This window comes from Azospirillum sp. ST 5-10 (genome assembly GCF_051225715.1).
In the GTDB taxonomy this organism is placed as follows: domain Bacteria; phylum Pseudomonadota; class Alphaproteobacteria; order Azospirillales; family Azospirillaceae; genus Azospirillum.
In genome coordinates this window covers 80,182-123,877 of sequence record NZ_JBPJSP010000019.1, presented here as the reverse complement: position 1 = coordinate 123,877, position 43,696 = coordinate 80,182, and the positions used below count along the sequence as shown (strand labels likewise).

At 73.1% G+C, this 43,696-nt stretch carries 41 protein-coding genes (1 of these 41 cut by a window edge); 20 read left to right on the top strand and 21 right to left on the bottom strand.

Translation table 11 applies throughout. The features are described 5' to 3' along the window. On the bottom strand, positions 1–2,680 hold a 2,680-nt coding region (locus ACSBPG_RS20395), incomplete at its 3' end, for a pectate lyase-like adhesive domain-containing protein (RefSeq protein WP_435539045.1). Positions 2,681–3,203: 523 nt separating this feature from the next. Then, positions 3,204–3,596: a winged helix-turn-helix transcriptional regulator gene (locus ACSBPG_RS20390; RefSeq protein WP_435539044.1), complete on the bottom strand. Its 393-nt coding sequence runs from the start codon at positions 3,594–3,596 to the stop codon at positions 3,204–3,206. Positions 3,597–3,692: 96 nt separating this feature from the next. On the opposite strand from ACSBPG_RS20390, the gene ACSBPG_RS20385 reads away from it, so the two are divergent. Beyond that, entirely contained in the window at positions 3,693–4,418 is a 726-nt protein-coding gene (locus ACSBPG_RS20385; protein ID WP_435539043.1) for an SDR family NAD(P)-dependent oxidoreductase, read from the top strand. Positions 4,419–4,596: 178 nt separating this feature from the next. On the opposite strand, the gene ACSBPG_RS20380 is transcribed toward ACSBPG_RS20385, so the two are convergent. The 8 genes from ACSBPG_RS20380 to ACSBPG_RS20345 all read right to left on the bottom strand — a co-directional run bounded on the left by ACSBPG_RS20380 (position 4,597) and on the right by ACSBPG_RS20345 (position 12,876). Continuing rightward, positions 4,597–4,740: a hypothetical protein gene (locus tag ACSBPG_RS20380; protein WP_435539042.1), complete on the bottom strand. Its 144-nt coding sequence runs from the start codon at positions 4,738–4,740 to the stop codon at positions 4,597–4,599. Between the two features lie 235 nt (positions 4,741–4,975). After that, complete coding sequence (locus ACSBPG_RS20375) at positions 4,976–5,890, bottom strand: ABC transporter permease (RefSeq protein WP_435539041.1); 915 nt, start codon at positions 5,888–5,890, stop codon at positions 4,976–4,978. 3 nt (positions 5,891–5,893) lie between these two features. Next, entirely contained in the window at positions 5,894–6,943 is a 1,050-nt protein-coding gene (locus ACSBPG_RS20370) for an ABC transporter permease (protein WP_435539040.1), read from the bottom strand. Beyond that, positions 6,933–8,480: an ABC transporter ATP-binding protein gene (locus ACSBPG_RS20365; protein ID WP_435539039.1), complete on the bottom strand. Its 1,548-nt coding sequence runs from the start codon at positions 8,478–8,480 to the stop codon at positions 6,933–6,935. The genes ACSBPG_RS20370 and ACSBPG_RS20365 overlap by 11 nt, the downstream gene beginning before the upstream one ends. A 109-nt stretch (positions 8,481–8,589) precedes the next feature. Beyond that, entirely contained in the window at positions 8,590–9,600 is a 1,011-nt protein-coding gene (locus tag ACSBPG_RS20360) for a BMP family protein (RefSeq protein WP_435539038.1), read from the bottom strand. A gap of 143 nt (positions 9,601–9,743) precedes the next feature. Next, positions 9,744–10,379: a uracil phosphoribosyltransferase gene (gene upp / locus ACSBPG_RS20355; protein ID WP_435539037.1), complete on the bottom strand. Its 636-nt coding sequence runs from the start codon at positions 10,377–10,379 to the stop codon at positions 9,744–9,746. A gap of 26 nt (positions 10,380–10,405) precedes the next feature. Further along, entirely contained in the window at positions 10,406–11,620 is a 1,215-nt protein-coding gene (locus ACSBPG_RS20350; RefSeq protein WP_435539036.1) for a URC4/urg3 family protein, read from the bottom strand. Beyond that, positions 11,617–12,876: a GTP cyclohydrolase II gene (locus ACSBPG_RS20345; RefSeq protein ID WP_435539035.1), complete on the bottom strand. Its 1,260-nt coding sequence runs from the start codon at positions 12,874–12,876 to the stop codon at positions 11,617–11,619. The genes ACSBPG_RS20350 and ACSBPG_RS20345 overlap by 4 nt, the downstream gene beginning before the upstream one ends. Positions 12,877–13,109: 233 nt before the next feature. Here ACSBPG_RS20345 and ACSBPG_RS20340 point away from each other — a divergent pair, with 233 nt between their 5' ends. Then, the gene (locus tag ACSBPG_RS20340; RefSeq protein ID WP_435539034.1) at positions 13,110–13,322 is read left to right on the top strand and encodes a DUF1127 domain-containing protein; all 213 of its coding nucleotides are present in this window, start codon (positions 13,110–13,112) and stop codon (positions 13,320–13,322) included. Positions 13,323–13,411: 89 nt separating this feature from the next. On the opposite strand, the gene ACSBPG_RS20335 is transcribed toward ACSBPG_RS20340, so the two are convergent. From ACSBPG_RS20335 to ACSBPG_RS20325, 3 genes are all read right to left on the bottom strand, one after another. Further along, positions 13,412–14,419 carry a helix-turn-helix domain-containing protein gene (locus ACSBPG_RS20335; protein ID WP_435539033.1) on the bottom strand — a complete coding sequence of 336 codons (1,008 nt, stop codon included), beginning with the start codon at positions 14,417–14,419 and terminating at the stop codon, positions 13,412–13,414. Between the two features lie 194 nt (positions 14,420–14,613). Next, a complete protein-coding gene (locus ACSBPG_RS20330; RefSeq protein ID WP_435539032.1) occupies positions 14,614–15,540 on the bottom strand; it encodes an NAD-dependent epimerase/dehydratase family protein in 927 nt (308 codons plus the stop codon). Beyond that, positions 15,540–16,319 carry an SDR family NAD(P)-dependent oxidoreductase gene (locus ACSBPG_RS20325; protein ID WP_435539031.1) on the bottom strand — a complete coding sequence of 260 codons (780 nt, stop codon included), beginning with the start codon at positions 16,317–16,319 and terminating at the stop codon, positions 15,540–15,542. The genes ACSBPG_RS20330 and ACSBPG_RS20325 overlap by 1 nt, the downstream gene beginning before the upstream one ends. A gap of 179 nt (positions 16,320–16,498) precedes the next feature. On the opposite strand from ACSBPG_RS20325, the gene ACSBPG_RS20320 reads away from it, so the two are divergent. Genes ACSBPG_RS20320 through ACSBPG_RS20310 form a run of 3 tightly spaced genes read left to right on the top strand, consistent with a single transcriptional unit; the run spans position 16,499 to position 19,468 of the window. Further along, on the top strand, positions 16,499–17,458 hold the full coding sequence (locus ACSBPG_RS20320; RefSeq protein ID WP_435539030.1) for a Bug family tripartite tricarboxylate transporter substrate binding protein: 960 nt from the start codon (positions 16,499–16,501) through the stop codon (positions 17,456–17,458). Positions 17,459–17,467: 9 nt separating this feature from the next. Beyond that, entirely contained in the window at positions 17,468–17,938 is a 471-nt protein-coding gene (locus ACSBPG_RS20315; protein WP_435539029.1) for a tripartite tricarboxylate transporter TctB family protein, read from the top strand. 21 nt (positions 17,939–17,959) lie between these two features. Further along, positions 17,960–19,468 (top strand): tripartite tricarboxylate transporter permease, encoded by a 1,509-nt coding sequence (locus tag ACSBPG_RS20310; RefSeq protein WP_435539028.1) that lies wholly within the window; start codon positions 17,960–17,962, stop codon positions 19,466–19,468. A gap of 13 nt (positions 19,469–19,481) precedes the next feature. Here ACSBPG_RS20310 and ACSBPG_RS20305 read toward each other — a convergent pair whose 3' ends face one another. Next, positions 19,482–20,408, bottom strand: a complete 927-nt coding sequence (locus ACSBPG_RS20305; RefSeq protein ID WP_435539027.1) for an IclR family transcriptional regulator — start codon at positions 20,406–20,408, stop codon at positions 19,482–19,484. A 140-nt stretch (positions 20,409–20,548) separates the two neighbouring features. On the opposite strand from ACSBPG_RS20305, the gene ACSBPG_RS20300 reads away from it, so the two are divergent. Further along, on the top strand, positions 20,549–22,228 hold the full coding sequence (locus tag ACSBPG_RS20300; protein WP_435539026.1) for a thiamine pyrophosphate-binding protein: 1,680 nt from the start codon (positions 20,549–20,551) through the stop codon (positions 22,226–22,228). Between the two features lie 16 nt (positions 22,229–22,244). Here ACSBPG_RS20300 and ACSBPG_RS20295 read toward each other — a convergent pair whose 3' ends face one another. Both ACSBPG_RS20295 and ACSBPG_RS20290 read right to left on the bottom strand, forming a co-directional pair. After that, on the bottom strand, positions 22,245–23,357 hold the full coding sequence (locus tag ACSBPG_RS20295; protein ID WP_435539025.1) for an AbrB family transcriptional regulator: 1,113 nt from the start codon (positions 23,355–23,357) through the stop codon (positions 22,245–22,247). A gap of 160 nt (positions 23,358–23,517) precedes the next feature. Beyond that, complete coding sequence (locus tag ACSBPG_RS20290; RefSeq protein ID WP_435539024.1) at positions 23,518–24,423, bottom strand: AraC family transcriptional regulator; 906 nt, start codon at positions 24,421–24,423, stop codon at positions 23,518–23,520. 94 nt (positions 24,424–24,517) lie between these two features. On the opposite strand from ACSBPG_RS20290, the gene ACSBPG_RS20285 reads away from it, so the two are divergent. Both ACSBPG_RS20285 and ACSBPG_RS20280 read left to right on the top strand, forming a co-directional pair. After that, positions 24,518–25,261: an SDR family oxidoreductase gene (locus ACSBPG_RS20285; RefSeq protein ID WP_435539023.1), complete on the top strand. Its 744-nt coding sequence runs from the start codon at positions 24,518–24,520 to the stop codon at positions 25,259–25,261. Between the two features lie 190 nt (positions 25,262–25,451). Beyond that, complete coding sequence (locus tag ACSBPG_RS20280) at positions 25,452–26,531, top strand: NAD(P)H-dependent flavin oxidoreductase (protein ID WP_435539022.1); 1,080 nt, start codon at positions 25,452–25,454, stop codon at positions 26,529–26,531. A gap of 42 nt (positions 26,532–26,573) precedes the next feature. On the opposite strand, the gene ACSBPG_RS20275 is transcribed toward ACSBPG_RS20280, so the two are convergent. Beyond that, entirely contained in the window at positions 26,574–28,169 is a 1,596-nt protein-coding gene (locus tag ACSBPG_RS20275) for a winged helix-turn-helix domain-containing tetratricopeptide repeat protein (protein ID WP_435539021.1), read from the bottom strand. Positions 28,170–28,379: 210 nt separating this feature from the next. Here ACSBPG_RS20275 and ACSBPG_RS20270 point away from each other — a divergent pair, with 210 nt between their 5' ends. From ACSBPG_RS20270 to ACSBPG_RS20250, 5 genes are all read left to right on the top strand, one after another. Then, entirely contained in the window at positions 28,380–29,135 is a 756-nt protein-coding gene (locus ACSBPG_RS20270; RefSeq protein ID WP_435539020.1) for an SDR family oxidoreductase, read from the top strand. Between the two features lie 149 nt (positions 29,136–29,284). Then, entirely contained in the window at positions 29,285–30,022 is a 738-nt protein-coding gene (locus ACSBPG_RS20265; protein ID WP_435539019.1) for an acetoacetate decarboxylase, read from the top strand. A 28-nt stretch (positions 30,023–30,050) separates the two neighbouring features. Continuing rightward, entirely contained in the window at positions 30,051–31,247 is a 1,197-nt protein-coding gene (locus ACSBPG_RS20260; RefSeq protein ID WP_435539018.1) for a DUF3734 domain-containing protein, read from the top strand. A 37-nt stretch (positions 31,248–31,284) separates the two neighbouring features. Continuing rightward, the gene (locus ACSBPG_RS20255) at positions 31,285–32,067 is read left to right on the top strand and encodes a 3-hydroxybutyrate dehydrogenase (protein WP_435539017.1); all 783 of its coding nucleotides are present in this window, start codon (positions 31,285–31,287) and stop codon (positions 32,065–32,067) included. Positions 32,068–32,115: 48 nt separating this feature from the next. Continuing rightward, complete coding sequence (locus ACSBPG_RS20250; protein ID WP_435539016.1) at positions 32,116–32,580, top strand: hypothetical protein; 465 nt, start codon at positions 32,116–32,118, stop codon at positions 32,578–32,580. Positions 32,581–32,642: 62 nt separating this feature from the next. On the opposite strand, the gene ACSBPG_RS20245 is transcribed toward ACSBPG_RS20250, so the two are convergent. Continuing rightward, positions 32,643–33,626, bottom strand: coding sequence for a LysR family transcriptional regulator (locus ACSBPG_RS20245; RefSeq protein WP_435539015.1), 984 nt, complete (start codon positions 33,624–33,626; stop codon positions 32,643–32,645). Between the two features lie 161 nt (positions 33,627–33,787). On the opposite strand from ACSBPG_RS20245, the gene ACSBPG_RS20240 reads away from it, so the two are divergent. The 6 genes from ACSBPG_RS20240 (at position 33,788) to ACSBPG_RS20215 (ending at position 40,758) form a co-directional block, all read left to right on the top strand. Continuing rightward, positions 33,788–34,891 carry an HlyD family secretion protein gene (locus ACSBPG_RS20240; protein WP_435539014.1) on the top strand — a complete coding sequence of 368 codons (1,104 nt, stop codon included), beginning with the start codon at positions 33,788–33,790 and terminating at the stop codon, positions 34,889–34,891. A 34-nt stretch (positions 34,892–34,925) separates the two neighbouring features. Next, positions 34,926–36,500 (top strand): DHA2 family efflux MFS transporter permease subunit, encoded by a 1,575-nt coding sequence (locus tag ACSBPG_RS20235; RefSeq protein ID WP_435539013.1) that lies wholly within the window; start codon positions 34,926–34,928, stop codon positions 36,498–36,500. Positions 36,501–36,535: 35 nt separating this feature from the next. Next, positions 36,536–37,801, top strand: a complete 1,266-nt coding sequence (locus ACSBPG_RS20230; RefSeq protein WP_435539012.1) for an adenylate/guanylate cyclase domain-containing protein — start codon at positions 36,536–36,538, stop codon at positions 37,799–37,801. Positions 37,802–37,947: 146 nt separating this feature from the next. After that, positions 37,948–39,381: a PLP-dependent aminotransferase family protein gene (locus tag ACSBPG_RS20225; RefSeq protein WP_435539046.1), complete on the top strand. Its 1,434-nt coding sequence runs from the start codon at positions 37,948–37,950 to the stop codon at positions 39,379–39,381. A gap of 402 nt (positions 39,382–39,783) precedes the next feature. Further along, entirely contained in the window at positions 39,784–40,293 is a 510-nt protein-coding gene (locus ACSBPG_RS20220; protein WP_435539011.1) for a 4Fe-4S binding protein, read from the top strand. Between the two features lie 75 nt (positions 40,294–40,368). Continuing rightward, positions 40,369–40,758 carry a DUF983 domain-containing protein gene (locus ACSBPG_RS20215; protein WP_435539010.1) on the top strand — a complete coding sequence of 130 codons (390 nt, stop codon included), beginning with the start codon at positions 40,369–40,371 and terminating at the stop codon, positions 40,756–40,758. Positions 40,759–40,930: 172 nt separating this feature from the next. On the opposite strand, the gene ACSBPG_RS20210 is transcribed toward ACSBPG_RS20215, so the two are convergent. Next, the gene (locus ACSBPG_RS20210) at positions 40,931–41,503 is read right to left on the bottom strand and encodes a hydrolase (protein ID WP_435539009.1); all 573 of its coding nucleotides are present in this window, start codon (positions 41,501–41,503) and stop codon (positions 40,931–40,933) included. Between the two features lie 90 nt (positions 41,504–41,593). On the opposite strand from ACSBPG_RS20210, the gene ACSBPG_RS20205 reads away from it, so the two are divergent. Continuing rightward, the gene (locus tag ACSBPG_RS20205; protein ID WP_435539008.1) at positions 41,594–42,193 is read left to right on the top strand and encodes a TetR family transcriptional regulator; all 600 of its coding nucleotides are present in this window, start codon (positions 41,594–41,596) and stop codon (positions 42,191–42,193) included. Between the two features lie 59 nt (positions 42,194–42,252). Here ACSBPG_RS20205 and ACSBPG_RS20200 read toward each other — a convergent pair whose 3' ends face one another. Both ACSBPG_RS20200 and ACSBPG_RS20195 read right to left on the bottom strand, forming a co-directional pair. Further along, positions 42,253–42,858: a fasciclin domain-containing protein gene (locus ACSBPG_RS20200; protein WP_435539007.1), complete on the bottom strand. Its 606-nt coding sequence runs from the start codon at positions 42,856–42,858 to the stop codon at positions 42,253–42,255. A 43-nt stretch (positions 42,859–42,901) separates the two neighbouring features. Then, positions 42,902–43,696 carry the 3' portion of an MFS transporter gene (locus ACSBPG_RS20195; protein WP_435539006.1) on the bottom strand. 705 nt of this gene lie beyond the right edge of the window, so 795 of the gene's 1,500 nt are visible here — the last part of the coding sequence; the start codon falls outside the window, past its right edge — the gene reads right to left on this strand; its stop codon occupies positions 42,902–42,904.

Below are 43,696 nucleotides of genomic sequence, written 5' to 3'. Positions count from 1 at the left end.
CGTCGTCGGCCCCCAGCACGATGTACTGCGCCGACCCGTCGCCCGTCACCACCTGGCTGCCCGCCCCGCCGGTCACCCGCACCGCGCCGACGACGGCGGCGAACGCCACGTCGTCCAGCTCGATCACCGTCCCCGACGGCAGGCCCGTGGCGTCGATCACCAGCGCCTCGCGGGCGCTGCCGCCGGTCGGCGTGCCGCCGGTGATGCGCAGGGTCCCGGCCACGGTGGCGGTGCCGTCGGCCACCGTCGGCACGATGGTGCGCACGGTGAGCTGGGCGTCGGTCGGCAGCGCGCCGAGGAAGCTCGCGCCCACCCCGGTCATCGCCCCCTGCTCGGCGGGCTGGCCGGTGGTGCGCGCCTGGATCGCCTGGATGAGGCCAGCGAGCGCGTCGGCCGGGGTCCGCGTGCCGGAGGTGCCCTCCATCCGCAGGCCGACGCCGGTGGGCACGCTGGCGGCCAGAGTGGTCGCGCCGGTGGCGGCGTCGCACACCAGCGGAACGTCGGCCTGGGGGGTGGTGCCGACCTGCTCGGCGCGGTCGGCCGTCACCACGGGAATGTCGAGGATCTCCACCACCACGCCGGTGCTGGTGGTGAGGCGCCGCTGCTCGACGGTGACGCCGTCCACGGTGGTGTTGGTGGTGCTGGCGTCGACCACCGTGACCTGGTTGCCGAGGACCGGCGTCGTCACCGTGGTCGAGCCGCCGTTGCCGCCGTTGCCGCCGTCTCCGCCATTGCCGCCGTTCCCACCGTTGCCGCCGTCGGGTGGCGGGACGGTGGTGTCGGTCAGAACCACGTCGTTGCCGTCGTCGCCGACATAGCTGATCTGGTAGGTCCGGTCGCCGTTCGTGACGGTGGCGCCTTCGGCGAGGCCGCTGAACGTCCCGATCACGGGATCGCTGCCGTCGTTGGCGATCAGGACGAACGTCGCCCCGGTGGTTGATGTGAAGCCGAAGCTCGCGGAGAGGGTCGCGCCGGTGACGTCGACCGCGCCGGTGACGGCGACCTGATCGTAGAGGGTGCCGGCGGTGGTGCCGTCGATCTCCATGGACAGGGTCGAACCGGCGGCGAGCGACAGGTCGCCGGTGGCGATCCGCCCCGGGCTGTCGCCGGGCGAGAGCGTGCCGCCGGAGGCGACGCCGACGGCACCGGAGATGCTGCCCGAACCGCCGAGCGTGGCGCCGGAGGCGACGTCGACGGCACCGCCGCCGGACAGCGCGCCCGTCACCGACAGCCGCCCGCCGGAAACGGTCGTCGTGCCGGTGAAGTTGGCGTTGCTGCCGGAGATCACCAGGGTGCCGTCCCCCGCCTTGGCGAGCGTGCCGTCGCCGGCGATGGCGTCGGCGCCGGCGATGGTGCGGGTGAGGCCGGTGCCGACGCTCAGGGTCGTCGTGCCGGTGCCGTCCAGGTACATCACCGTGCCGTGGGCCTGGCCGGCGGTGGCGCCACCCGCGCCCGTCGTGGTTCCGCCGGTGACCGAATAGGTGCCGGTGAAGTCGCTGTCGGTGATGGTGAGGCTGCCGCCGGACCGCACGAAGACCGCGCCGCCCAGCGCCGCTCCGCCGCCGCCGGCGCTGCCGGCGCCGGTGCCGCCCTGGCCGCCGAAGGTGCCGCCGGCCCCGCCGGCCGTGGCCCCGCCACCACCGCCGCCGCCGAACCCACCGGCCCCTCCCGCCGCGGTGCTCCCGCCGCCGCCACCGCCGCCGAATCCGCCGGTGCCACCGGTGGAGGAGCCGCCGCCGCCGCCGAAGGCCCCGCCGGTGCCGCCCGTCCCGCCGTCACCGCTGCCGCCGCCGCCGCCGCCGAAGCCGCCGGCCCCGCCCGCACCGGCGCCGGTGCCGCCGCCGCCGCCGCCGCCGAACAGGCCACCCGCACCGCCGGCGCCGCCCGGCGGCCCGGCGCCGCCGCCGCCGCCGCCGCCCTGGTCGCCGTCGGCATCGCCGCCGGCATCGCCGCCGGACGAGCCGCCGGACGAGCCGCCGAAGCCCGAGTTGGCGCCGCCGCCGTTGCCACCGTCGTAGAACCCCGCGGTGCCCGAGCCGGTGTCCCCGCCGCCGCCGCCACCGCCGCCGCCTTCGCCGCCGTAGCCGCCGCCGCCGAACAGCCCGGCACCGCCGCCACCGCCGCGCGAGCCCGCGCCGCCGACGCCGACGCCGCCGGTCAGACCGGCGAGATCCGGGCCGAGCAGCCCGCCGCCGCCGCCGCCGCCGGCACCGTCCGCCGCGCTCCCCCCGGTGCCGCCGGCGCCCCCCGGGCCGCCGCCGCCGCCGCCGCCCTGGCCGGCGACCCCGCTGCCGCCGGCTCCGCCGGTGGCGGCCGCGTCGGCAACGGTCACGCCGTTGAGTTGGACGTTGGCGCCGGAGTTCACGAGGATCGCCGCGCCGGCACCCAGCCCGCCGCCGCCACCGGCGCCACCCCCGCCGGCACCGCCCTGGGCGAACGCGTTGTCGATCGTCAGGTTGGAGATCGTCACCGTGCCGGCATGGACGTAGAACACGCGCGTCAGGTCGCCGGCGTCGATGGTGTGTCCGCCGCCATCGATCGTCATGCTCACCATGAGCGGCAGCAGCTTGGCCCCGTTGAGGTCGATGTCGGCGGTCAGGACGATGTTGGAATCGCCGCCACCGTTGGCCACAACGATTGCGTTGGCCAGTTCCGTGGTGTTCGAGACGTTGACGGTCATCGACCGGTCTCCGGTTCACAGGTCGCCTGGGGAGCAGCCGGCCTTCACATCGTCCGGATCGAGACGAGTATATATTCCGCCGCTGTCGGCTGATATTGGCCGATGACTGGCTGTGTACCGTTTGGAACCGAACTGTGCAAGCGTTGCAATGTAACGTTTGGAAAAGATCACATGCTGATTGTTGGTGGAATTTGCTGAATTCTGACACATGACGCCACAACCGGAGACGGCGTCGGTCCGTTCGCATCGGATGGTTGTGCGCGCGACGTCGGCCGGGCCTGAACCCGCCGCTCACCCTTGCGGTGCGGGATCGTCAGCGCCCGCGGATGGGCGGCGCGGCGCAGGACCCGGCGGTGATGGGGGCTCGTCGGCGCCATGGCGGCGGAGGGCGTGCCCGATCGTCCGTTGAACAGGATCATCGCGTCCGGAAGAGGGGCCGGGTGCTCCGGCGGCGGGACCATCGTCGTTTGAGATGGTCCCTGTGTCCCGGACAGTCGGAAAAGCTTGGCATGCCCTCTGGTTGCTAGATCTCCTCCTCCAACCCTCCCTTCCTTCTCGATGAGTCATAGGCACGCTGCGCTCTTTCCAGCGCGGAGCCGTTGGCGAGCGACCAGTTGTAAAGGGCAGCAAAGGGTTCGCGTAGCGAGCAGCCAAGAGCGGTGATCGTGTACTCGACGCCGATCGGCTGCGTCGGCAGGACTTTGCGACTGACGAGGCCGTTGCGCTCCAGACGCTTCAATGCCTCAGACAAAGCCTTGTGGGTGATGCCGTCGAGACGGCGCTTGAGGTCGTTGAACCGCGCCGGCTGCGTGCAGAGGACGCTCAGGATCAGCACCGTCCACTTGTTGGCGATGTGTTCGAGGATGGGCCGCGTCGCGGTGACGTCAAGCGGCAGTTCGAGCACGTCTTTGGACATGGGTATACGCCTCGATATCTGAGCACCATCTGGTGCGTTCTTGTGATTAGATAGAGGAATGATACCTGTTCGTCATCACCAGCGATGTGAGGACGTATGAGCAGGCTTTCAGGAAAAATCGCCGTCGTCGTCGGTGGCCAGGGCGGCATCGGTGGCGCCATCGCGGAGCGGTTCGCGGCGGAAGGCGCCACCGTTTACGCCACCAGTCGTCGCGCCGAAGAGGGGGAGGTCGAGCTTGGGGCCGGCAGGCTGCGCGCGCGCCGCGTCGATGCCGCCGATCTGACGGCGCTCGCCGCCTTCTTCGAGGCGGTGAGCAGCGAGGCCGGACGGGTGGACGTGCTCGCCGTCAACGCCGGCATCTCCGAGTTTGCGACCCTCGACGACATCAGCGAGGATCATTTCGACCGGACCTTCGACCTCAACGTGCGCGCGCTGCTGTTTGCCGCCAAGGCTGCGACGGCGATCATGCCGGATGGTGGCTCGATCGTGTTGGTGGGCTCGATCGCCGACGCGATCGGCACCAAAGGCTATGGCGTCTACGGGGCGACCAAGGCCGCCGTACGCTCGTTCGCGCGGACCTGGGCCAACGAACTGGCGCCCCGCAACATCCGCGTCAACGTCGTGGCACCGGGACCAACCGACACCGCCATGATGGCGGCGGCGTCCGACGAGGTGCGCGAGACGCTGACGAAGCTGATCCCGCTCGGCCGTATGGGTCGTGCCGACGAAGTGGCCTCGGCCGCGCTGTTCCTCGCCAGCGACCAAAGCAGCTTCATCACCGGGGCCGAGCTGCCGGTCGACGGCGGCATGGCGCAGGTCTGATCTGCGCCGCCTGCCGAACGGCATGGCGCGGCCCTCGCAGCCGCCCGGCATCCTCGGCATGGCCAGCTTCACCGCCTGGAGCAAGATCGCTTTCGGCCGATCCGGCCAAAGGCGATCTTGCTCTGGTGGGGACTGACCGCGTTGCGGACGTGATCCGCGGAAGCGGCCATGACGGTTCTTACTGAACGTCGAATGGTGCGTCACGCAGCTCGCCCAGGTCGATCGGCCGGCCTATTCGCCACGGAATAGGATCGTCGGGGATCATCGCGCCCAATGCTCGCCAGCCCGCACCCTTGCCGCCTCGCCGCTGCTCGGCCGACATGGCTGCTGCTCCTGATCCGTCGAAGCGGGAACCCGTCAAAGGCGCACATTGGCTCACCCGGCATTTTTCAGCAGCCCCGGCCGTTTGACGGCCGCGCTGGAGGCTGTCCGGCAACCCACACCGGTGATGGGCTTCCGGACACACAGTTTGTCGGACGGGTTCCCGGACAGACTTCGAGGTCATTCGGAACCCATCCCGTCCGCTCCTGGCGCAAAGCGGACGCGCGGCCGCCGCCCTACCGCTCGCCCTTGCGGTACGGGATCATCAGCGCCCGCGGGTAGGCGGCGCGGCGCGACATGACCACCAGGGCCAGGATGCTGAGGAGGTAGGGCAGCATCAGGAAGAGCTGGTAGGGCAGCGCGCCGCCGGCGATCTGCTGCAGGCGGAGCTGGAAGGCGTCGAAGGCGGCGAACAGCAGCGCCCCCAGCAGCGCCTTGCCGGGCCGCCAGGAGGCGAAGACGACCAGCGCGATGCAGATCCAGCCGCGGCCGTTGACCATGTTGAAGAAGAAGGCGTTGAAGGCGGACAAGGTGAGGAAGGCGCCGCCCAGCGCCATCAGCGCGCTGCCGGCGACCACGGCGCCCATGCGCACGGCGGTCACCGACAGGCCCTGCGCCTCGGCCGCCGCCGGATTCTCGCCGACCAGGCGCACCGCCAGGCCCGCCGGCGTGCGGTAGAGCACCCAGGCGACCACGCCGACCAGCGCGAAGGCGGCGTAGGTCAGCGGCGTCTGCGCCAGCAGGCCCGGCAGCGCCAGCGGCTGGAACGGCTCCACCGTCGGCGGCGTGGTGGCCTGGGGCAGGACGAGGCGGTAGACGAAATAGGACAGGCTGGTGCCCAGCAGGGTCACGCCGATGCCGGTGACGTGCTGCGACAGGCCGAGCGGCACCGTCAGCACGGCGTGCAGCAGGCCGAGCAGCGCCCCGCAGGCGGCCGCCGCGAGGACGCCGGTCCACAGGTCGGCGCCCTGGTAGACGGCCAGCCAGCCGGCCATGGCGCCCAAGGTCATGATCCCCTCGATGCCGAGGTTCAGCACGCCGGCGCGTTCGCACACCAGCTCGCCGAGCGTGCCGAGGATGTAGGGGCTGGCGATGCGCAGCACCGCGGTCCAGAAGGCGGCGGAGACGAGGACGTCGAGGATCTCGGCCATGGCTCAGCCCCGCCGCAGCCGGTAGCGCGCCAGCAGCCCGGCGACCAGCATGCACAGCAGGCTGGTGGCGACGAGCACGTCGGCGATGTAGTTGGGGACGGCGGCGGCCCGGCTCATGGCGTCGGCGCCGACGAAGACGGCGGCGATGAAGAGGGCGCCGGCCACCACCGCCAGCGGGTGCAACTGGGCCAGCATGGCGACGACGATGCCGCTGTAGCCGAAGCCCGGCGACAGGTCGAGGGTCAGGTAGCCCTTCAATCCCGCCACCTCCACCGCGCCGGCCAGCCCGGCCAGCCCGCCCGACAGCAGCGCCGTGCGCAGCAGCACCCGCGGCACCGCCATGCCGGCGAAGGCGGCGGCGCCGGGGTTGGCGCCGACCGCGCGCGCCTCGTAGCCCCACACCGTGCGGGTGTCGACGAACCACAGCAGCAGCGCCAGCCCGAGCGCCAGCAGCAGCCCGGCGTGCAGGCGCGTGCGCTCCACCAGCTTGGGCAGCTCGGCCGCCGGCAGCACCGGCGCCGACTGCGGCCAGCCCATGCCCATGGGGTCCTTCAGCGCCCCCTCCAGCAGCATCGACACGATTAGCAGGACGACGAAGTTGAGGAGCAGGGTGGTCACCACCTCGTCGACGCCGAAGCGCACCTTGAGCACCGCCGGCCCGAGCAGGGTGAGGCCGCCGGCCGCCGCCCCGGCGACCAGCACCAGCGGCCCGAGCAGCCAGCCCGGCAGGTCGAGCAGGCCGCCGCCGAGCACCACCGCCGCCAGCGCCCCCATGTAGAGCTGCCCCTCGGCGCCGATGTTCCACAGCCGGGCGCGGAAGGCGACGGCGACCGCCAGCCCGGTGAAGACGAGCGGGGTCGCCCGGGTGAGCGTCTCGGTCAGCGCGAAGCGCGAGCCGACGGCGCCGTCGACCAGCAGGGCGTAGGCGTGCAGCACCGGCGCGCCGCTCCATGCCAGCAGGCCGGCGCACAGCAGCAGCGCCGCCGCGACGGCGCCGGCCGGCGCCAGCAGGCGGGCGGGCAGGGGGATGTGGGACCGCGCCTCAAGCCGCATCGACGATCTCCGGCAGGACCTCCCAGTGCCCGGCCATCAGCAGGCCGAGCTGGGGCACCGACACCGCCCCGTGGGGCAGGGGCGGCGTCAGGCGCCCGTGGTACATCACCGCCACCACGTCGGCCAGCGCCAGGATCTCGTCGAGGTCCTCGGAGATCAGCAGCACGCCCGCCCCGGCCGCCCGCGCCTCCAGCAGCCGGCCGTGGACGTAGGACACGGCGCCGACGTCGAGGCCGCGGGTGGGCTGGCTGGCGAGGATCAGCGACGGCCCGTGCGCCAGGGTGCGCCCGAGGATCAGCTTCTGCATGTTGCCGCCGGACAAGAGCTGGGTGCGGGCGTCGGGGCCGGGGCAGCGCACGTCGAAGGCGGCGATGGTCTCGGCGGCGTAGCGCCGCGCCGCCTCGCGGCGCAGGATGCCGAAGCGGGAGAAGGCGGGGTCGCGGTAGCGCTCGGCGATCAGGTTCTCCCACACGCTCATGGCGCCGACCAGGCCGGTGGCGTGGCGGTCCTCGGGGATGCGGGCGACGCCGCGGCGGACCATGGCGGCGGGGTCGGGCGCCGTCACCCGGTCGCCGAGCAGCGCCATGCTCCCGCCGTCGGGGGCGAGGGTGCCGGCGACCAGCTCGGCCAGCGCCGCCTGGCCGTTGCCCGAGACGCCGGCGATGCCGACCACCTGGTGGCGGCGCACCGTCAGGTCGACCCGGTCGAGCAGCGGCCGGCCGTGGCCGGACGCGACCGTGACGCCGTCCAGGGTCAGCACCGCGGCGCCGGGCGGCAGGGCGGCCGGGGTGGGCGGCTTGACGGCACGGCCGACCATCAGCTCGGCCAGCTCGTGGCGGTCGGTGCCCGACGTCGCCCGCGTGGCGACGAGACGGCCGGCGCGCAGCACCGCCACGGTGTCGCTGACGGCGAAGACCTCGTTCATCTTGTGGCTGATGAAGACGACCGCCAGGCCCTCGGCGGTGAGGCGGCGCAGGGTCTCGAACAGGCCCGCCGCCTCCTGGGGGGTCAGCACCGCCGTCGGCTCGTCGAGGATCAGCACGCGGGCGTCGCGGTAGAGCGCCTTCAGGATCTCCACCCGCTGCCGCTCGCCGACCGACAGCGCTCCCACCGCCGCGTCGGGGTCGACCGCCAGGCCGAAGCGCTCGGCCAGCGCCGCCAGCCGGCGCCGGCCCTTGGCCGCGTCGCGCCAGGGCCGCCACAGCGGCTCGGTGCCCGCCGTCACGTTGTCGAGCACCGAGAGGTTGTCGGCCAGGGTGAAGTGCTGGTGCACCATGCCGATGCCGGCCTCCAGCGCCGCGCGCGGCGAGCCCGGGGGCAGGGGGCGGCCGAACGCCTCGACGGTCCCGGAATCGGCGACGTAGTGGCCGAACAGGATGTTCATCAGGGTCGTCTTGCCGGCGCCGTTCTCGCCGAGCAGCGCCAGCACCTCGCCGGCGCGCAGGGTCAGCGAGATGCCGTCGTTGGCGAGCAGGGTGCCGAAGCGCTTGGTGATGCCATCGAGGCGGAGCGCGATGGGCGGTGCGGGGTGAGGCATAATGGAACAGCGTCATGCTGACGGGATTTGTCCGAGTAAAAAACATGAAGATTGAAAGATGATAAGATTAAAATCTTTCAATCTTCGTGTTTTCGATCCGCACCCGCCCTTACATCGTCGACTTCGGTTCGGAATCGTCCACCTTCACCTCGAAGGCGCCCTTGGCGATGGCGTCCTCGCGCGCGCGGACCGTCTTCATCAGGTCGCCGGGCACCTTGGCCTCGAAGGTGCCGAGCGGGGCCAGGCTGGAGCCCTTGTGCTTCATCATGCTGTAGGGGCCGTAGTCCTCGGCCTTGAAGGTGCCGGCCTTGACCTGCTGGATGGCGCGGTCGATGGACGGCTCCATGTGCCAGAGGGCGCTGGCCACCACGGTGTCGGGATACTGCGGCTGGGTGTCGATGACGTTGCCGACGGCCAGCACGCCGCGCTCCTTGGCGGCGTCGGAGACGCCGAATCGCTCGGCGTACAGGAGGTCGGCGCCGCGGTCGATCATGGCGAAGGCCGCCTCCTTGGCCTTGGGCGGGTCGAACCACGAGCCGATGAAGCTGACCATGAACTTGACCTGCGGGTTCACCTCCTTGGCGCCGGCCATGAAGGCGTTCATCAGGCGGTTCACCTCGGGGATGGGGTAGCCGCCGACCATGCCGATGACGTTCGACTTGGTCATGCCGCCGGCGATCATGCCGGTGAGGTAGGCCGGTTCCTGGATGTAGTTGTCGAACACCGCCAGGTTCGGCTCCTGCGGCGGGAAGCTGGAGCCCATGAGGAAGGCGGTCTTGGGATAGTCCTTGGCGACGGCCCGGGCGGCGCGCTCGACGCCGAAGATCTCGCCGACGACGAGCTGCTGGCCGCCCTCGGCGTACTGGCGCATGACCCGCTCGTAGTCGGTGTTGGCCACCGATTCCGCCCAGACATAGTCGATGTCGCCGCGCTCCTTGGCGGCGGTGAGCGCCTTGTGGATGCGGCTGACCCACTGCTGCTCGATCGGCACGGTGTAGATCCCGGCCACCTTCAGCTTGTCCTGCGCCCACGCCGGCACGCCGGCCGCCAGGACCGTGCACGCCACCGCCAGCCCGCCGAGGACGGCGCGCCGCGTCGTCCCGAACCACCCTGTCCGCATCGAAGTCCCCTCTTCCGTTCGTGTGGAGCCGCCGCCCCGATGCAACGGCGGTGCCAGCCCGGCCGCCCTTGCCGCCCGTGGCGCGGCCCGCCCGGCGGCTGCCGAAGATGGCGGCAGTTGGCCAGGAGGTGAGCGTACGCCCGTCAGCGCGTGCCGTACAGCCGGTCGCCGACGTCGCCGAGGCCGGGGAGGACGTAGCCCTGCGCGTTCAACTCCCGGTCGACGCAGGCGGCGTAGACCGGGACGTCGGGGTGCGCCTCGTGGAAGTTCCGCAGCCCCTCCGGTGCGGCGACCAGCACCGCCAGCTTGATCGCCGAGGCGCCGGCGTCCTTCAGCCGGTGCACGGCGGCGGTGGCGGAGTGGCCGGTCGCCAGCAGCGGGTCGACCAGCAGCACGAGTCGCTCCTCGATGTCGGTGGGGACCTTGAAGTAGTACTCGACGGGCGTCAGCGTCTCCTGGTCGCGGTAGAGGCCGATGTGGCCGACCCGCGCCGAGGGCAGCAGGTCGAGCATGCCGTCGAGGAAGCCCTGGCCGGCGCGCATGATCGACACCAGGCACAGCTTCTTGCCCGCCAGGATCGGCGCGTCGATGCCCTGCAGCGGCGTCTCGATGGACGTCGTGTCGAGCGGCAGGTCGCGGGTCAGCTCGTAGCCCACCAGCAGGCTGATCTCCCGCATCACCTCGCGGAAGCGGCCGGTCGGCGTCTCGCGTTTGCGCAGCAGGCTCAGCTTGTGCTGGATCAGCGGATGGTCGATCAGGGTCAGGGTCGGGATCGGCATGGGGCGCGGGTCCGTCGATGAGGGGGTCAGAACACGGTGCCGTCGCTGACGATGCGGATGGGCGGGCCGCCGTCGGGGCGCAGGCGCCGGGCGATGGCGCGTCCGGCGGTCCAGCTCCCGCCTTGCAGCACCCGGGCCAGCGGGAAGTCGGCGGCCGACCGCCCGAGCCGCTCGCGCACCGCGTCGGCCAGCCGGTCGAGCAGGGCGACGGTGAGGGCGCGCCATTCCACCACCGCCTCGTCGCCGACCTCCAGGGGCGTGTCGAGGATGCGGCGCTCCTTCGGCACCAGCACGCCGGTGTCGACGAACAGGCCGCCGTTGCGGTACTCGGGCAGCCCGGTCAGCCGGTCGAGGCCGGTGACCGTGACGCCGGCGTCCTCCAGCGGTTCGACCAGCGAGTAGGTGAGCCACTGCGACAGCTTGTGGAACGGCACCAACCCGTCGGCCGGGGCGCGGGAATGGCGCCAGACGTCGCCGAGGTTGACGCCGGAACGCTCGATCCGCCCCGGCCAGATCGGCCCGAGGCCGCGCAGCACCGCCTCCAGGATCGCGGTGGCCGGCAGCGCGCCGCCCGCCGTCCGCTCCTTCAGGGCGTCGTAGAGGACACCGACGCGGCCGGCCCGGCCGAACAGGTCGGGCGCCCGGGTCAGCGCCGCGCCGAGGCGGCGCAGCAGCTCGGCCCGCCCCTCCAGCCCGACCAGCGGGTTGCCGTCGCTCACCTGGAAGCCGGCGGCCAGGGTGGCCGGCGTCACGCGGCCGAGCGCCGCGGCGTCGGCGCGCAGCGGGCGTCCGCGCGGCTCGTCGGACAGGGCGCCGCTGCGGAACAGGTCGAGGCTGGCGATGGCCAGCCCTTCGGAGCGCGCCAGCACGGTGCCGCTCTCGGGATCGCGGTAGCGCCAGCGCTCGCCCGCGCCGGCGTCCAGCAGCACGCTGGTGACGGCGAGATCGAAGCGGATGCGCGCGATCTCGTCGCGCTCCACCCCGTCGAGGCGGGCCGCCAGCGCCGCCCAGCGGTCGGTCCGGCCGACCACGAAGTGGCGCCAGCGGCTGTGATAGGGGACGGCGAGGTCGGGGTAGGCGGCGCGCGTCACTTCGGCGACGAGGTCGGCGGCGGCGTCCAGCAGCTCCGGGTGGACCGCGAAGTGGGGCAGCCCGTTCCCCCCGGCCTCCTCCAGCAGGGCGTGGGCGCGCTCGCGCACGGCCTGCGCCGACAGCAGCCAGGCGACGGACGCCCCGCTCACTCGGTCAGCCCCCGGCCCTTGGCGACCGCCAGCTCGTCCTTGGTCGGCACCGTCGGGGTGAAGTAGCCGGCGGCCTTCTTGGCGTCCATCTCCACCTTGGCGTCGTCGGGGATCAGCTCGTCGGGGATCGGGATCTGCTCGACGATCTCGATGCCGGCGCGGCGGATGGCGTCCGACTTCATGTTGGACATCGACACCATGCGGTCGATTCGGCGGACGCCCAGCCAGTGGAAGATGTCGGGCATCAGCTCCTGGAAGCGCATGTCCTGGACGCCGGCCACGCACTCCGTGCGCTCGAAGTAGGCGTCGGCGCGGTCGCCGCCGGGCTGGCGCTTGCGGGCGTTGTAGACCAGGAACTTGGTCACCTCGCCGAGAGCCCGCCCCTCCTTGCGGTTGTAGACGACCAGGCCGGCCCCGCCCTCCTGGGCGCCGCGGATGCACTCCTCGATGCCGTGGGTCAGGTAGGGGCGGCAGGTGCAGATGTCCGAGCCGAAGACGTCCGACCCGTTGCATTCGTCGTGCACCCGGCAGGTGACCTTGCGGTCGGGGTCCGCCAGGGCGGCGACGTCGCCCAGGATGTAGACGGTCTGGCCGCCGATGGGCGGCAGGAAGACCTTGAGGTCGTTGCGGGTCACCAGCTCCGGGAACATGCCGCCGGTGTTCTCGAACAGGCCGCGGCGCAGGGTGCTCTCGCCGATGCCGAAGCGCTTGGCGATGCCGGGCAGGAACCATACGGGCTCCACCGCGATCTTGGTGACGCGGGCGTCGCCCGAGGGCAGCAGGATCTCCCCGTCGGGGACGAGCCGGCCGGCGCGCATGGCGTCCGCCAATTCCGGGACCTTGATGCGGGCCTTGGTGACGGCGATGGTCGGGCGCACGTCGACGCCCCGTTCGAGATGGTCGGCGAACGCCTCGCTGACCATGTGGCCGAACGGGTCGATGGAGACGATGGTCTCCGGGTCGAACCATTGCGGGTGCGGGCCGATCGGCTCGGCCGGGGCGGTGTTGGTGAGGTCGGGGACGTGGTGGGCGCTGAGCTGCCCGGCCGCCACGGCGAGCGCGCGGTAGACGGCGTAGCTGCCGGCGTGGGCGCCGATGGCGTTGCGGTGCCCGGGGTCCGACAGGGAGGCCACCACCGGCCCGCGCTCGGCCGCCGTCGGCGCCCCCCACTGCACCGGCGTGTGGCGCACCCGGCTGCCGCCGGGGTGGGAGGTCAGAACGATGTGCCGCGGCGGGTGGTTGCGACGGTGTTCCATGATGACGCTCCTCGGGTCCTCCGGGAATGTGGCACGCATGGTGACACATTCCGGGGCGGAGGGAAGGTGGAAACGTTGGGTCAGCGCCGATGACCGGACGCGCGTCCACCGGCGCCGGACGGACGGTCAAAAGATCCGGACCCGCGGGATAACGCCCGTCGGACGGTCCGGCCTAGGGTGCCGCCGCCGGGGCAGCGGTCCCGGCGCCGAGACGATTGCACACCGGGATGGTCATGCACGCATTCATCGACGCCGTTTCCCCGCGGGCCCGGCCGGCCGGCGCCGCCGCCTTCGTCGCCCGCGTGCTGCGGCTGCCGGCGACGTGGCGGGAGCGCCGCGACCTGCGGCGGGCGCTGGCGCGGATGAGCCCCCATCACCGCGACGACATCGGCTTCGACGAGGCGGCCGCCGAGCGGGAGATCGCCAAGCCGTTCTGGGCGGCCTGACGCTTCCGGCCGGCCGGCCGGCCGGTCGGATCGGGCGGCGCCCGCGTGAGGCGCCTGGCCGTGTCGTGCCGGGCCGTGCCGGGCCGTCGTCAGTCGCCGAGGCGGCGCAGCCAGTCCGGGAACTCCCCCGCCGCCGGGCGTCCGGCGGCGCGGCTCCGGCGGGCCGCCGCCGCGCCGGCGCCGCCCCGCACCTCCGACGGCGTGCAGCCGAAGGCGCGGCGGAAGGCGCGGCTGAAGTGCGCCTCGCTGGCGAAGCCGTGGTCGAAGGCGAGGTCGCCGATGCGGCGTCGCTCCGCCGGGTCGGCCAGGAGATCGCGGACGCGGGCGAGCCGGCGCCCCTGGATGTAGCGGGCCACCCCGTGGTGCGGCTCGAACAGATGGTAGAGGGCCGAGCGCGACAGGCCCAGGTGGCGGCACAGCCGCTCGGCGGTCAACGCCGGGTCGGTCAGGTGCGCGTCGACGTAGCGGCGGGCCTGCGCCATCGCCGTGGCGCGCATCTGCGGGCGCGCCGGCGCCAGCGTGTCGTGCGAGGGCGCCAGGCAGGCGGCGATCATCTCCCGGGCGGCGCGGGCGACGAGGGGCGCCTCCCGCACGCCCAGCGCCGGGGCGGCCTCGGCCAGGGCCAGCATGTGGTCGGCGAGCAGGCGCCCCATCACGCCGCGCAGCCGCGTGCCGTGCAGGGCGTCGGCGCGCGGCAGCATGGCGGTCATGACGTCCCGCGGGACGATGATGCAGGCGCCGTCCAGCCGCATGGCGGGCAGCACCAGCGCCTGGCCCATGTCCTTGACGAGGATCTCGTCCTGGGCGTTGCCGGCGACCCCGGCGCGGTCCAGGCGGACGATGAAGTGGTCCATGCCGTCGGCGCGGATCCGGGCCGGCGAGCGGTGGTAGGCCAGCGGATCGACATCCATGGTGCCGACGATCAGCGGGCCGAGATGGGCGCTCGTCGCGACGCCCGAGAAGCGCGCGCGGTCCTCCTCGTCGGGCGCGGCGATCTCGTAGACCGCGGTCATGGCCTCCCGCCAGGCGCCGAAGCGCTCCCGCCGCGGCAGGGCGTCGGTGGAGAAGCGGCGGAAAGGAACGGTCTGCGCAGCCATGCGATACCACCTGGGATCGAACCGGTCCCAATATCTCCATGGGGCCGGCCGCACGGTCAAGACGTCCGAAGTCACGATGCCGGAGCGACGGCGCGAATTGCGGCGCATCTGCGGAAAAGACGGCGTCGAGAACGCCGTCTTCGGCCTCGTCGACCTGAGCGATGCCAGGATATCCCGCGCGATATTCCCGGAGATCACGCCATGGCGCCGCCCCGGCGGTAGGCCTCGAAGGTCAGCCGCACGCCTTCGGCCAGGGGGGTCGCGGGCCAGTCGCCGATCAGCCCGCGCAGCGGGGCGTCGTCGAGAACGGTGTCCGGCTTCGGCCGCTGGTGCGGCGAGGGCAGGATGCGCGCCCGCGGATCGCACAGGGCGATGGCGGCCAGCACGTCGTCCGTGGTCTCCTCGCGCACCGTGACGTCGGAGACGATGGGGGCGGAGGCCGGCGCCGCCAGGCAGCGGACGATCACCTCGGCGACCTCGCCGGCGTACTGGAAGCACATGGTGCCGGCGAACGGCATGGCGTAGGGCCGCCCCTCGGCGGCGGCGCGGATGGCCAGGGTGATGGCGGCGGTCTCGCCGTCGTCGCGGCCGAGCCCGTAGACCACGTTGGGACGCAGGCCGACGCTGGCGATGCCGTGGTCGAGGAAATAGACCTTGGCGATGTCCTCGTCGGCGCGCTTGTAGACGCCGTACAGGTTGGCCGGCGCGCGCAGGCGCCCGCGCGGGTGCGCCGCCGCCGAGCTGGTGTAGACGAGCCGGCGGATGCCCAGCACGCGGGCCGCCTCGAAGACGTTGAGGTGGCCGACGACGTCGACCAGTGCACCGCGCACCGGGTTGGCGCGGCAGGCGGGGATGGTGAGCGCCGCCAGGTGCAGGATGGCGCGCGCCTCCGCGCGCTCCGCCGCCAGGCGCACCGCCGCGCCGTCCGTGACGTCGCCGGTCACCCAGCGCACCGCGGCGGCGGCGGCGTCGCCGACCAGGAGGGAGAGGCGGCGGCGGTCGTCCACCAGGTCGAAGGCGACCACCGCCTCGCCGGCCGCGAGCAGGCGCGCCAGCACCCAGGCGCTGAGGAAGCCGCCCGCTCCGGTCACCAGCACCGGCCCGCTCCGCTCCGCCGCCATCACGCCACCATTGCCTGGCCGCCGTTGACGTCCAGCATGACGCCGGTGACGAACGCCGCCTCCTCCGCCGCCAGGAAGGCGACGGCGGCGGCCACGTCCTCGACCCGGCCGTGGCGCCGCAGCGGAATGTCGGCGACCATCGCCTCGCGCTCGGCGGCGGTCTTGCGTTCGGACAGCAGGCGGTCGACCCGCGGCGTCAGGATGGCGCCGGGGCAGACGGCGTTGCAGGTGATGCCGAACGGACCGAACTCGCGGGCGATCTGCAGCGTCATCGACTGCACCGCCCCCTTGGCGGCGGCGTAGTTGGCGCCGGCGAACAGGCTGCCGAACCGCCCCGCCTTCGACCCGAGATTGACGATGCGGCCGTAGCGCCGCTCCCTCATGCCCGGCAGCACGGCGCGCGAGGTGCGCACCGTGGCGTCGACGTTGAGGGCGAACACCCGCGCCCAGTCCTCCTCGCTCTCCTCCAGGAAAGGCTGCGGCGTGTGCAGCGAGCCGCCGGCGTTGTTGACCAGCACGTCGATGCGGCCCAGCCGCCGCTCGGTCGCCGCGGCGGCCGCGGCGACGGCGTCCGGGTCGGTCATGTCGACCGCCATGCCGTCGACCGCCATGCCGTCGACCGGCCGGCCGGCGTCGCCGGTGCCGAGCGCCGCCAGCGCCGCCTCGTCGCGGTCCCACACCATCACCGCGGCGCCCTCCGCGGCGAGCCTGGCGGCGATGCCGCGGCCGAGCCCGGCGGCGCCGGCCGTGACGAGCGCCGTCCGTCCATTGAAGCGCACGGTCCTCTCCCTTCCGATGGTCGTCTCGTCCGCGGTTCCCGGCGATCGTTCGCTTCCCCCACGAATGGCTTGCATTGTGCCGCGGCCTCGCACAAAATGGAACAATAATCCATTACACGGAACGCCTGGCCGCCGGAGCGGCGGCCATGAACGGCCGTAATCGGGGAGGGGCGGGCGACATGCTGAAGCGGTGGACGAGGTTCGCGGCGGTGGTGGTCGGGATGGCGGGCGCGGTGCCGGCGGCCACCGCCTTCGCCTTTCCCGACCGTCCGGTGACGATCGTGGTGCCGTTCGCCGCCGGCGGCGGCACCGACATCACGACGCGGGCGATGCAGGAGCCGATGGCCAAGGCGCTCGGCACCGAGGTGGTGGTGAAGAACGTGGCCGGCGCCGGCGGGGTGAGCGGCGTCGCCGAGGCGGTGCGGGCGCGGGCCGACGGCTACACGCTGGCGATGGCGCCGGTCGGCCCGCTGACGACGCAGCCGCATCTGCGCAAGCTGCCCTACGACCTGGACTCGTTCGACTACGTCTGCCTCGCCTACTCGGCGCCGTCGGTGTTCGCGGTGCGGCGGGACGCGCCCTACAGCACGCTGGGCGAGCTGGTGGCCTACGCCAAGGCCAACCCCGGCAAGCTCAACTTCGCGGTGCAGGCGATCGGCTCGATCCCCCACGTGGCCGGGCTGGCCCTGGCCCACGGGGCGCAGATCCAGCTCACCTACCTGCCGGTCAACGGCGACGGGCCGGCCTACAAGGCCCTGCTCGACGGCACCGCCGACGTCTTCGTGCCGCACGTCTCCTTCCTGTCCAAGAACAAGGAGCAGATCAAGGGGCTCGCCGTGCTGCAGGCGGCGCGGCTGGCCGACCTGCCCGACCTGCCGACCGCCAAGGAGCAGGGCTTCGACATCGAGGCGCCGATCTGGGGCGGGCTGGTGGCGCCCAAGGGGATCCCCGCCGACGCCAAGGCCGCGCTGGGCGCCGCCTGCAAGGCGGCCACCGCCGCGGACTCCTTCCGCAAGCTGATGGACGACCTGGCCCAGCCCGTCGCCTTCATGGACGGCGCCGCGTTCTCGGGATACGTGCGGCGCCAGTGGGAGCGCAACCGCTACCTCCTGGAGAGCGCCGGCCTCAAGGCCGAGTGAGGCGACGCCGTGCGCAGCCCCTCGCAAGGCTCCCTGGCGGCGGCGGTGGCCGGCGGCCTGCTCGGCGCCGCCGTCCTCTTCTGGGTCGAGACGTTCCGCGACGACTACCACCTCAGCCGGGCGGTCCAGGGGGTCGGCCCGGCGTTCTTCCCCCGCATCGTGCTGAGCGGCATGGCCGTGCTCGCCGTCGTCGTGATCGTCGGCGAACTGCGCCGCCGCCGCGTGCCGGCGGCGACGGAGGGGCTCGGCAAGGCGGCGGCGGCGATCGCCCTGACGGTCCTCTACGGGCTGGCGGTCGACCGGCTGGGCTTCCTCCTCGCCAGCATCGGCTTCGTGGCCACCCTGCCGGTGCTGCTGGGCTACCGGCGCTGGCCGGTGCTGGCCGTGGTGGCGGTGGCGAACGCGGTCGCGGTGTGGCTGGTGTTCGAACGCCTGCTGCTGATCATCCTGCCGCATTCGCCCTGGTTTTCGACGTTCTGACCGCAGGCAAGGGACGGACAGATGGACCCTCTTCTCGCCGGGGCGGCGGCGGCGTTCGCGCCGGCCAGCCTGGCCATGATCGTCATCGGCACGGTGGTCGGCGTGATCGTCGGGGTGCTGCCGGGGCTGGGCTCGGTGGTGGGGATCACCATGGTGCTGCCCTTCACCTACGGCATGCCGCAGACGGCAGCCCTGGCGCTGATGCTGGGCGTCTTCTGCGGGTCCTGCTACGGCGGCTCGATCACCGCCATCCTCCTCAACACGCCGGGGACGCCGCAGGCCGCCGCCACCGCCCTCGACGGCTTCCCCATGGCGATGCGCGGCGAGGCCGACCTCGCCATCGGCTGGGTCACCGCCGCCTCGACCCTGGGCGGCCTCTTCTCGGTGCTGGTCCTCATCCTGGCGGCGCCGCAGCTCGCCGCCTTCTCCCTCCAGTTCACGCCCATCGAGTACTTCGCGCTGGGGGTATTCTCGCTCACCTGCATCGTCAACGTGTCGCGCGAGGCGATGGCCAAGGGCCTGCTGGCGGGGATGGCCGGGCTGTTCGTCGCCACCGTCGGCACCGATCCGGTGACCGGTGACCTGCGCTTCACCTTCGACGTCTTCGAGCTGTCGGCCGGGATCGAGCTGGTGCCGGCCATCGTCGGGCTGTTCGCCTTCTCCGAGATGTTCGTGCGGGCGGCGGCGGGCTTCAGCGTCGGCGACGGCGCGCGGCCGCGGGCCGGATTCCGCCTGCCGCCGCTCGGCGCGTGGCGGCCGCGCCTCGGCATCCTGCTGCGCAGCTGCGCGATCGGCTCGTTCGTCGGCGCCCTGCCGGGGACGGGGGCGGCCACCGCGGCGTTCATCGCCTATTCCGAGGCCAAGCGCGTGTCGCCGCGCCGCGCCCTGATGGGCCGCGGCGAGCCGGACGGGCTGATCTCCTGCGAGAGCGCCAACAACGCGGTGACCGGCAGCGCCCTCGTGCCGACCCTGGCGCTGGGCGTGCCGGGCGATCCCGTCACCGCGGTGATGCTGGGGGCGTTGATCATCCAGGGCGTGGCGCCGGGGCCGCAGCTCTTCGTCGACCAGATGCCGCTGGTCTACGGCATCTTCTTCGTGCTCGTGCTCTGCAACCTGGTGATGTTCGCCACCGGGGCCCTGGGGGCGCCGCTGTTCACCCGTCTGCTGCGCATCCCCGAGCCGCTGCTGATCGCCCTGGTGATGACGGTGACCCTGGTCGGCGCCTACGGTGTGCGCGGCAACATGCTGGACGTGTGGGTGGCGCTGGGCGCCGGGGTGGTCGGGGCGATCCTGCGGGCCACCGGCTTTCCCATCGCCCCGCTGGTGATCGGCATGGTGCTGAGCCCGATGATCGAGCAGTCGCTGCGCCAGGGGCTCGTGCTGACCCGCGGCAGCGTCCTCGGCTTCTTCGAACGGCCGATCGCCGTCGCCCTGTTCGCGCTGACCGCCGCGGTGTTCCTGTGGCCGGTGCTGCGCGCCGTCCGCGGCCGGCGGCGCGGCGCGGGCGCCGCCGCGGACGGCGCGCGGTGAGCCGCAGCACCCCTCACGCGAAGCCGCGGAGCCGGCTGGCGATGGTCTGGGCGGCGTCGAGGATGCGCGGGGCGAGCGCCGTCTCCAGGCGGTGGCGGGGCAGGACGGAGGCCAGCCCGCCGATGCTGAAGACGTAGATGTCCCGGGTGATGGGATCGCGCAGCGCGGTGGCGATGGCGTTGTGCTCGGGCCGCCACTCGCCCACGGATTCCGCGTAGCCGCAGCGCGCCGCCCGGTCCAGCGCCGCCTCCAGCGCGTCGCGCAGGGCCGGCCAGCCGGCGCCGTGACGCTCCGCCAGGGCGTCGAACACGCTCCGCCGTTCGGCGGCGTCGGCCAGCATCAGCCAGGCCCGCCCGGGGGCGGTGACGTGGATCGGCACGCGCGAACCGACCTGGAGGTTGAGCATGATCGCCTGCGGCCGGCGCACCAGCTCGACGAACATCATGTCGAGGCCGTCGCGCACGCTGAGCGCCGAGGCGAATTCGCCGGTCGAGGCGAGCTCGTCGAGGAACGGCTTGGCCGTCTCGGCGATGCCGGAGCGGCCGAGCGTGGCGTAGCCGAGGGTGAGGACCTGGCTGGACAGCGCGTACTTGCCGACCTCGGGGACGAAGCGCAGGTAGCCGAGTTCGGTCAGCGTCTGCGCCAGGCGCGACGCGGTCGCCTTGGGCAGCCCGGCGCGGCGGGCGATCTCCTGGGTGCCCAGCACGCGGTCCTCCGCCCGGAACGACCGCAGGATCGACAGGCCGCGCGCCAGCGCGTTGACGATCGGCCGGCCGTCGCCGGCGGCGGGCGGCTCGCCGCCGCCCTGGCGCGGCCGGCCGCGCCGGCGCTCCCCTTCGGAACGCGCGCCGTCCGGGCGTCCCGCAGCGTCGTCGCCCGCCGTCGGCTCCTCGTCCACCGGTCCGCCGGGTGTGGACGCCCCGGATCGCGCGACGTTCATGGCTTTCCGCCCCCTGTCTTCATCGCCACCGCCCCTCCCTTCAGCACGTCTTGCGGCCGTCGTCAAATGTCGTGAAACACCAGTTCCGTACTTCGGGATTATGTTCCATAATGCCCCCGGTTCAATGGGAGGAGGACGCGGTGAAAACCAACGAAGCGGTGTTGCAGACCCTCATCGACGGCGGCATCCGGCGCGGCTTCACGCTGCCCGGCCTCGGCATCACCTGGTCGCTGCGGGCGTTCCACGAGCGCCGCGACGACTTCGACGTGGTGCTGGCGCGCTCGGAGCAGTGCGCCTCGGTGATGGCCCAGGTGGCGGGCAAGCTGACGGGGCGGCCCGGCCTGTTCATGGCCCAGGGGCCGTTCGCCTCGACCACCGGCGCCTTCGGCATCCTGGAAGCGTACTTCTCCGGCTCGCCGATGGTCGTGCTGACCGACACCTCGTGCTACGACGGCTTCGGCCAGTACGGCGTCTACCAGACGATGACCGGCGACTACGGCGCCGCCGACGTGTTCGCCGTCATGAAGACCATGACCAAGTTCGCCACTTACGCCACCCAGCCCGAGGAGGCGGTGTACGGCACCCAGCTGGCGCTCAAGCACGCGACGGCGCCGCGCCCCGGGCCGGCGGCGGTGGTCATGAGGTCCAACATCATCCTGAAGGACGTGCCCGAGGCGCCGCGCGCCCGGCTCTATCCGACCGCCGGCTATCTCGCCGCCACCCCGGCCCGGCCCGACGCCGCCGCGGTGGCCCGCCTGGCGGCGCTGATCGGCGAGGCCGCACGCCCGGTGATCGTCGCCGGCAACGGCGTCTACATGGCGCGCGCCGGGGCGGCGCTGCAGGCGTTCGCCGAGGCGCACGGCATCGCCGTGGCGTCGAGCTACCACGGCAAGGGCACGATCGACGAGACCTCCGACGTCGCCGTCGGCATGCTCGGCACCTGGGGCTCGCGCAGCGCCAACCGCATGGTCCAGGCGGCCGACCTGGTGATCGTCCTGGGCTGCAGCCTCGGCGCGGAATACACCCGCTTCCGCGACGCCGAGATGATCCGGCCCGGCGACCAGACCATCGTCCAGGTCGACCTCGACCCGCGCAACGCCGGCTGGGTCTACCCGGTCGCCCTGGCGATCACCGGCGACGTCGCCGACGTCCTCGGCATGCTGGCCGCCGCCGCCATCCCGGCCGGCCGGCGGGCGGCCCGCCTCAAGGCGATCGCGGCGCTGCGGGAGGCCAACGGCTACGGCGTGATCCCGTCCTACGCCACGCCCGCCGGGACGGTCCACTACGCCGACATCGTCGGCGCCCTGGACGGCTTCCTCACGCCCGACGACCTGCTGACGCTCGACGCCGGGACCAACCGCATCTGGGCCACCACCACCCTGCGCCTGCGCACGCCGGGACAGCTGGTGGCGCCGGGCGGCATCGGCGGCATGGGCTGGAGCACCCCCGCCGCCACCGCCGCCAAGCTGACCTGTCCGGAGCGGCGGGTCACCGGGGTGATCGGCGACGGCGGCTTCGCGATGACCATGGACGCGGTCGCCACGGCGAGCGAGCGCGGGCTCGACGTGGTCTACGTCGTCGCCAACAACGCCGGCCTGGGGATGGTGCGCGACAACCTCGGCAACCAGCGCATCGCCGTCGACTTCGCCGACCACGATTTCGCCAAGGTGGCGGAAGGCCTGGGCGGGCGCGGGCTGACGGTGACCGCCGCCGACCAGATGCGCGACGCGCTGGAGGAGGCGCACCGTCTCGGCGGGCCGGTGGTGATCGACGTGAAGGTCGATCCCGCCGCCAGCCACCGCGACTGTTCGGACTACTGACGCCGTCCGACGGGCGCTACTCTCCGGGGTGCGGGACCGGCGCGGCGGCGCCGGCCCGCCGGGCGATGTAGCGGGCGATGGCCGGTCCGGTCACCAGGACGACCAGGAAGCGGGTGGTCTGCAGGGCGACGACGAAGGGCAGGTCGACGTCGCTGCCGGCGGCGATGATCGCCACGGAATCGGCGCCGCCGGGGCTGGTGGCGAGGTAGGCGGTCAGCGGGTCGACGCCGCCCACGACGACCAGCAGCGCCGCCAGCCCGCCGCACAGGGCGATGAGCGTAAGGATCGCCGTGGCGATCCGCGGCAGCGCGCGGGCGGCGTGGGCGATGATCGGGCGGGAGAAGCGCAGGCCGATGCTCCAGCCCACCACGGCGTAGCTCGTCGCCAGCAGCCAGGGCGGCAGCTCGATGGCGAGGACGCCCGTGCCCTGCAGCGCGGTGCCGACCGCCATCGGCAGCAGCAGCGGCCCGGCGGGCACCCGCAGGGCGACGGCGATCGCGCCGGCGCCGGCGGCGAGCGCCAGGGTCGCGGCGAAGGCGGGCCAGTCGATCGGCGGGAACCAGGCCGCCGCCGCGACGGCGGCGGGATCCGGCGCCCCCCACAGGCGGGCGACCAGCGACGCCGCGACCGCGACGAACACCACCCGCAGATACTGCATGATGGCGACCAGCCGCCCGTCGGCGCCGAACTCCTCCGACATCAGGGTCATCACCGAGGCGGCCCCGGGGAAGGAGCCCCAGACCGCGGTGGTTCCCGGCAGCACGCGGGCGCGGGTGAGCAGCCAGCCCAGCCCGTTGCTGGCGAGGATCACCGACACGACCGCCACCAGGAACAGCGGCCAGTCCTGGAGGATCTCGCCGAGGGTGGCGGGCGTCAGGCTGCGGGCGATCATGCAGCCGATCACCGTCTGGGCCGCCATGAACGGCAGGCTCGGCATGCGGATCGTGCCGTCCGCCGCGGCGACGAGGATCGCCGCCGCCATCGGCCCCAGCAGCAGGGCGGCCGGGAGATGGAGCGCCTCCAGCCCGGCGACGCCGGCGACCGACAGCGCCAGCAGGATCGCCCACTGCAGCGGGGCGGGCCGGCGGCCGATCGAGAGCGCGCGCGCCATGCGGGAGGAGGACGGCATGGGGACCCTGTCTGATGGCGGGAAAGGCGAGGCTACTCTCATGTATCACGCGGCCGGCCCACGGGAAGATGCAATGGTGGGGCAGGGCGCGCAGGGCTGCCGCGCCCCCGGCGCAGGCGTCCGCGCCCGAGGGCGCGGGACCGCCGGCCCGCGGGCCGCGTCATCCCGCGCTCTGGGCGCGCGCGTACACCGTCGGCGGGACGCCGACGTGCCGGGCGAAGGCGACGCTGAAGGTGCTCGCGGAGCCGTAGCCCACGCGTTCCGCCACGTCGGCGACGCCGCCCGCCTGCCGCAGCAGCAGGTCCTTCGCCAGGGCCATGCGCCAATGGAGCAGATATTCCATCGGGGCGACGCCCACCGCGCGCCGGAACCGGTCGAAGAACGCCGAGCGGGAGAGGGCGGCTTCCTTCGCCAGCTCGGCCACCGTCCAGGGCCAGGTCGGACGCTCGTGCATCCGCCGCAGGGCGCCGGCGAGGCGGTCGTCGCCGAGCCCCCGCAGGAGGCCCGGAGGTGCCGCGGGCCCCGCCTTGGAGCGCAGGGCCTCGATGAGCAGGACCTCGATCAGGCGCGCCAGGATGACGTCCCGCGCGGGGCGGGCGCCCCGCGCCTCCTCGTCCACGAGCTGGACGAGGGTGGCGAGCCTGGTCTCGCCGCGCACGTGCACGAGCCGCGGCAGGAGCGACACCAGCAGGGCGGCGTCGGTCGAGCCGAAGGCGCAGTAGCCCACGACCATGCGGACGTCGGGCGGGCCGGCGTGATCGCCCAGCCGGTACACGCCGGGGCGCAGCTCGACCGGCACGGTCTGGACGTTCGTCGCCGGCGCCGGCGCGAGGCTCGACACCGTGAAGTCGTGGGCCGCGGGGATCAGCACGAAGTCGTCCTTCGTGAGGACGAGCGGCTCCTGTCCGGCGACCGCGAGGCGGCACGAGCCGTCGAGGATCGTGCCGTAGAAGGGGCGTCCGGCCTCCGCGCGGCGGACCAGCCAGGCGCCCGCTCCGTGCACGAGCTTCGAGAACGCGGCGCTGGGCCGGAGCAGGCCGACCACCTGGGCGAGCGGATCGGTCATATCCGGACTCCTGCAAACGAAATTTGGACTGCCGATCGTAGCAGGTCCGGAGGCGGCGGCCTATCATCGGCCCCGCACCCCCACAGGAGTTCCCATGAAAACCGTTCTCATCACCGGATGCTCATCCGGGTTCGGCCTGGAGACCGCGCGCTATTTCCTCGATCGCGACTGGGCGGTCGTCGCCGCGATGCGCACGCCGCGCGCCGACGTTCTGCCCGCCTCCGAGCGCCTGCGCGTCGTCCCCCTCGACGTCACCGATCCCGACAGCATCGCCCGGGCCGTCGCGGCCGCGGGGCCGCTCGACGCCCTGGTCAACAACGCCGGGATCGGCCTGCTGAACGCTCTCGAGGGAGTCCCGATGGAGACCGCCCGCGAGGTCTTCGAGACGAACACGCTCGGCACGATGGCGATGACGCAGGCGGTGCTGCCGCAGTTCCGGCAGCGGACGTCCGGCGTCATCGTCAACGTCACGTCCAGCGTGACGTTGAAGCCGCTGCATTTGCTTTCGGTGTACACGGCGAGCAAGGCGGCGGTGAACGCCTTCACCGAATCCCTGGCGCTGGAGCTGGAACCCTTCAACGTGCGCGTGCATCTGGTGCTGCCGGGGCGGGCGCCGGAGACCCGGTTCGGCGAGAACGCGCGGACCCGCATGCAGAACGGCATTCCCGAGCCGTACGCGCCCTTGGCGCAGAGCGTCTTCGCGGCGTGGCAGCAGTCGTCCGTGGTCACCCGGGCGCTCGACGTGGCGGAAGCGGTGTGGCGCGCCGTCAACGACCCCTCCTGCCCGATGCGCCTCGCCGCCGGCGCCGACGCCGTGGCGCTCGCCGCGGGACGTTGATCGGAGGGGGGTGCGGGCACACCCCTCGCCGCGCGATGCCACGGGCCCTCGCCCGTTCCCGTCCCCATCCCCGTCATGGCGTGCCGCCGCTCTTTTCGGTTGGAAGGACGGCCGCCGTCTGCTTTGGATCGTGGCGGCGGCGACCGCCGCCCGGTCGCCGCACCGACCTCGTGGAAGAAGGAGCCGCGCCATGACCCACGCAATCGACGCTCGCATCCCCAGCCTCTTCGGGATCGCCCTTCCCATCGTCCAGGCACCGATGGCCGGGGCCACCACCCCGGAGATGGTGGTGGCGGTGAGCGAGGCGGGCGGCCTGGGGTCCTTGCCGAGCGCCCAGTACTCCGTGGCCCAGCTTCGCGACGCGCTGGACGTCGTCCGCAGCGCGACGGCCAAGCCCATCAACCTGAACTTCTTCTGCCATGCCGCTCCGGGCGCGGATGCGGCGCGGCAGGCGGGATGGCGGGCGACGCTGGCGCCCTATTATCGGGAAGCCGGACTCGATCCCGACCAGCCGATCGCGAGCGTCGGCCGGGCGCCGTTCGACGACGCGTTCTGCGCCGTCGTCGAGGAGTACCGGCCGGAGGTCGTGAGCTTCCACTTCGGGCTGCCGCCGGACGCCCTGCTCGAGCGGGTGAGGCGGACGGGCGCGAAGATCCTGTCGTCGGCGACCACGGTCGCCGAGGCGCGGTGGCTCGCGGCGCGGGGCGTCGACGCGGTGATCGCGATGGGAGCGGAGGCGGGCGGCCACCGCGGCAACTTCCTCACCGACGACATGACGACGCAGGTCGGGACGATGGCCCTGGTTCCCCAGGTCGTCGACGCGGTGGACGTGCCGGTGATCGCCGCGGGCGGCATCGCCGACCGCCGCGGGGTCCTGGCCGCCTTCGCGCTCGGCGCGGCGGCCGTGCAGGTCGGCACGGCCTATCTTCTCACCGACGAGGCGGCGGTCTCGCCCCGGCACCGCGACGCGCTGCTGAGCGCCGCCGCCGAGCACACGGCGATCACCAACGTCTTCACCGGCCGGCCGGCGCGCGGCATCACCAACCGTCTCATGCGCGAGGTCGGGCCGCTGGCGGGCGCCGTTCCGCCGTTCCCGACGGCCGCCGACGCCCTGGCGCCGTTGCGCCGTGCCGCGGAGGCCGCCGGCTCGACGGACTTCACGAACCTCTGGGCGGGGCAGGCGGTCCGCCTCGCCCGCCCGACCACGGCCGCGGCCCTGACCTTGGCGCTGGCGGGTGCGGCCGGGGAACCCGCCGACCCGGCGTCCTGACGCGTCGGGCGGGTCGCCCGCCGGGCGGGGGCGGCGCGCCCGTCACTCCGGCAGTCCGGCCTTCCGCAGCCCCTCGGCGAACGTCGCCAGATCCTCCGGCCGGTGGACCGGCAGCCAGTCCGCGAGGCCGGAGACGCGGAACGTCGGATCGCGCTGGCGGACGTGGTCGATCGCCCGCCGCGCCTCGTCCGACCGGCCGGCGAGCGCGTGGCTCGCGGCGATGGTGGCGACGACCATCAGGAAGCTCGGCAGGTCGCGGTACGCCTTCTCCGCCCACGACGACGCGGCGTCGAAGCGTCCCGCGAACAGGTGGGCGAGCGCCATCCCCGCCTGCATCCGGAACATCTCCGGGTCGAGCGGGCTGAAACGCATGGCGCGCGTGAAATGCGCGATCGCCGCCTCCGGATCACCGCGCTCGGCGCGCAGGAAGCCGCCGAGGAACCACGCCGCCGCCAGGTTCGGGTCGAGCGCGAGCGCCCGGTCGAGCAGGGCGATGCCGCCGTCGAGGTCGCCGGTGAAATGGGCGAGCGCATGGCCGCCGCGGGTGAGCGCGACCGCGTCGTCCTTGCCGAGTTCGACGGCCAGGCGGGCGAGGCGGGTGCCTTCCGCGGTGTCGCGCGCGCGGTCGGCCATCCAGCCGTTGATCCTGCGCCAGAAATGGCACCACGCCGCCATCGCGTGGGCCGACGCGTAGTCGGGATCGAGCGCGGCCGCCTTGTGGAACAGCGGCAATCCTTCGTCGACCGCCTCCCGGGTGCCCCGGTTCAGGGCCGCCCGTCCGCGCAGATAGTAGTCGTAGGCGTCGAGGCTGTCGGTGGGCTTGCGTTTCGCCCGTTCGATCTCGACCCGTTCGAGCTGCGGCACGATCACGCCGACGACGCTCGCCGAGATCTGGTCCTGCAGTTCGAAGATGTCGTCGAGGGTGCCCTCGAAACGCTCCGCCCAGATGTGCGCCCCGGTCGTCGCGTCGACGAGCTGCCCGGTGATGCGCATGCGGTTCGCCGCCTTGCGCATGCTGCCTTCCAGCACGTAGCGCACGCCGAGCTCGCGTCCCACCCGCTTCACGTCGACCGCCCGGCCCTTGTACGTGAAGCTCGAATTGCGGGCGATGACGAACAGCCAGCGGATGCGCGACAGCGCCGAGATGATGTCTTCGACCGCGCCGTCGATGAAGTAGTCCTGCTCCGGCTCGCCGCTCAGGTTGAGGAACGGCAGGACGGCGACGGAGGGCTTGTCGGGCAGGGCCAGCGGCGGTGCCGGCGCCTCGCCGGACGGGGCGGCGTCGGCCGTCGCGGCCGCCGCCCCGTGGGACGGGGAGGCCGGCGCCGGCGCTTCCCTGACCTCGCCGACGAACCGGAAGCCCTTGCGGGCGACCGTCCGGATCAGGCGCTGGTCGGTGCCGCTGTCGCCGATCGCCTTGCGCGCCGCGTTGATGTGGCTGGCCAGGGTCGATTCCGAGACGATCCGCCCGCCCCACACCGTGTCGAGCAGGCTGTCCCGGCTGACGACCCGCTCGCGGTTCTCGAGCAGGTGGAGCAGCAGGTCGAAGACTTGCGGCCCGACGGCGACCACCGCGGAGCCGCGGGACAGCTCCCGGCGGTCGGGGTCGAGCAGGCAGTCTCCGAACAAGAACGGCATTCGGCGCTCCCTTACCGCCGCGTGCGGAGGCCGGGCAGGCGGCCGGGGCATTGATAGCACGGCCGCCGCGATCGTTCCTGGACAAAAATCCAAGCCTCTCCCAAGGGCAATTCAAGGCCGCCGCAAAGTCTTCGCGCCGCGCCTCGGGCATCCTCCGCACACCGATGGCGGCCCCCGTCGGACCGCCGTCCCATCCACAGGGAGAGTCCCGTGAAGATCACAGTCATCGGAGGCAGCGGCCTCATCGGCTCCAAGATCGTCGACCGGCTGCGCCGCAAGGGTCACGAGGTGGTCGCGGCGTCGCTCGCCTCGGGCGTCAACACCGTCACCGGCGAGGGGCTGGCCGCCGCGGTCGCCGGCGCGCAGGTCGTCGTCGACGTCGCCAACTCGCCCACCTTCGAGGACGAGGCGGCCATGGACTTCTTCCGCAAGTCCGGCCGCAACCTGCTGGCCGCCGAGGCCGCCGCCGGGACGGCGCACCACGTCGCCCTCTCGGTGGTCGGGACCGACCGCCTCCAGGCGATGGGATACTTCCGCGCGAAGCTGGCCCAGGAGGAGCTGATCAAGGCCTCGGGAAGGCCCTACACGATCGTCCGCTCGACGCAGTTCTTCGAGTTCCTGGGCGCCATCGCGGATTCCGGCACGGTCGGCCAGACCGCCCGCCTGTCGCCCGCCCTGTTCCAGCCCATCGCCTCGGACGACGTGGCGGATGCGATGGTCGGCGTCGCCCTCGGCGCGCCGGTGAACGGCACGGTCGAGATCGCCGGCCCGGACCGGGCGCCCATCGACGACCTGGTCGGGCGGTTCCTGCGCGCCACCGGCGATCCCCGCACCGTGACCGCGGACGCCCGCGCCGGCTATTTCGGCATCGCCGTGGACGACCGGTCGCTCACCCCCGGCGCCGACCCGCGCATCGGCGCGACGCATTTCGAGGATTGGCTCGGCCGCGTGCTGCCCCGGCGTTAGCCGGCACGCGGCCGAGCCTCACCGCGGCGCCGGCCGGCGGCCGCGGACGCCCCCAGCCCCCCGCGCGCCTTCGGCGGGCCGGCCGGCCCGCCGGCCCCGGCCGGAACTCCCGGCCGGGGCCGGACCCCCAGCGCACAGGACAGGACACCATGGACCAGACCACCTTGCGGCGAAGCGCGTTCGCCATGCCGCCCACCAGCCCGGCCTTTCCGCCGGGACCCTACCGCTTCGTCGACCGCCAGTACTTCATTGTCCGCTACCGCACGGATCCGGAGGCGCTGCGCCGGGTGGTGCCGGAGCCGCTCGAGATCGTCGAGCCGGTGGTGAACTACGAATTCATCCGCATGCCGGACTCGACCGGCTTCGGCGACTACACGGAAAGCGGCCAGGTCATCCCGGTGCGCCACGGCGGCCGGATCGGCGGCTACACCCACCAGATGTTCCTCGACGACCACCCGCCGATCGCCGCCGGCCGCGAGCTCTGGGGCTTTCCCAAGAAGCTGGCGCGGCCGGCCCTGGCGGTCGAGACCGACACGCTGGTCGGCACCTTGAACTACGGCTCGGTCCGCGTCGCCACCGCGACGATGGGCTACAAGCACCGCGCCCTCGACCCGGCGACCGAGGCCCGGGCCCTGGCGGCGCCGAACTTCCTGCTCAAGGTCATCCCGCACGTGGACGGCGGCCCCCGCGTCTGCGAGCTGGTGCGCTTCCATCTCGAGGACGTGACGGTGAAGGGCGCCTGGACCGGCCCGGCTTCCCTGCACCTGGCCCCGCACGCGCTGGCGCCCGTCGCCGAGCTGCCGGTGCTGGAGGTGCTGTCGGCCAAGCATCTCGTCGCCGACCTGACGCTCGGCCTCGGCGCCGTCGTGCACGACTACCTGGCGTGACCCGCCCTCCAAACGATCGAGGCAGACCATGAAACAGATGAGCGGCCTTGAGCGGCAGCCGGCGGCCGGCGCCGCGGGGCGCATCCAGGTGCCGCGCTACGACGTCGTCGCCCTGGTGCTGCAAGGCGGTGGCGCGCTCGGCGCCTACCAGGCAGGGGTCTACGAGGGGCTGCACGAGGCGGGGATCCGGCCGACCTGGCTGGCCGGCGTCTCGATCGGCGCGCTCAACGCCGCGGTGATCGCCGGCGCGCCCGAAGACCAGCGCGTCGGCCGGCTGCGCGAATTCTGGGAGACGATCTGCGCCGTGCCGGTCGACTGGACCACCAACGGGAGCCTCGCGGGCACCCTCCCGTTCGCCCTCGACTTGCGCACGGCCCACAACGCCGCCGCGGCGATGCGGGCCGTGCTGATGGGCCAGAGCGGCTTCTTCAAGCCGCGCTTCCCGCCGCCGTTCCTGTCGCCCTCTCCGGGCGACGCCGCCACCAGCTTCTACGACACCACGCCGCTGCGCGCCACGCTGGAGCGGCTGGTCGATTTCGACCGCCTGAACTCGGGCGAGGTCCGGGTCAGCGTCGCCGCGGTCAACGTCCGCAGCGGCAACCTCGTGCATTTCGACACTGCCGAGCGCCGGCTGCGGCCGGAGCACTTCATGGCCTCGGGAGCGCTGCCGCCGGGCTTCCCCGCCATCGAGATCGAGGGCGACTATTACTGGGACGGCGGGATGGTGTCGAACACGCCCCTCTCCCGCGTCCTGTCGGGCGAGCCGCAGCGCGACACCCTGACCTTCCAGGTCGACCTGTGGTCGGCCAAGGGCCGGCTGCCCGTCGACCTGCGCGACGTGGCGAGCCGGCAGAAGGACATCCAGTACTCCAGCCGGACCCGCGCCATCACCAACCACATGCTGCAGATGCAGACGATGCGCCAGGCGCTGCGGCACCTGCTGGAGCGGCTGCCGGACGAGGCGCGCGGCGAGCCGCGGATCGCCGCGATCGCCGATCTCGCCCGCCACCGGGCGCACAACATCGTCCACCTGATCTACCAGTCCAAGGTCTTCGAGGGCCACTCCAAGGACTACGAGTTCGGCCCGGCCGCCATGCGCGAACACTGGCAAAGCGGCCTGGAGGACATCCGCCGCACCCTGGCGGATCCCCGCCGCCTGGACCGGCCGGCGCCGGACCCGGGCTTCGTCACCCACGACGTCCACCGCGAATCCCGGGCCTCCTAGCCCGCACGCTCGCGTCACATCACGAGGGAAGACAGTCATGTTGAAGGGGAAGGTGGCGATCGTCACCGGTTCGACCAGCGGCATCGGCCTCGGCATCGCCAGGGCGCTGGCCGGCGAGGGCGCCGACATCGTGTTGAACGGCTTCGGCGACCCCCGCGAGATCGCGGCGCTCCGCGACTGGATCGAGCGCGCGCACGGCGTGCGCGTCGTCCACGACGCCGCCGACGTGTCGAAGGGCACCGCGGTGCGGGATCTCGTCGCGACCGCGGTCGAGACGCTGGGCCGCGTCGACATCCTGGTCAACAACGCCGGCATCCAGTTCACGGCGCCGGTCGAGGCGTTCCCGGCCGAGCGGTGGGACGCCATCCTGGCCGTCAACCTGTCGGCCGCGTTCCACGGCATCGCCGCCGCGCTGCCGTGGATGAGGGAACGGGGCTGGGGCCGGATCGTCAACGTCGCCTCGGCGCACGGCCTCGTCGGCTCGACCCACAAGGCCGCCTACGTCGCGGCCAAGCACGGGCTGGTCGGGCTGACCAAGGTGGTCGGGCTGGAGACCGCCGGCACCGGCGTGACCGCCAACGCCATCTGTCCCGGCTGGGTGCGCACCCCGCTGGTCGAGAAGCAGATCGCCGACATCGCGGCCGAGCGGGCGATCAGCCGGCGCGACGCGGCGGCGAGCCTGCTGGGCGAGAAGCAGCCCTCGCAGGCCTTCGTGACGCCGGAGCAGCTGGGCGGCACCGTCGTCTTCCTGTGCTCGCCCGCGGCCGACCAGATCACCGGAACCGCCATCGCCGTCGACGGCGCCTGGACGGCCCAATAGAGCGGGCGCTTCGACGCACCTCCATCCAGCGGTGAAAGGACATCGGACATGGACACGAACGAGGAGAACCGCGCCGTGCTGGTCACGGTGGTCGTCATGGTCGCGTTCAACGGCCTGTTCCTGTCGGCGAACGGGCTGTTCATGCTCGTCGCGCCGGCGCTGTGGTACGACTCCGTGCCCGGCGTCACGGACACGGGCTTCTTCAACCAGCATTTCGTCCGCGACATCGGGCTCATCCAGCTTTTCCTCGGCATCGCCTTCGCGGCCGGGGCGGTCTGGCCGGAGCGCCGGATCGGGCTGTGGGGCGTGGCGACCCTGTGGCTGTGGGCGCACGCGCTCTTCCACTTCTGGGAGGTGGCGGTCGGCATCTGCGCGCCCTCGGCGATCCCCCGCGACTTCCCCGCCGTCACCCTGCCGGCGATCCTCGGCTTCGTGCTCACGCTGTGGGCCGCCCGTGACGCGCGCGCCGGACACGGCGCGTTCGCCCGCGGCCGGTACGACCTGTCCCGGTGAGCGGGAAAGGCCGCCGGGCCGCGCATCGGGCATGTCCCCCGTCCGCGTCCGGCGGCGGAGGGTCACGCCGGCCCGCCCCCGCGGAGATCGCCCGCGGGCGGGAGCCCGGCGGCGGTGTCCGGCCCGGCGGCGGCGACGTTGTAGGGGTTCAGCCACGCGCCGTGCCTGCCGAAGTGGACCGCCAGCAGGTCGATGAACGTCCGCACCTTGGGGGACAGATGCTCGCGGTGCGGGTAGATGGCGTGGATCGCGAATTCGGGCGGCCGGAACGCCGGCAGAAGCTGGCGCAGGGCGCCGCTGCGGAGGTCGTCGAGCACGATGAAGCTGGGCAGCAGCAGCACGCCGCCGCCGCTCAGGGCGATCAGACGCATCGTCTCGGCGCTGTTGGTCACCAGGTTGCCGGACACCCGGACCGCCACCGGCTGCCGGTCCGGCCCCGTGAAGCGCCACTCGCTGCCGTAGGGATAGTGGCTGTAGCGCAGGCAGTTGTGGCGGGCCAGGTCGTCCAGGCTCCGCGGCACGCCGTGCCTCTCCAGGTAGGCGGGGGCGGCGCACAGGACGTGGCGCCAGGGCGTGAGCTGGCGGGCGATCAGGCTGGAGCTCTGCGGCAGCAGGGGATGGATCACCAGGTCGATCCCCTCGTCCACCAGGTCGATCATGGTGTCGCCCATGGTCAGCTCCACCGAGACGGCCGGGTGCTGCACGGCGTACTCGCCGACCGCCGGCGCGATGAAGCGGGCCAGATGCGTGCCGATGTGCAAGCGCAGCGTGCCCCGCGGCGTCGCGTTCAAGGCGCCGGCGAGTTCGTCGGCCGCCTCCAGGTCGGCCAGGATGGTGACGCAGCGCTCGTAGTACGCCCTGCCGGCGTCGGTCAGGCCGACGCGGCGCGTGGTGCGGTTCAGCAGGCGGACCGCGAGCCGGTTCTCCAGCGCCTGGACGTGGTTGCTGACCATGGTGACCGACATGTTCAGGCGCCGCGCCGCCGCGGAGAAGCCGCCGCAGTCCACCACCCGCACGAACGCCGTCAGGCTCGCCAGCCGGTCCACGCGCACCCTCCGCCGTTTCGTTTCCCGCGGATTATCCACCCGCACTGGACAATCTTTCCAGCCTTTCCCGAATTCCCGCCGGGCCGGCGGCGGCCCATCCTCCCCCGTGCGGGCACCGGCCGTCGGGCCGGCATGGCCGCGCGCAGAGCAGGCAGGATGCTATGGTTGAACTGACACAGGACGGCAGGGCCGAGGCGCTGCGGGCGCCCGGCGGCACGCTGAGGGCGGGCAGGCGGGCGGTGCTGGCGCTGGCGCTCCTCGGCGCCGCCGTGGCCGCGGCCTACGCCGGACACCGCTACTGGACGGTGGGCCGCTATCTCGAGGCGACCGACGACGCCTACATCAAGGCGGACCACACGGTGATCGCCCCGAAGGTGGCGGGCTACGTCGCCGAGGTGCTCGTCCAGGACAACGAGCGGGTGGCCGCCGGCCAGGTGCTGGCCCGCATCGACGACCGCGACTTCCGCGTGGCGCTCGACCAGGCGGCGGCGAAGCTGGAGGCGGCGGAGGCGGCGATCCGCAACCTGGACGCCCGGATCGTGCTGCAGCGCTCCCTCATCGAGCAGGAGAGGGCCGGTGTCGCCGCCAGCGAAGTGGCCCTGGCCTTCGCGCGGCAGGACAACGCCCGCTACAGCAACCTGGTGCGGACCGGCTACGGCACGACCCAGCGGGCCCAGCAGGCGAAGGCGAGCCTCGGCGAGGCGGAAGCGGCGCTGCGCGGCGACCGCGCCGCCCTGACCGCCGCCCAGGACCGGATCAAGGTGCTGACGACCGAGCGCGCCCAGGCCGAGGCGGAGCGCGACCACAGCCTCAGCGCGCTGCGCCAGGCCCGGCTGGACCTGTCCTACACCGTCATCACCGCGCCGATCGACGGCGTCGCCGGCGCCCGCTCGCTGCGGGTCGGCCAGTACGTCCAGACAGGGACGCAGCTCATGGCGGTGGTGCCGCTGCGGGCGGTCTACGTCGTCGCGAACTACAAGGAGACGCAGCTCGCCCGGGTGCACGCCGGCCAGCCCGTGACGATCGCCGTGGACGGCTTTCCCGGCGTGGAGCTGACGGGCCGGGTGGACAGCCTGTCGCCGGTCAGCGGGCTGGAGTTCGCCCTGCTGCCGCCGGACAACGCGACCGGCAACTTCACCAAGATCGTGCAGCGCATCCCCGTGAAGATCCTCCTGGATCCCGGGCCGCTGGCGGGTCTGCTGCGTCCCGGCATGTCGGTCGTGCCGACCATCGACACGCGTCCGCCGGACGCGACCGCCGACTGAACCCGCCCCGCCCACCCGTCATCGGACCGCAGCCATGTCGATCCCCACCACGGCCGGCGCCGCGCCCCGCGCCTCCTCCCGGAACTGGCTCGCCGTGATCGGCGCCACCCTCGGCGCGTTCATGGCTGTCCTCAACATCCAGATCGTCAACGCCTCGCTGGCCGACATCCAGGGCGCCATCGGCGCCGGCATCGACGACGGCGGATGGATCTCCACCGCCTATCTCGTCGCGGAGATCATCGTCATCCCGCTGAGCGGCTGGCTGGCCCAGGTCTTCTCCCTCCGCCGCTACCTGCTGACCAACGCCGTGCTGTTCCTGGTCTTCTCGGTCCTGTGCGCCTTCGCGGCGAGCCTGGAGCAGATGATCGTGCTGCGGGCGATCCAGGGGTTCAGCGGCGGGGTGCTGATCCCGATGGCCTTCACCATCATCATCACCCTGCTGCCCAAGGCCAAGCAGCCCGTCGGGCTCGCCCTGTTCGCGCTGTCGGCGACCTTCGCCCCGGCGATCGGGCCGACCATCGGCGGCTATCTGACCGAGAACTGGGGCTGGCAGTACATCTTCTACGTCAACCTGATCCCCGGCGCGCTGATGGTCGGGATGCTGGCGGTCTCCCTGGAGGCCGCGCCGATGAGGCTGGCCCTCCTGAAGTCGGGGGACTGGCCGGGCATCGCCACCCTGGCCCTGGGGCTCGGCAGCCTGCAGACCGTGCTGGAGGAGGGCAACAAGGAGGACTGGCTCGGCTCGCCCTTTATCCTGCGGCTGAGCGTCGTCGCGGCGGTCAGCCTGGTCCTGTTCGTCTGGATCGAGCTGCGCAGCGCGCGGCCGCTGCTGAACCTGCGGCTGCTGGCGCAGCGCAACTTCGGCTTCGGCATCCTCGCCAACTTCATGCTGGGCGTGGCGCTGTACGGATCGGTCTTCGTCCTCCCCGTCTATCTCGCGCGCATCCAGGACTACAACGCCGAGCAGATCGGCGCCGTGCTGGCCTGGACCGGGCTGCCGCAGCTCCTGCTGATTCCCCTGGTGCCCCGGCTGATGGCGCGGTTCGACGCGCGCCTGCTGATCGCCGTCGGCTTCGCGCTGTTCGCCGCGAGCGCCTTCATGAACACGACGATGACGGCGGACCACGCCGCCGACCAGCTCCTGCTGCCGAACATCGTCCGCGCCGTCGGGCAGGCGCTCGTCTTCGCGCCGCTGTCGGTCGTCGCCACCGCCGGCATCGACCGGGAGAACGCCGGCTCCGCCTCCGGCCTGTTCAACATGATGCGCAACCTCGGCGGCGCCGTCGGCATCGCCCTGCTGCAGACCGTCCTGACCAAGCGGGAGCAGTTCCATTCCAACATCCTGTCGCAGGCGGTGTCGCTGTTCGATCCGGCGACCGTGGCGCGGGTCGACCAGCTCACCCGGCATTTCCAGAGCCGCGGCTTCCCCGACCCCATCGACGCCGGCCGCCGCGCCTACGCGGCGATCGGCGCGGTCATCCGCCAGCAGGCCTTCGTGATGGCCTTCAGCGACGTCTTCTTCCTCCTGGGGATCGCCCTGACCGTCGCCCTCGGGGCGTCGCTGCTGTTGCGCAAGCCGGCGTCCGCCGGCGCGGCCGGCGCCCATTGACCCCCGAGACCGACACCGGCGACCGGAGCGTTCCGATGAAACACACCCTCGACCGGCCGGCGCCGGCCCCCGTCATCCCCGTCCGCCGCGGCCGTGGCGCCTCCTCCTCGCGCTGCGCGCCGGTCGTGGAGGTGGTGGAGTGGTTGGCCGGCGACGACTGCCACGCCATGGACGAGGCGGCCCTGGCCGCCGGGCTGGGCCGCCGGCTGCGGGCGGTGGGGCTGCCGGTCGACCGGCTAACGCTCCACCTGCGCACGCTGCATCCGGAGATCCTCGGGCGCACCCTGGCCTGGGCGCCGGACGAGGCGGTGGAGGTCCGCGAACACGGCCTCGCCGCGGCGGCCCGCTTCGTCGGGAGCGCCGTGCACCGGGTGATGGAGACGGGCAAGCCGCTGCGGGTGCGGATGGCCGACCAGACGGCGCCGGTGTCCGGCCTGGACGTCTTCGCCGGACGCGGCTTGGTGGAGCTGCTGATCGCGCCGCTGAACGGCACGGACGGCCCGGTCAGCGCCGCCGCCTTCGGCACGGCGCGGCCCGGCGGCTTCTCGGCGGCCGACCACGCGGCCCTGCAGCGCATCCTGCCGGCGCTGCGCAACGGCTGCGAGCTGCGCACCTTGCGCCAGATGGAGCGGACGCTGCTCGACACCTATGTCGGGACCGCCACGGCCCGGCGCATCCTGGCCGGCCATGTCCGGCGCGGCCAGGTGGAGACGCTGCGCACGGCACTGCTGCTGTGCGACATGCGCGGCTTCACGGATCTGTCGAACCGCCTGCCGAGCGCCCGCGTGCTGGCGCTGCTCGACCGCTATTTCGACGAGGTGCTGCCGGCCGTCGCGGCGGCCGGCGGCGAGGTGCTGAAGTTCATGGGCGACGCCGTGCTGGCCTTCTTCCCCGACCGCCGGCCGGAGGCGGCCTGCGCCATGGCGCTGCGCGCGGCGCGGGAGATCGGCGAGCGCCTGGCGCCCCACGCCGCGGCCGAGCCGCCGCTGGCCGCCGCCGTCGCGCTGCACTACGGCGAGGTGAGCTACGGCAACATCGGCTCCGGCCGGCGGCTCGACTTCACCCTGGTCGGACCGGACGTGAACCTCGTCAGCCGCATCCAGGCGGTGGGCAGCCGGACCGGCCGGCCGCTGCTGATGTCGCGCAGCTTCGCCGACCGGCTTCCCGGCGAGCGGGTGGCGCCGGTCGGACGGTTCGCGCTGAAGGGCTTCGCCGAGCCGGTGAGCCTCTTCGGGCTGGCCGTCCCGCCGGACGGAGTGCCGGCCCGACCGGAGGAGGGGAGGGCGGACGGCGGCCGCTGAACGGCGGCACGGCCGGGGGGCGGGAGCGGCCGGGCCGGCACGCGGGATTGGACAGGGCGTCCCACAGATCCATACAATGCACCGGGCCGGTCGCGTGCGCGCCCGCCGCCGCACCACTTTTCGCCCGGAGACAGGGATTGAGCAGCGTGAAGGGCGCGAGTGTCCGCATGCCGGCGGAGCGGAGCAACTGGGTTCCGGACATCGCGAACCGCGACAGGCCCGTCTATCTGGCCATTGCGGAAGCCATCGCCGACGACGTCCGGACGGGCCGGCTGGTCCCCGGCCAGCGCCTGCCGCCGCAACGCCTGCTCGCCGAGCGCATGGGAATCGACTTCACGACGGTGTCCCGCGCCTATGTCGAGGCGCGTCGCCGCGGGCTGATCGATGCCCGGGTCGGGCAGGGCACCTTCGTCCGGGCGCCCTCGGCGACGAGACCCGGCGGCGACGGCCGGAGCGTCGCGGCGGCGGCGCGGGTCATCGACATGACGATGAACCAGCCCCCCCTGCCGGATCGCCACGACCTGCCCGGCCGCCTGCGCGACGGGATGGCGGCGGTCGTCAGGGACATGGACCTGCGGGGCATGCTGCACTATCCGGGTGCCGGCGACGGGCGGGAGGACCGTGCGGCCGGCGCGGCATGGCTTGCGGCGCGGCTGCCGGACGTGCCGGTCGAGCGGCTGCTGGTCACGCCGGGCACGCAGGGCGCTCTGCTGGCGCTGCTGACCGCCCTGACCCGCCCCGGCGACGCCGTCTGCGCCGAGGCGCTGACCTATCCCGGCTTCAGGGCGATCGCCGGCCAGCTCGGGCTGCGCATCATCGGCGTGCCCATGGACGGCGACGGGCTGGATCCGGACGCCCTTCGGCACGCCCTCATCCGGCATCGTCCCAAGCTGCTGTACTGCGTCCCGACCTTCCACAACCCGACGACCGCGACGCTGCCGTTGGAGCGCCGCCAGGCCATCGTTGCGGTGGCACGGGAGCACGGCGTGCCGATCGTCGAGGACGACGTCTACGGCCCGCTGCCGGCCGACCCGCCGCCGCCCCTGGCGGCGCTCGCGCCGGAGGCGGTCTACCACGTCGCCGGCCTGGCCAAGTGCCTGTCGCCGATGCTGCGGATCGCCTACGTCGTGTCACCCGACGCGCGGCAGCATCTGCGGGTGGCGGCGGCGCAGCGGGGCACGACGCTGATGGCGTCGCCGCTCAACGCCGCGCTCGCCCGCCGCTGGATCGCGGACGGCACCGCCGGTGCCCTTCTCGACGCCATCCGCGCGGAGGCCGTGGCCCGCCGGGCGCTCGCCGAGTCCATGCTGCCGGCGGACCGCATCGTCACGAAACCCGAGGCATTCCACGTCTGGCTGCATCTGCCGGAGGCCTGGACACGCGGGGAGTTCACCGCGCATCTGCGGACGCGAGGCATCGCCGCGGTGGGCAGCGACGCCTTCGCCACCACGCCGGACACGCCGGAGGCGCTCCGCATCTGCCTGGGCGCCGCCGAGAACCGGGAGGAGGTCCGCCACGTCCTGGAGATCATCGCCGACGCCCTCGATCAACTGCCGTCGTCCGCCGGCGTCATCATCTGACGACGGTCCCGGATCTGACGACGGTCCCGGGCGGGCGTGCCCGGGCTGCGGCAAGTCGCCGCAATGCGATCAATCCAGCTTGATTGATCGGATATTTATGCGGACAAAATCCCTGCAAGTGCGAGGGGTGAGCGGCGTGATTGCCGGCAGGGCGGTCGGATCGGCTGCGCCTTCGTAAGAAACACAGCCATGACGCCATCCTATGCAGAAGCTCGCCCGGTCCCCGCTCGGGGATCATCGGGCCGCCGCGGCCGCTCCGGCCGCGGCGGCTCCCGCTCCGCTCTTCGGTCGGCGCCGGAAAATCCATCCGAAAGCCGTCCGGGGGCGGTTCCGGCAGACCAAGTGGATTCTTGCCGCCGTGCTTCTGGCGGTTTACGCGGCCCGGACTTGCCGGACCAGGCGGTGCTGCTCGATCTCGACGGCCAACGCTTGTACCTGTTCGGCATCGATCTCTGGCCCCGGCACATCCACCATCTCACGGGCGTCATGATCCTGGCGGCGGTCGGGCTGTTCCTGGCGACCGCACTGGCCGGCCGCGTGTGGTGCGGCTACGCCTGCCCGCGGACCGTATGGACGGACCTGTTCGTGCTGGTCGAGGAATCGATCGAGGGTGACCGCGGCGCCCGCATCCGGCTCGACGCGGGGCCGCGCACCGCCGCGTGGGTCCTCAAGAAGACGGCCAAGCACGCGGTGTGGATGGCGATCGCTGCCGTCACCGGCGGCACGGCCGTGCTCCATTTCATCGACTCGCACGGCTTCCTGGCCGATCTCGGGCGGCTCGAGGCGTCGACGCCGGTCCTTTGGTGCGCCCTGACGCGTCCGGCGACGGCGGCGTCCCCGGCGCGCCGCCGCGGTCGGCCGGAAGGATGGTCCGGGAGCTGGCCCCCTTCGGAAACCAGGCGGCTGCCATGACAATTGATCGCATCAATTCCTGTCATCAATCCATACACTGTGAGCATGCATGGTGTCGGCAATCAGGAGCGGAGCATGACGACGGAGCCGCAGCGTTCGGCGACGAGCGCGTTCGAGCTTGGCATGAAGGGGTGCTGCCCGCGCTGCCGCAAGGGGCGGATCTTCCGTGGCTTTCTGAAGCTGGCCCCGCGCTGCGAGGTGTGTGGGCTCGACTATTCGTTCGCCGATCCGGCCGACGGCCCGGCCTTCTTCGCGATGTCGATCGCGAGCTTTCCCGTGGTCGGGTTCGCCGCGTGGCTGGAGCTGGCGCTGCAGGTGCCGCTGCTGATCAACATCATCCTGACGTCGGTCCTGATCGTCGCCGTCTGCTGCGCCCTGCTGCGGCCCCTGAAGGGCTGGCTCGTCTGCTCGCAGTACATCAACAAGGCCGAGGAAGCGCGTCTCGCCGCGCCGGGCGAGGACTGACCGCCTCTCGCCATCGCGTTCCGGCGCACGGGAACGCGGACTCGTCGCCGAATGGAACCGCCTCGACGCCGCGCAGGCGCAGATGGAGCCGCACACGCACACGTGACGCGCGATCGCGGGCCGCCCCGACCGGGGCTGGCGGGGCCGGCGGTCCCGCCGCGGGGTGGCGCGGTCAGGCGGCGGGAAAGGCGAGGGCGCTTTCCCGGGTCACCCGGGCGATCCGCGGGAAGATGTGGCGGACGGCCATGGCGTGCAGGTCGGCCGACGCTCCGGCGCAGGCGTCCTCCACCAGCAGCACCTCGTAGCCGTGCTCCCACGCCTGGCGCGCGGTGGATTCCACGCCGAAGTTGGTGGCGATGCCGCCCAGCACGATGGTGCGCACGCCCCGCCGGCGCAGTTGCAGGTCGAGTTCGGTGCCGTGGAAGGCGCCCCATTGACGCTTGGTGATCACCAGGTCGCTCGGCTGGGCCAGCCCATCCGCCAGGGCCGACCAGTCCGCCGGGAGGCCGCCCGGCGGCCGCGCCGGCGGCTGGTCCACCGGCTGGCGCAGCGCGTCGGCGTAGTCGTCGGCCCAGGCGACGCGCACCAGCACCACCGGGGCGCCGGCGGCGCGGAAGCGGTCGGCCAGCCGCCGTCCGGCGGCCAGGACCTCGGCGCCGGAGCGCGGCGCCAGGTCCATCCCGATGATTCCGTTCTGCAGGTCGATCAGGACGAGGGCGGTGGTCCGTGGGTCGAGCTCGGGCATGGCGTCGTCTCGCATGCGGTCCGGGGGAAGGGTGACAGAGCGCGAGGCGTGCGCTAAGGGAGGACGGGCTCGCGGCAAGGAAGGTTGAGGATGGCCTCGCGAAAATCAAGGGCGACGGCGCTGGAACCGAAACGCAGGCGGGGCCGTGAGCGGGTCGAGGGGCTGCTCGCCGCGGCCGCCGCGGTGTTCGCGGAAAAGGGCTACGACGCCGCGACCATGACCGAGATCGCGGCGCGCGCGGGGGCGGCCATCGGTTCGCTCTACCGCTTCTATCCCTCCAAGGAGGTGCTGGCCGACACCCTGCTCGCCCGCTACGGCGACCACATGCTGGCCGGGCTCGACGCCATCGCGGCGGGGAAGGACGGCCGCGACCCGGCGGCGCTGGCCGACCGGCTGGTCGCCCTTCTCCTGGCGCTGCGCTCCGAGCGCGCGGCGGCGGTCGCCCTGCTGGACGCGCGCGGCGACGGGAACGACCGGCGCGCCGTCCTGCGCGCCGCCATGCGCCGGCGCATCGCCGCCGTCCTCGTCGAGGCCGGGGTGCCGTCCACGGCGGCCGATGCCCGGGCCGCCGTCGTCATGCATCTCCTGCGCGCCGTGCCGGTGCTGGCCGAGGAGGAGGAGGCCGGCGTCGGCGGGGCGGTCGACGCGGCGCGCGCGGTGCTCCGCCGCGCCGTGGCGCCGGACCTGTGAGGCGGTCGCGCGGCTCCCGGACGGGGCGGCGGCGCCGCGCCGCACCGCCGCCCGCCGGGTCAGCCCGGCATCAGCACCGTGTCGACGACATGGATCACGCCGTTGGCCTGGTGGACGTCGTAGGTGGAGATGTTGGCGACCGTACCGGCGCCGTCGCGGATGGCGATGTTGTGCGGGCCGTTCATGGAGGCGGTGAGGATGGCGCCGTTGACCGTCTTCAACGTCGCCTCGCCGTTGCCGGCGGCGATCCGCTGCTTCAGCGCCGCCGCGTCGAGGCGGCCGGGCACCACGTGGTAGGTCAGGATCCTGGTGAGCGCCCCCTTGTTCTCCGGCTTGACCAGGGTGTCCACGGTGCCCGCCGGCAGGTCGCGGAAGGCGGCGTCGGTCGGCGCGAACACGGTGAAGGGCCCGGCGCCGCGCAGCGTGTCCACCAGCCCCGCGGCCTTGACCGCGGCCACCAGCGTGGTGTGGTCGGCGGAGTTGACGGCGTTGTCGACGATGGTCCTGCCGGGCAGCATCGGCTGGCCGCCGACGATCACCGGGGCGGCCGCCGGACCGGCCATCGGGGCATCCGCCATGGTGCCCGCCATGGTGCCGGCCACGGCGCCCCAGGCGAGGGTGGACAGGACGGCGGCGGACAGCAGAACGGTGGTGCGATTGCTCATGGTCTCTTCCCTGTCGCTGTGTCGTTGGCAGTCGAGTGCGCACTCACCGCCGCATACGGACGTGCGGCCGCGTTCGGATCGCCGGCGGACACGACTTTCTTTCGCCCGATCGCGGTACGCCGTTCGCGCCGGGAGAGCCGCCGGTCCGCGAGCGCACGCCGCGCCATGCGGTGACCACCGCCGCCGCCGGGGCGACCGCGAACAGGGCGAACAGCCAGAAGGCGGCGTGCGACGCCCCCGCCGCGCCGCCGGGTGTGGCGATGCCGGCGCGGTTGGCGGCCGCTCCGGCCGCCGCGGCACCCAGCGCCGCGGCGAAGAGCTGGACCGTGGTGACGGCCGCCGCCGCGAGGTCCTGTTCGGCCGCCGCGGCGGCCCGGATGGTGCGGGTCACCAGGTGGGGCCAGCACAGGCCGATGCCGAAGCCGACCAGCAGCAGCCCGGCGCAGGCCGGCACCAGGGCGCCGCCCGCCGGCAGGTACGCCGCGCCGAGCGCCAAGCCGGCCAGGCACAGCGCCGGACCGAGCGCGACGGCGCGCTCCGCCCGCCGGCCGCTCCAGTCGGCGCCGAGCAGCGACCCGAGCGTCCAGCCCATGGCCGGCAGGGCGGCCAGATAGCCCGCGGCCAGAGGGGACTGTCCGTGCAGGACCTGCAGCAGGTAGGGCACGTACACCTCCGGCTGCATGCCGATCATCAGCAGCGCCACCGTGACGTACAGCGCGCCGGGCGCCCGCCCCGCCCGCAGGGCACCCGCCGGCAGCAGGCGCACGGCGGCCCGCCGTTCCACCGCCACCAGCAGGGCCAGCAACGCCAAGGCGCCGAGAATGCCGGCGGCGTGGCG

Bases quoted from the DNA above. Each gene is read 5' to 3' on its own strand.
- ACSBPG_RS20390 (WP_435539044.1), bottom strand. From the start codon at position 3,596: ATGTCCAAAGACGTGCTCGAACTGCCGCTTGACGTCACCGCGACGCGG.
- ACSBPG_RS20385 (WP_435539043.1), top strand. From the start codon at position 3,693: ATGAGCAGGCTTTCAGGAAAAATCGCCGTCGTCGTCGGTGGCCAGGGC.
- ACSBPG_RS20380 (WP_435539042.1), bottom strand. From the start codon at position 4,740: ATGTCGGCCGAGCAGCGGCGAGGCGGCAAGGGTGCGGGCTGGCGAGCA.
- ACSBPG_RS20375 (WP_435539041.1), bottom strand. From the start codon at position 5,890: ATGGCCGAGATCCTCGACGTCCTCGTCTCCGCCGCCTTCTGGACCGCG.
- ACSBPG_RS20370 (WP_435539040.1), bottom strand. From the start codon at position 6,943: ATGCGGCTTGAGGCGCGGTCCCACATCCCCCTGCCCGCCCGCCTGCTG.
- ACSBPG_RS20365 (WP_435539039.1), bottom strand. From the start codon at position 8,480: ATGCCTCACCCCGCACCGCCCATCGCGCTCCGCCTCGATGGCATCACC.
- ACSBPG_RS20360 (WP_435539038.1), bottom strand. From the start codon at position 9,600: ATGCGGACAGGGTGGTTCGGGACGACGCGGCGCGCCGTCCTCGGCGGG.
- upp (WP_435539037.1), bottom strand. From the start codon at position 10,379: ATGCCGATCCCGACCCTGACCCTGATCGACCATCCGCTGATCCAGCAC.
- ACSBPG_RS20345 (WP_435539035.1), bottom strand. From the start codon at position 12,876: ATGGAACACCGTCGCAACCACCCGCCGCGGCACATCGTTCTGACCTCC.
- ACSBPG_RS20340 (WP_435539034.1), top strand. From the start codon at position 13,110: ATGCACGCATTCATCGACGCCGTTTCCCCGCGGGCCCGGCCGGCCGGC.
- ACSBPG_RS20335 (WP_435539033.1), bottom strand. From the start codon at position 14,419: ATGGCTGCGCAGACCGTTCCTTTCCGCCGCTTCTCCACCGACGCCCTG.
- ACSBPG_RS20330 (WP_435539032.1), bottom strand. From the start codon at position 15,540: ATGGCGGCGGAGCGGAGCGGGCCGGTGCTGGTGACCGGAGCGGGCGGC.
- ACSBPG_RS20320 (WP_435539030.1), top strand. From the start codon at position 16,499: ATGCTGAAGCGGTGGACGAGGTTCGCGGCGGTGGTGGTCGGGATGGCG.
- ACSBPG_RS20310 (WP_435539028.1), top strand. From the start codon at position 17,960: ATGGACCCTCTTCTCGCCGGGGCGGCGGCGGCGTTCGCGCCGGCCAGC.
- ACSBPG_RS20305 (WP_435539027.1), bottom strand. From the start codon at position 20,408: ATGAACGTCGCGCGATCCGGGGCGTCCACACCCGGCGGACCGGTGGAC.
- ACSBPG_RS20295 (WP_435539025.1), bottom strand. From the start codon at position 23,357: ATGCCGTCCTCCTCCCGCATGGCGCGCGCGCTCTCGATCGGCCGCCGG.
- ACSBPG_RS20290 (WP_435539024.1), bottom strand. From the start codon at position 24,423: ATGACCGATCCGCTCGCCCAGGTGGTCGGCCTGCTCCGGCCCAGCGCC.
- ACSBPG_RS20285 (WP_435539023.1), top strand. From the start codon at position 24,518: ATGAAAACCGTTCTCATCACCGGATGCTCATCCGGGTTCGGCCTGGAG.
- ACSBPG_RS20280 (WP_435539022.1), top strand. From the start codon at position 25,452: ATGACCCACGCAATCGACGCTCGCATCCCCAGCCTCTTCGGGATCGCC.
- ACSBPG_RS20275 (WP_435539021.1), bottom strand. From the start codon at position 28,169: ATGCCGTTCTTGTTCGGAGACTGCCTGCTCGACCCCGACCGCCGGGAG.
- ACSBPG_RS20265 (WP_435539019.1), top strand. From the start codon at position 29,285: ATGGACCAGACCACCTTGCGGCGAAGCGCGTTCGCCATGCCGCCCACC.
- ACSBPG_RS20260 (WP_435539018.1), top strand. From the start codon at position 30,051: ATGAAACAGATGAGCGGCCTTGAGCGGCAGCCGGCGGCCGGCGCCGCG.
- ACSBPG_RS20255 (WP_435539017.1), top strand. From the start codon at position 31,285: ATGTTGAAGGGGAAGGTGGCGATCGTCACCGGTTCGACCAGCGGCATC.
- ACSBPG_RS20250 (WP_435539016.1), top strand. From the start codon at position 32,116: ATGGACACGAACGAGGAGAACCGCGCCGTGCTGGTCACGGTGGTCGTC.
- ACSBPG_RS20240 (WP_435539014.1), top strand. From the start codon at position 33,788: ATGGTTGAACTGACACAGGACGGCAGGGCCGAGGCGCTGCGGGCGCCC.
- ACSBPG_RS20235 (WP_435539013.1), top strand. From the start codon at position 34,926: ATGTCGATCCCCACCACGGCCGGCGCCGCGCCCCGCGCCTCCTCCCGG.
- ACSBPG_RS20230 (WP_435539012.1), top strand. From the start codon at position 36,536: ATGAAACACACCCTCGACCGGCCGGCGCCGGCCCCCGTCATCCCCGTC.
- ACSBPG_RS20215 (WP_435539010.1), top strand. From the start codon at position 40,369: ATGACGACGGAGCCGCAGCGTTCGGCGACGAGCGCGTTCGAGCTTGGC.
- ACSBPG_RS20210 (WP_435539009.1), bottom strand. From the start codon at position 41,503: ATGCCCGAGCTCGACCCACGGACCACCGCCCTCGTCCTGATCGACCTG.
- ACSBPG_RS20205 (WP_435539008.1), top strand. From the start codon at position 41,594: ATGGCCTCGCGAAAATCAAGGGCGACGGCGCTGGAACCGAAACGCAGG.
- ACSBPG_RS20200 (WP_435539007.1), bottom strand. From the start codon at position 42,858: ATGAGCAATCGCACCACCGTTCTGCTGTCCGCCGCCGTCCTGTCCACC.